Consider the following 56,810-nt stretch of genomic DNA (forward strand, 5'->3'; position numbering starts at 1 on the left):
TCTTCGGACCGACACTTAGTAAAACATGCGGCCCTGAGCGGGTAGCCTTCCGGCTGGCCAGGACGGAACGGTTCGTTCGGATGCTTATACTCGACGTGCAGAGCCAAGGTATGGCCGAGAGTATTTCGAAAAAAGAAGATGGCATCCGATTCCAAAGATCTGCTCCCGGCGATGCGACATGTGCAACGGTCGTCCTTTCCGCAATGATAGTTGGCCCAGAATGGCTGTATCGTCGGCTTTTTGCGCCACCGAACCGCGCGCTGCTCGTCGATTAAAACGGGAGCGCCTGCGTAATGCGCTTGCGCTCGCGTTCCTCGGATGAGCCAATCGCGAACGGTGATCGAATTGAAGACCGCATCTGCGATCGCATCGAGAAATGGCTGCGCCTTTTCCGAATATGCCGCCATGTCTCATCTCATGAGAGAAGTCTGTCGAACTCATTCACTCCCCTGGAACCTCGCGCACGGCGCCGCGCGCGGCGCTGGTCGTCATCGCCGCATAGGCGCGCAGAGCCTTCGAGACCTTGCGCGCGCGCTTGGCCGGCTTCCAGCCGTCCTTGCCGCGCGCGTCTTCCGCCGCGCGGCGCTTCGCCAGCTCGTCCTCGGAAACGGCGAGGCGGATGGAGCGCGCCGGAATGTCGATCTCGATCTTGTCGCCTTCCTTCACCAGACCGATGAGGCCGCCCTCGGCCGCCTCCGGCGAGACATGGCCGATGGAGAGGCCCGAAGTGCCGCCGGAGAAACGCCCGTCGGTGATGAGCGCGCAGGCTTTGCCGAGGCCCTTCGACTTCAGATAGCTCGTCGGATAGAGCATCTCCTGCATGCCGGGGCCGCCGCGCGGACCTTCGTAGCGGATCACCACCACATCGCCGGCGACGATTCTGCCATTCAAGATCGCATCGACCGCGGCGTCCTGGCTCTCGAAGACGCGCGCCGGACCGGCGAATTTCAGAATGGAATCGTCGACGCCCGCCGTCTTCACGATGCAGCCGTCGAGCGCCAGATTGCCGGTGAGAACCGCGAGTCCGCCGTCCTTGGAGAAAGCGTGGTCCGCATCGCGCACGGCGCCTTTCTCGCGGTCGAGATCGAGCGCGTCGAAGCGGCGGCTCTGGCTGAAGGCCACTTGCGTCGGCACGCCGCCCGGCGCGGCGCGGTAGAAAGTCGCGACGCTCTCGCTATTAGAGACGCGCACGTCCCAACGCGCGAGCGCCTCGCCGAGCGTCGTCGCATGCACGGTCGGCAGATCGGTATGCAGCAGGCCGGCGCGCGCCAGCTCGCCGAGAATGGCGTAAATGCCGCCGGCGCGATGCACATCCTCGAGGTGAATGTCCGGCACGCTGGGCGCGACCTTGCACAGGACCGGCACGCGCCGCGACAGGCGGTCGATGTCCGCCATCGTAAAGGGGACTTCCGCCTCATAGGCGGCGGCGAGAATATGCAGCACCGTATTGGTGGAGCCGCCCATGGCGATGTCGAGCGTCATGGCGTTCTCGAAAGCTTCGAACTTTGCGATGGAGCGCGGCAGCACGCTGGCGTCATCTTGCTCGTACCAGCGGCGGGCGAGATCGACGATGAGATGGCCGGCCTCGACGAAGAGGCGCTCGCGATCGGCGTGCGTCGCCAGCACAGTGCCATTGCCGGGCAGAGCGAGGCCGAGCGCCTCGGCGAGGCAGTTCATCGAATTGGCCGTGAACATGCCGGAGCAGGAGCCGCAGGTCGGGCAGGCCGAGCGCTCGATCACCTCGACATCGGCGTCGCTCACTTTGTCGTCGCCGGCCGCGACCATGGCGTCGACGAGGTCGAGCGCGTGGCTCTCGCCATGCAGCACGGCCTTGCCGGCCTCCATCGGGCCGCCGGAGACGAAAATGGCGGGGATGTTCAGCCGCAGCGCGGCCATCAGCATGCCGGGCGTGATCTTGTCGCAATTGGAGATGCAGACGAGAGCGTCGGCGCAATGGGCGTTGCACATATATTCGACGCTGTCGGCGATGATCTCGCGCGAGGGCAGGGAATAGAGCATTCCGTCATGGCCCATGGCGATGCCGTCATCGACCGCGATCGTGTCGAACTCCTTGGCGACGCCGCCGGCCTTCTCGATCTCGCGCGCGACGAGCTGGCCGAGATCCTTCAGATGCACATGGCCGGGCACGAATTGGGTGAAGGAATTGGCGACGGCGATGATCGGCTTGCCGAAATCATCATCCTTCATGCCGGTGGCGCGCCACAGGCCGCGCGCGCCCGCCATATTGCGTCCATGAGTGGTGGTGCGGGAGCGGAACGGCGGCATGGGCGGCTCTCTTCTTCTTTCAAAAAGCGTGTCGCAGATGCACTATCCCAAGGAGCCAGACCCCGCAACCGGCCGAAGCCGGCGGAGCGTGAGCGTCGGCCGAGAGGAAGCCCATGGCGCGCGCATTGATCGTCGGCGCCGGCGTGGTCGGGCTCGCGGTCGCCCGCAGCCTCGCGTCGCAGGGCCATGAGGTCATCGTCGCCGAGGCCGGCCCTGCCATCGGCGGCGGCGTCTCCTCCCGCAATAGCGGGGTGATCCACGCCGGGCTCTATTATCCGACCGGCAGCCTGCGCCATCGGCTCTGCGTCGAAGGGCGGCGCGCGCTCTATGCTTTCGCGCAGAGCCATGGCGTCGCGCATCGCCGGCTCGGCAAGCTGATCGTCGCGACGGAGCCGGGCGAGGAGGAAAAGCTCGACGCTCTGCTGGCGAATGGACGCGCCAATGGCGTCGAAGGCCTTTCCGCCTGCAGCGCTGCCGAGGCGCGACGGCTGGAGCCGGCGCTCTCTTGCGCCGCGGCGCTGCTCAGCGCCGAGACCGGCGTCATAGACGCACCGGGGCTGATGCTGGCGCTTCGCGGCGAGATCGAGGATCACGGTGGCGCGATCGCTCTGGCGACGCCGGTTCTGGGAGCCGAGCGGATCGGCGATGGCTGGCGCATTCGCTTCGGCGGCGCCGATGCCGGCGCTGTGGAGGTCGAGCTTCTCGTCGTGGCCGCGGGGCTGCGCGCCCAGGCGGTCGCCGCCGCCATAGAGGGGCTCGATCCGGCGGCTATACCGCCGCTCATCCTCGCCAAGGGCAGCTATTTCGCCTTTTCCGGCCGCGCGCCCTTCACGCGGCTGATCTATCCCGCTCCCATCGATGGCGGGCTCGGCGTCCATGTCACATTGGATCTCGCCGGCCGCATGCGCTTCGGGCCGGATGTGGAATGGATCGACGCCGAAGACTATCGCGTCTCCGCCGCCCGCTGCGCCGATTTCGAGGCGCGCATTCGTCGCTACTGGCCGCAGCTGCCGGCCGAAAGGCTCGTTCCCGACTATGCCGGAATAGGGCCCAAGCTCACCGGGCCGGGCGCGCCCGCGGCGGATTTTCGCATTCTCGGCGCGGACGATCACGGGCTCGCGGGGCTGGTCTGCCTGTTCGGCATAGAGAGCCCGGGGCTCACCTCGGCGTTGGCGCTCGGCGATCATGTCGCCGCCTTGCTGGACTGAATGCCCCGTCTGTCTCGAAATAACGCATATGCGAGACTTGCGTTGATGGAAAATTAAGCTAGATTACTTCCGAATATTTTCGGGGTTGACTAGTATGTGGTTGGATTTCTGCGACTCGCGGGACGTCGTGTGGTCCCGCAGATCGACTCGTAAGTCGAAACGAATTTCGCTCCATAATTTTTCCGCCGGATTTGCCGCCTTCGACATTGTCGCTCTGATCGTCGCGGGCTTCGCATGCGTGGGGCTTCCCGGCGGATCGGCAGGAGCCTCGCCGCAGGAGTGGCAAATCTGGGCGATTTTCTTCGCCGCCTCCCTGCAGTTCGGATTGGCGCATATCTTCGAGGTCTATCGGACGTCGAGCGTGCTCGATCGCCGACATGTGCTGCGGCGCGCGACGCTGTCTTTCCTCGCCACTTTCGCCTTGATGATCTGCATCGCTGCGGCGACGAAATCGGCCGAGAGCTATTCGCGCCTCTGGTTCTTCTCTTGGGCCGGGTCGAGCACGGCGATCGCGGTCGCCGCGCGTGCCTTGATCTTGAAGCGCATCCGCGAGGCGCTGGCGGAAAGCGCCTTCGTCCATCGCGCGCTCTCGGTCGGCGTGCTCTGCGACCCGCTGCATCCGCGCGAGATCGAGGGCGAGACCCGCAATGAGGAGGTCGTGGTCGGCTACGCCAAATACGCCGATCTCGCCGAGCTCGCGGATTTGTCGGATCGCATCGTCCAGGACGAGATCGACCATGTCTATCTCGCAGCGCCCTGGGCCGAGATACCCAATGTTCTGCGCAATCTCGACATGCTGCGGCATCTCTCCACGCGCGTGTTCGTCCTGCCTGCGGATCGGCGCGTGCTGGCGGATGTCGTCGGCGTCGCGAAATTCGGCGACCGCATCTCCTTTTGTGGAATTGAGGAGCCGATCCACGGCTGGAGCCTCTGGTTCAAGCGCCTCGAGGACATTGCTCTCGCCTCATGCGCTCTCATTCTGCTGGCGCCGCTGATGGCGGCGACCGCGCTGGCGATCAGGATCGACTCCCCTGGTCCGATCTTCTTTCGACAGCAGCGCGTCGGCTTCAACGGCCGCATTTTCGAATTGTGGAAATTTCGTTCCATGTTCGCCGAGAAGACCGATGCGCACGCCACCGTTCAGACCAGTCGCGGCGATCCGCGCGTGACGCGCATAGGGCGCCTCATCCGGCGCTCGAGCATCGACGAGCTGCCACAATTGATCAATGTGATCCTCGGGGATATGTCGATCGTCGGCCCGCGTCCGCATGCGCTGGCCACCAAGACCGACGGGCGCAATCTCGAGGAGCTGGTCGAATATTACGCCGTGCGCCACAGGGTGAAGCCGGGCATGACCGGCTGGGCGCAAGTCGAAGGGTTCCGCGGCGAGCTGGACACGCTGGATAAGCTGCGCAACCGCGTGGACTGCGACCTCTATTACATCGACAATTGGACGCTTCTACTCGACGTCGGCATCATATTCCGCACCATGATGATGGTGCTGCGCGATTCGCGCGCTTATTGAGAGAGGCGGCGCGGCGTCTGATCGCCGAGCCTAGGGCTGCTGCGACGAGGGCCGCGCCACGGCCGGCCCTCGGAAAATCCCGCGCGCTTCGTTAATTCGCTGCGCTTCCCTCACCACTCCCGATTCGCGTCATTGATGATGACGACGCCGATCGCCTTATCGGCGTCCATGCCGCTCGACAGCCTGTGCGGGCCGAGATGGTCCTTGCTGTCGGGGTATCGATTGAGCATCACCAGCTCGATCATGGGCGCGCCGCAGTCATAGAGGCTGTCGTCCTCGCCATGGACCAAGACGCGCGCGGCCGCGGGCAGCTTCTGCAAGGCCTCGATCAGCTCGCCGACCGTCTTGGGGCGCTCGCGGGTGAATTTCGGTTCCTCGGCCAAGTCGATCTCCTCTTACGCATCAGCCCTCGCCTGCGGCGCAGGGTCGTCCATGCAGAGACGCCCATGCAAGAAACGGCGCGCAGGGCCGGCCGGGCTTCATCCCGCCGCCGGCGCAAAAAAAAGCCGCCCCGCGATGGGGCGGCTCGAAAAAGGCTCAGGAGAAGGTCGAGAGGAGGAATTCCACACTCTGCCGCTGTGGCTGGTCTGAGAGACCGGGGCCGGTGAGCGACCTGCTCACAATGGCCCGCGCCGGATCGCGGCGATGTGCGTGAACGCACGGGCCGGCGGCGCGGCGGCGTGGCCATGCCCGCATATTGAAGCATGGGCGCACGGCGATATCTGAGGTTTCGGCGCTTTGCCGAACTCCAGCCGGACGTCGCAAATGACAGCGCTGTTTTCGCTCGAACGGCTCTTGACGAGAACCATCGCAGCGGGCTCGCTGACGCTCGTCGGGCCGGACGCCGGCGTGCGCCGCTTCGGGCGCGGCGCGCCGGAGGTGACGGTCGAGATCAAGGATCGCAATCTCGCGCAAAAGCTGGCGCTAGCGCCCGATATCGCTCTCGGCGAAGCCTATATGGACGGCTCCTTCGTCATAGGGAGCGGCGATATCTACGATTTCTTCGACTTGTGCTTCGCCAATTTCGGCCAAGGCTACGGCCATTGGCCGTGGCGCGCCGGCGCCATGGCGCGACGCATGCAGAAGCGCCTCGCGCGCAGCAATTCGCCGAGCGCCGCGCCGGACGAGATTCGCGCGCATTACGATCTCTCCGATGAGCTCTATGCGCTGTTTCTCGATTCCGGGCGTCAATATTCCTGCGCCTATTATCTGACGCGGGAGGACTTGGCCGAGCAGGCGCAGGAGCAAAAGCTCGCCCATATCGCCGCCAAGCTGCTGCTGCGGCGCGGCCAGCGCGTGCTCGATATCGGATGCGGCTGGGGCGGGCTCGCGCTCTATCTCGCGCGCGTCGCCGATGTCGAGGTGACGGGCCTCACCCTCTCGCAGGCGCAATGCGACTATGCACAAGAACGCGCGCGTGAGACGGGTCTCGACAATCGCGTTCGGTTCGCTGTGCAGGATTATCGCGAGGAGACCGAACATTATGACCGGATCATATCGGTCGGCATGTTCGAGCATGTCGGATATGGCCGCTATTGCGAATATTTCGAGAAGCTGCGCGCGCTTCTCGTCGAGGATGGCGTCGCGCTGGTCGACACCACGGGCAGCGCCGCCGGGCCGGGCGCCGGCAACCCATGGATCGAGAAATATATTTTTCCCGGCGGCCAGGCGCCCGTTCTCTCGGAGATCAGCGCGGCGATCGAGCGCGCCGGCCTCTATGCGACCGACATAGAGATTCTGCGCCTCCATTACGCCGACACGCTGCGCATGTGGCGACGACGCTTCAAGGACAATTGGTCGCGCATGGCGGAGATCTACGACGATCGCTTCTGCCGCATGTGGGAGTTCTATCTCGCGAGCTGCGAGGCGGGGTTCCGGCATTCCGGCCTCGTCGACTTTCACATTCAGCTGGCGAGGCGCATCGACGCCGTGCCGCTCACCCGCGACTATCTATATCGCACGAGCATATGAGGAGACAGTCATGGCGTCCGGCGAGGAGACCAGCCAAGTTCGCGAGGCTGTCGGCGTGTTCGACACCGCCGACGCGCTTCAGGAGGCGATCGACGAATTGCAGACATCGGGCTTCGATCTCGCCGAAATCAGCCTGATGGCCGGCGAGCAGACCGTCGATGCGAAACTCGGCCACGCCTATAAGAAGGCGGCGGATGTGGCGGACGACGCCGATGTTCCGCGCGGCTCGTATATCTCGCCGGAGTCGATCGGCGAGGCGCAAGGCGCGCTGGTCGGCGGACTCGGCTATATCGGCGCCATTGGAGCGGCGGGGCTGATCTTCGCGAGCGGCGGAACCATGGCGGCCGCGCTCGCGGCGGCGGCTATCGCCGGCGGCGGCGGCGGGTTGGTCGGAGCGCTCTTCGCCAGGCTGATCGGCGAGCATCACGCGCAATATCTGCAAGAGCAGCTGGATCGCGGCGGCATATTGCTATGGGCGCGCACGCGCGACGCGGCGCATGAGAAAAGCGCCATCGAGATTCTCAACAAGCACTCTGGCCGCGATGTCCATGTGCATGGCGTGCCAGACGCGCCTTTGTGAGCGGCGCGTGGTCGTCCTCTTCTCGGCGGCGAATGAGACAATTCGCCGCCGAGCCGTATTTCGAAAATCAGCGCGACTCAGCAGACGACGACGCCGTTGCGCTCAGCTGCAGCCTGTGGTGCTGCCCCATAAATATGGGTACCCATCGAATATCGTGTGTATGTAGAATGGGTTACATTCAGAATATTCCGATAGCGATATTCCGACTTAGTTTTCCGCGAACCCCTGACCTTCGGAGCCGCCCCCCACTCCGACGTTTTGGCACAGCCGTGCTCGCCCGCAAGGCATCCACGCACTGCGTGCGCGGACCCTCCTTGCGCGCTGCGCGCGCCTGCGCCACACGCCTCCGTGAGGGGCGGCTCCGAAGGTCAGGGGAGAACGGGGGAGGCTGTCCCGAGCGCGTAGCGTCGGGTTTCATAAAGTTCGTTTCGGGGCTCACCAAAGGTCAGGAGCGAGCGGCTTCGGCGGAGAATTTCGGATTCTATAACGCGCCGGGCGAACATTCCGTGCTAAGAAAGACGCGCGGTAAAACGCACTGACACAACCTGATGCGTCGTTCATGTAGGAAGGGACCAATGGCCGACCCTAAAAATAAGACGTATGCGTTTAAACAAGGAGATATTGTCGTATTGAAATCCGGCGGTCCGCCCATGACCATAGACGAACTCCCCAATTTGATGTTGGACTCATATTCAACACGTTGGTTTAAAGGAGCGACACAGGAGCACGGTCGCTTCGGCGAGCATCTCCTTGTGAAATATGAACCTCCGGCCAAAAAATGACAGAGCAAGACGCCGCCGAGTGGATGTTTGACATGTTCATGGCGAAGCGCTTCCTTTACCAAGAGGAAGCGGCTACTCATCTACTTCACCTCCATAACGAGGCACTCGCCTACTTTGACGAAAATGGGAATGTTTGCGTCGGAAAAGGCGTGCTTTCAGCATTCAATAAGCTAACACCCGATGCTGTGTATGAGCGTGCAGCAAAGTTTTGGCGGGACCGGTTGCCGAGCGATCTGCCAGGTCGTCAACAATAGTTTCCGAATCGCACCGTTCGGATAAAAGGCAAATATAGAACTTTCGGACGTACGTCAGCTCCTGGCGTGACGTAGCCGATTGTGAAGCCGAAACAGTGGCCCGAAGCGGATCTTCAATGCGCGACTGAATGGACGCTTGGAAAGCAATTCTAATTACTGACGCCGAAAGCAAGTCGTTGAGTTATTGCGCGATCAATAAGCTGTCGTACAACAGTGTTTCCACCGCTTATTTTGACTCGATTCATGAACATAATCGGCCCAAGTTGAGCAAACAGCTTTCCAAATACCTCGTCAGCAAAGCTGCTGCTAATTAAAGATACTTGATCCAGTTTGATCTCAATTTGCTTCGGCGATGCGGCCAATAAGTTTTCAATTTTAATTCGAACTGGTTTTGCTACATCGCGCGATCCAAATGACTTTGACTCGTCCTTCAATATTATTACCGCACCATCTTGGTCGGTAAGTTTGTCAACGTAAGAGTAGCCCGGCGTATATTTTTCGCCACGAAATGAGAGCGCTTCCGCCAAAATATCTGGGTTCGCTGTACTGATTCCACAAACGATAGCTGTACCTGAAAACGGAATCGCTGGTTGCGTTACGTGTAGCCCTCGTCTTTGTGTATAACTTAATAATGCATAGCCTGAATATATTGAAAAATAACCCTCTGAGAGTTTTGCGAGGCGAAATGATCCGTATAATCCATTGCCCATATTTGTAGCTCTATTCCGAGTGACCCCCTCTTGTATTGCCTGCTGTAACGCAACGACATCACTATTCAAACTAGTGTGCGTGTCTCTCAAAGTTTTTGGAATGCCGACACCAGTATCACATACAACGAATTCAACAATGTTTGATTTGCTTTTCGTGGTAAGTTGAACCACTCCGCCCTGCGGGCTACTGGCATGATTCAAAACGTTATCAGTGATCTCGTTGACCGCCCACTCCAAAGCAGCCAATTGATCACGCGAAAAGCCTTCCAAAGAGCTCAGAAGCTTATCTACAACTTGGTTGACAGCTTGGAAGTGAGTATCAGCATTGTCATAGCTAACAGCAGGGATATGCTTGCCTGATGTATAATTGGACGGTTCATATTGCCTTGGGTCAATTAAATGCGCCCAGTTTGAATTTATAAATAGCCGTGACAACAGGGAGTCTGTTGGAAGCTCAAGCATCGTATCAACGCCTGCGAGTAGCAAATCGCGACAGCGCGCGGCGAACGGGAGCAGCTCTGCTGCGAAGCCTTTAGTTACGTTGCGCATGTCAATGTTGACCGACCGATAGCCTCTGGTCATTTTGAGATTGTGAAGCGCAGCGTTGGCTCTTTGAAGCGTCTCCCTATCGAATTCACCTGAAACAATCAGGTTGTTCATTTCTGTTTGAATACTCACGGCACCTCAGCCAAATGGGTTGTCGACGCCTTCGAACTCATAGCAGATGTGGCGTCCAATGTCATTTGCGTCCAATGTTATTTTAGTGTCCGCTTCTGACGCGACCTTCCGTTCGGGCGGCCCATGTCGCATTGCTGCTTCAGAAGAATGGCAATGGCATCCCTATACGCAGCGGGTGTCTAGGCTGATCCGATTGTGGCGTCTCTCAGGCATTGATAGCACGTAAATCTCCTGATTCTCTCTAAGCTCAAGGCCGAGAAGTGACCCACTCGAATCCCACCTCGCGCTCCTCTGCCGCCCACCGCGCCCCCAAAGCCCGCCTAAGAGTCTTCCTGCTGCCGACGATGACCACCTGGTGTTCGGCCCGCGTGACCGCCGTATAGAGCCACGAAGGGTCGAGGAGCTGGCACGGGGTCAGGGCGACGATGACGCGTTCCGCCTGCGAACCCTGCGCCCGATGGCAGGTGAGCGCGTAGACCAGCGAGAGGTCGATCAGTTCGGCGCGCTCGAACAGCAGCTCGTCGCCGTCGAATTCCGCGTGCAGGCCGCCCGACGCCATGTCGACCCGCGTCACCCGGCCCAAGCTGCCGTTGAAAAGACCGCGCCGGTAATCGTTCCGTTCGAAGATGACCGGCTCGCCGACGGAAAACCATGCGCCGAGCGCGCCGACCATTTCCTGCGTCCCTGTCGACTCGACGTGAGCATCGTGCATGCGGCGGTTCAGGGTCGCGACGCCCGCGCTGCCTTCCCGCGTTGGGACGATGATGAGTCGGTCATGGCCGGCGAGGTCATGGTAGGCGTCCTCGACGCCTTCGGCGATCGCAGTCACGGTCTCGGCTTCGATCAGGCTGACGCCGGCGGCGAGGCCTCGATAGGGCGACAACGCCGGGATCTGCCGCTCGCGCAGAACGGCGGCGACCGCCGGGATCCCCGAGTCCTCCGTCTGCCGGTGGACGACGTCGAGCCGGGTCGTGATGCCGGGGTCGTCGACGAGCTTGTGGTAGACCAGACCGAAGGAGACCGGCGGGAGCTGTCGCTCGTCCCCGACCAGCAGGAGGCGACTTCCCTCCGGCATGCGGCGGAGGAGCGCGTGCATCGTCGCCAGATCGACCATCGAGGATTCGTCGATAACGATGAGCGTCTCGGCGGTGATCTCGGCGAGCGAGCTGCGCTTGGCTTCGAGAATGATGCGCTCCTCCTGGTCCATGTCTTCCGTCGCGAGGCGCGCCGTGATCGTGTCGCGCTCCTCCAGCTCCCTGAGGGTGCGGAACAGGGTTCTGGCCAATCGACCCGTCGCGCGCGAGAGGCGCAGCGCGGCTTTCCCGGCGAGGGCGGCCAGCAGAACTTTCCCGCCCGCGGCTTCCCAAACCGCGCAGACCGCCCGCGTCGTATGGGTCTTGCCGACGCCGGCGCCGCCTTGGAGGCACGCCAAGGGGCGGGAGAGCACGGTGGCAACCGCCGCCGCTTGTTCTCGATGCAAGGCGCCGTGTCCGTTCATCGCGGAGAAGGCGGGAGCCGCAACCGTCAGCGTGGGCGACTGTCGGAGCATGTCGCGCAGTCTCGCGACGACCGCCTCCTCCATGATCGCGCAGCCCGGCGCCCGCCACAGGCCGCCCCTGCCGGAAACGAAAGCCCCGTTCCGACGGCCCGCTTCGAAGGCGGCCTGCACGCGCGGATGGTCCGAGCGTATCTCTCCGAGCTTCCTCGCCAGCATGGGCAGCAGGGAGCGTTCCTCCGCGGCGGTGGATCCCGTCGCGATGACGTCCTTCATCACCGCATCGGCGGCCCCGACGAGCCGGGCAGGGGCGTCCTGCGGGTTCTGGACGCCGGCCTCCCGCAGCAGGCGGCGCCCCAAGTCGTCGACTTGGGGCCACGGAAGGAGCGTGACCAGAGCCCATGGATTGTCCTTCAGCCGCTCGATTGCGGCCTCCCCGTAGACGGCGGCGACGCGACGCACGGTCCGCAGGTCGACGACGCCGAGGCGTTGCAGCCAGGCGACGAGGCGCGCTTCGGCGTCCGCCTGCCGCCATTCGCGAACGAGGAGGGCCGCGAGCCGGGGGCCGAGGATCGGTCGATCGGGCGCGATCACCTCGGCGAGGGCCGGTATGTCGCCCTCGCACAGGATCCGAGGCAGTTCGTGCCCATATGTGCGCCATAGCCGCTCGGCCCTGTCCCTGCCGATGCCGGGCACATGGGTGGCGATATAGGACTTCAGCAGGCTGCCGCTGGGCAGCACTCGAGTGACGAGGGTCGCTTCGATCTGAGGCCCCCATTGGCTTCGCACGATCGAGCCTTCGACGTTCCAGGTCTCTCCCGCCGCCGGTTCGCCGGCGATAGCACGTTGTTTCGCCTTGACGCGCACGGTCGAGCCGGCAGCGGCGATTTCGCCGTCCATCGCGCGCCCGGCGAAGATCACGCCGAAGGCACGGACGGCCAAGATTCGTTCGACGAGGACGATGCTCATGTCAGCCGACGCTCCCGGTTCGGAGAAACATGCCCGTTTCCTCGATCAGGCGGAGCTGCTCGCGGAGGACAGTGTTCTCGCGCCTGAGGGATTCGATCGTCGCCTCGCGCTCGGCCAAGGCCCGCCGCAGGTCCGACGTCTCGCCAGAGAGCCTGCCGATGCGGCTTCGCGCGGCTTCGTCGGCCTCGTCGGGGGCTCGGGAACCGATCGGCGCCAGTCCCTGTTCCTCCGCGATGCGATTGACGGCGATCTGAAGTTCCGGCTTGCGAAAGAAATGCTGCTCATGGCTGGCGATCACGCGCGCGTCGAGAGCCATCAGATCCTGAACGAGGCGGCGGACGTTGACCTTGTCGCCGGTCATGGGAAGGGTGGGCTCGCGGCTGCCGCCCGCCAGCCACGCCGTGTGCAGACGCTCGAGGTGCGGCTCGAGCACGCCGAGGAGAATAGGCACGATCGAATCCCGCGCCATCAGCGTCGCCCCTGATCGATCGCGACGACATTGGAGCCGGTCGTTGTGCTCTTGAGGCGCGCGTTCTCGGCTTCGAGAGCTTTGACCTTCTCTTTTAGGTCGGCGATCTCCTGATCGCGTGCCGCGTAGTCGAGTTCGGCCTCGGCATAGCGTTGCATGAGCATTTTGACGTCCTCATTGGCTGCGTCCATCCGCTCCGTTACGGCCTTGCGAATGCTCTTCACGCCCCTATGCAGCTTGGCCTGCCGCTCGGTGATCCAAGTCTTCAGATCTTCGCGCATTTCTAGGTGATGCGCCTTTTGAAGGGACGCGGGGCTGAGGCCCGCGCGGCGCAGCACCTCCGCTACGGTGAGCTTTCCTTTCGCGAATGGGTACAGGCCATCGTTTTTTTCGATGTCGCGCTCGATTTTCCTTTTGGCCGCTTCGATCTGGGTGCGGGTGTGATCCGCTTTTTTTCCGGCGGCTTTTCGCCCTGCGGCGGCGATGCCTTCGTTGCCTCGGCGTCTGCCGATCTTGCCGTGCATGGCGGCGCCTCCATTGCGTCGTGGCGCGAGTTCCAGATGCGTCTGGCGACGTCGTTCCGAGCCAGAATGCGCTCGCGAACGTCGTCCCACCGCTTCAGGTTGGCGAGGATCTGGCCCTCGATGCTGGCCGCCACCATTTCGGCGCCCTCGGCCTCCGCCGCTGCGAGTTCCCGCAGCAGGACATCGATAGACTGCTCACAATGGTCCCGCGCGCGCGCCATCTCGAGTCGATGGTCGCAACTGGTCCGACAGGCGCCCGGGTCTGGTTCACCCCTGCCTTTCGTGCAGGGTCCGAATTCTCCCAATTGCTTGGTGCACAAAACTCCAGGACGGATCATCTGCCATGATCGACCGCCAAACGTCAGGATTTCAATGGCCTCGCGCAAAGTCTCCACGTCGAACCGTTCGATGCCGCGTTGCATTCGGAATGCTTCGAGCCCTTTTGCCAGGGTCGCCGCCGCCGAACCGCCCGCCACGCCGTTCTCCACGTCCGAGATCGCCTCGCCGGCGAGCGCATAGGAGACCTCTTCCGCGACCTCCATCACTTCCTTCGCGAAATCCGGCTTCGACAGCATGTAGGTTAGCGTCATCTCGGGATCCCGGTGGCCGAAAAGGTCCATCAGGACAGCGGGCGCCTCGACGATGGCGAGCGCGACAAGGCGACCCACCGTATGTCGCCATCTGTGAGCGTGGGCGCGGGCGCCGCCAGCGAGTTCGGTCATGCCGAGTTGATCGACAGCGGAAACGATCGCTCCAGAAAAGTCGAGCATTAGCGAGCCTGCGGGTGTCTTGTCGCTGCCCTTAGTCGTGACCCACAGGTGATTGGCGTGGGGAGGTCTCAGCACCGACGCGATCTGCTTTTGGAATAGCAAAGCCTTCTCCGCGGCAGGATGCAGGGGCCAGTCGCGTTCTTTACCTTCTACTTCGTCGTAGAGTTTGAAGGTCCTACCCCCGTACCGGCCCTCTCCCGCGCTATCGATCGACGCGTCCGTCGCGCTGAGGACTTCGCCCATTCGGGCGCCTGTGCAAAGCGCAACTATGCAGAAATTCAGCGCTTGAAGGATGCTGATCATTTGGTTGATCGCGCTTGCTTCGCGCGGAGGCCATGACGTCGAGCTTACCGAGGCAAGGCCCTCCCGTAGCCTAATTGGCCAAGGGAGCGACTGGAGCGGATTTCCGTCGACGTCGCGCCAGTCCATCGCCTCTATGATCGAATGACGCTTTTCGACAATTCGCGGATCACTTGTCGAAATGCCGCGTTCTCTCGCTTTCTCTGTTGCATGCTTGAGTTGGATCCAGCACTCAATGAGTTGTTCAGCCAGATTGCCGTGGAACCACAGCGTGAATTGCATTAGTTCGGTGACAAACCCGTCTGGAAGCGGCAGGAAGTGACGGGGCTTTTTCTGAGGCTTCGCTTTTTGCGCGGGCTCTCCACACCGAATATTTTCCGGGATGGGATCGGAGCCGACGGGCATTTTTTCTTTCGTTGGATAGTCGGAAAGGATGCCGCGACAACCGAGGTCCTCGAGGTTGCGTTTCATCGTCTCGGGATGTGGCGAGGTGCCGTTGAACTCCGCCTCGATCATCGTCCTCCAGTCTTCGAGCGTAAGGTGGCCCCATAGCCGTCCATCCAGCGACGGTCGGTGCGTAACGGACCAACGGGCCGCTCTAATCAGCATAGAGCAGACTCTGATCCATGAGGTCGGCTTATAACAGCGGATGCCGGTTTGAGTACGTCGAGGTAGCCACATCGCGAATAGCGATCTGCGGAGGCTTTCCTCCCATTTTTCGAGGACTTTCGGCGGTCCTCCGACGCTTATGACGGGCTCGATCGTCCGAAAGCTGAGCCGGCGCGTTGGTCCAGGCGGCAACCAATGTTGAGGCACGACATAGGCGGCGCAACCGATTTTTATGCCCGGTAGAAACTCGATTTCGCGGACTTCCGACCAGGGACGCTTCCCGAGAGTGCCGGTGTCGCCGATCGAGCTGGCGATCTTGCCGAGCCATTTCTCTCTGGAGACGTTCTCTCGGGAGGCAACCGAGTTAGTACGACGCGTAGACTTCATGCGGAATAGCCTGTCCCGATTCAAAACGCGCGAGCCACGTCTGGATTAGAGCCTCGACACGCTCGGGGAGCGCGAATAGCTCCAAGATCGCGTCCAATGAGCGCTCTTCGTCGTCGAACGACGTGCCGAGCCACGATGTGAGAGGAATCTGCCGCTTCAAAAACACGAGTTCGGCTTTTGCCCGCGTCAGCGGTTCGAGGCTGTCTTCGAACACAACACCGTGGCGGCAGCCGGTGCAGCGTTGGATGCGGCAGAGCGCGCCATCGACATGATCGGGAGCAACCTCTGGCGGCGGCCGGGTGGGATCCAGACAGCCCATGCCGAGCCGCGTTCTATTGCGTCTATCCAGTAGCCTCGCTTCTTGATCGGGAGTAACCTCGCCGTTCATAACGAGCAGGCGGAGTCGCGTCGGCTCGAGCGGACGACCTGCGCCGATTTCGGAGAACATCGCGTTCTGAACCCGACGAACAATTTGTTCACTGTGCGCTCTGTAACGATGACGGCGAATATAATGCTTGAGGCTGCTTGAATCTGCGTGCTGTGCAGCGATGCGCGCGATAAAAAGACTATAGCCGCTTTGAACGTAGGCGTGACCGATCCATGCGTCGCGAGCGTGGCTGGTGGTCATCTTCCGCAGCGACGAAAACCTATTGCCGAGTTTATGCCGCTTGACCACGGCTCGCACGAGGTTGTTGATGCGATCAATATCTTGGTCCTCGAGGCGGTTGATTTCGCCGATTTTTCCCGCGCCTTGATACAGCCACGGACTCCGCACGATAGCCTCGAGTCTTTCGACATCGCGTGCATTTTCCTGCGTCTCCTCGCGCGAATAGGCTCGCTTCGCATCCTCGAGACGGGCCCGCGCCGTTCGTCGCAAAGGCTCGGTTCGCTCAATGATCCAGCGCAAGACTCGATAAGGGTGCCACTCGGGTTGTTTGAGCGAGAGCGCGAAAACATGTTTGTCGGAACGCGCTTTGAACGACTGAATAACGGCAAATCGGTCGGGCTGATGGGGATGATCCTCACACCATAGATCGTCGCGAGAGACGTCCAACGCGAGGGTCGTCGACGCATTCCAGCCGGTACCGAAAATGAACAGCCAAAAGAAGACCATCAGGTCCTGCATTCCCAAAAAAAACCATCTCAACTTCCCAACAATGCCCTCGCATCCATGAATGCTCATGCAGGGCGCTAGATATGCTGGTCCCCGAATGCTCGCTGCCTTATTGAGGCCATGCGCGCTTAGCTTCCAGAAATCATTTTTTGACGGCAATTGTTCACGAGTAAGTTCCCTAATCAACCAAGCATGATTTTCCGGTGAGTCCCACGCCGCGGTATTCGGCGCCGAAACCCTCCCGCGAGGATCCCTTCCCATGTCCGCTAAAGCTTCGCCTTCGCGAAGCATCGCCTTGATTGCCATCGCCTCTCGTTTCAAGGCCGTGTACACACACTGCACGGCCTTTTCGTCGATCGAATCGGATGTAGGGATTTCTTCCCTTTTGGGGGTCGGCCAGAAGAGTGCGGAGGCGCCGTTCGTTTGCCGTAAGCCATCGACCACCAACTTGACTGCTCTATATATTGAACTTCGGTCTCTCAGCCATTCCTTGCAGAGGATACCGTGTCCATCCACCAGATGTAGGCAGCTCGAAATCTCGCCTTTCGGGTCAATCGAATCGAGGAAACGGAAAAACGTGCGAAGTATCCATGCGAAACGTTTACTCTCTGTCTTAGCTGGCCGACGAATTCGGAAATAATCTGCGGCCTCTTCGGCGAAGAGCGGACGCCCCTGATAGTCGCCTTTCCAACCGCTTCTACCTCTCGGATCCGTGTCTTCGGCGGTGGCGCCGACGGCGAACTCAGAGAGATCCACCTCATAGCGGACGTCGTTGTCTGGGATCACCCAGAAGCGGAGCGTCTCGTTCACGGCTCGACCTCCGCCTCTGCTTCTGCTTCTGCATCCTCGTCGCCGGAAAGGAATGTGTGCCATTCTCTTGCGGTATTCGCGACGCCAGCAGTCGTCATCAGCCAGCGCAGATAGATCTCGGTCGTCTCTTCGCTGAGATGCCCGAGTTGGTCCCGTAGCACCTTCAAATGCCATTCGCTTCGCGATTTGATCCATGCGACGCCCATCTCTTCGAGCGACTTGGCGCCGGCTTCCATGCGGATCGTGGCCATCACATAAAAGCATGCGTACGTATGCCGCGCGAAATGCGGATGCCACTTGATTAGGCCGCTTTTCACGTTGCGGAACGTTCGATACAGCGTGTCGCCCGAGATCGGCGTGCCCTCGTAGCCCTTGGAATCAGAAAGGAAGAGTCGCTGGCTGGGATCGTCGCCGGTCCTCTTCTTGTACAGCAGCCGTAACTTGAGCCGCGGTCCGTCGATCCATCTCCGCAGTTCGCGCAGGAGTTCGACGGCGACGAGGATGGTGCGCGGGCGTCCGCCCTTGGTCACCTCGAGCGTGACGGGATATGTTGCGACCCCACCATGGAGAGCGTCTAGCTGCGGTGCGGTTGGGATCTGCCCCTCTTCGATCGCAGCGAGCTCCTCCTTTCGAACGCCGGTCTCGAGAACGAATTTGCAGGCGAGGTGTTTTGCCCGGCCGCGGATTCTGAGCACCTCTTGGAGCCACGTGCGTATCTGTTCGGGCTGGGGCAGCAGCGCGACGGATGCGATGTGACGAGTGTGTGACTTCTTGCAGCGACCGAGGCGAACGCGAACGGTGGCGATCGTCGACGCGGACGATCTCCCGGTGTGTATCGGGCGACGCTTGACAGTGAATCTGAGTTCGAAAGGATCGCGCAGATTCCTGGCGGCGGCCCACCGAAGGAAGCTGGTCGCCTCGTCGGCGCGCTGATTCGCTGTCTCTGCCGACAGTTTCTTGTCGCTAAGCGACCATGTCCCATTCGTCATTCCATGTTGGAAATCGAGGACGTCGTCGTATGTCAGGGTCCGCCAGTCCTTGCCCGCCTGCGCGCACCAATCGACCAACACCCCGAGATGCCGCGCTACGTTCTGGACGGTTTTCGCGGCCGGGCGGTGGCATCGGATCATGTCCGCGCCCTCGTCTGGTTGCCACTCGCCGCGCGCCCGCTCGCGAAGATAGCGATTGTGCACGCGACAATAGCGGAAGTCCGCGTCGAACAGGACGGGCACGTGCTCGACTGGAGCATAGCCTTGCATCGACAGACGTTCGGCATCAGGTAGGAAGTAGCACACCATCGATAATCCATGAGAGGTCGATATCGAGCGCGCGTTGAGACGCGCTCGATGTGGTGGCTGATGTGTATAGAATGAACAAATGAGAGTCAATCTACGTAAACATTCGCGATTTCAGCGTAGAATTGTTGTATCAATTCTTTGTTTGCAAGAATTGATATGTCGAATCTTTGCGTGAGGTCGAGGCGCGGCTTTCTTTCATTTCGTTATGGAGGCGTGGGCAGTCACTACGCCGCGAGAAAGCGGTGTGGGAGCGAAGGCCGTTGTGACGGTGGGGCGAATCGCTTCCGTTCGCTTTGACAGGCGAATACCGGATCGGGGGGCGTGTGTCCGGAGGCGGGTGGAGCCTACGCGAAATTGCCGATGCGCTCGCCGAATTGGCGTCGGTATGGAGACCGCGAAGGAGAGCTTAAGATCGTGCCCCAGAGCGTGGCGCGTGGAACGCCGTAGATGGGCGTGCTTAGCTCTGGAGCATTTGGCTGGACAATTTAGCTAACAACAGGAATCCCATCAATGTACGGCGATAGGCCATTGTCATAACGGCGGGCAAATCGCTTACTATTCCTGATGTAATTAGGATCCGCTTTGATATTATCAAGCCACAATCGTGCTCCAGATGTTATTTCTTTGCAGAACAGGTCAACATCGATACATAATGCATCTTTAATAGTTGCATAATGCATTGATACATCTGCACCTATTTTTTGTCTTGTAGATTGCGGCTCGACAAATAAAATGCGAGTGTATGGATTTTTTTGATGTTGCGAGCTGCCTTGGTGAAGTAACGAGCAGCGAAATAGATAGCAGTTATCGCCGGTAAATGGATTTTCGAATTTCTGTTTACTTATAAATTGACGCACTGAATCTGGAGCATGTTCTGGAATTGAAGCGAGCTTTATTTCTTTACACCTTGGGCGAGCCCATTTCTCATACCAATCTGCATATTTCCGTCCAGTCGCTTCTCCATTTTCGGAACTCAAAGCGCCTGCAATATCTGGAATGCAAAGAGCTGTGAACAACGAAAGATAATATTGCTTTATTTCGAGAGAGGCTTCGATTTGATCAAGAAGCGTGTGCATGTTGTTTTACCATTTAGTAAGTGGTGGGGCCGTTATGCTAATACATTTCCGATAGCCTCTGGTTCTAGAGCAAACATGCGGCGGCATTGAATTTCTGACAAGCTGAGGCATCACTGGGCGTTCTTGATGGACGCCGGTTTCGTGCATCCTGCTTCTCGTGTGGCTGTGAGGTTTGCCGTCGCCCACCAGAACGCTGCGCGCCGGCAAGTGAGGAGCGAGGGGCTTTTCAACGGGCTCTGGCGCAATTCCGCCAGCGACGCGCGCTGGCGGTTCTGGAAGTCTGAGTCTGTTTTTAGCCTTGCAGAGAGTTTGGGTTTCCGTCGCCGAGGAGGCGGGGCTTCCGCCTCGCCTCGATCGATCAACTCGGAATACCTAACTGCACCCAGTCGTACTTCCGCAGGTCTCGCATTTCAGGCATGTCCCATTGCGCACGAGCGTGAAATTCGCGCATTCGGGGCAGGCTTCGCCGACATAGCCTTTCATCCGCGCTTCGGCGCGCTTGTCGGCGACGCTCTCCACCGGGCGCGTCGGCGCGGTCCAGCCGAGCTCGGACAAAGGCTGCTCCGCCTCTTCCGTGACATTCTCGCGCAGCGCCGTCGCGCCGCCGCGCACCAGCATCAGCCGATCCGTCTTGGAGCGCAGCAGTCCTTTCGAGACGACCGACGATGCGCTCTCTGGCGCCTTGCCCTCATGCTCGCCCTTGCCGAGCACGTCATGGCCGATATCCTCCGGCGACACATGGGCGAGGTCGTTGCGCCCGAGATAGGAGATCGCCAGCTCGCGGAACACATAGTCCAGAATGGACGTTGCGTTCTTGATCGCGTCATTGCCCTGCACGAAGCCCGCGGGCTCGAAGCGCGTGAAGGTGAAGGCGTCGACATATTCCTCGAGCGGCACGCCATATTGCAGGCCGAGCGAGATGGCGATGGCGAAATTATTCATCAAGCTGCGGAAGGCGGCGCCTTCCTTGTGCATGTCGATGAAGATCTCGCCGAGGCGCCCGTCCACATATTCGCCCGTGCGCAGATAGACCTTATGGCCGCCGACGGCCGCCTTCTGCGTGTAGCCCTTGCGCCGATCCGGCAGCTTCTCGCGCTCGCGCACCACTTGATGCACCACGCGCTCGACGATGCGTTCGGCGATCGCCGCCGCGCGCGCCGGCGCATTGGCGGAGAGGATCTCCTCGGCGACTTCCTCCGCCTCGTCGTCCGCGTCGGAGACGAGCTGCGAGGAGAGCGGCTGCGACAGCTTGGAGCCGTCGCGATAGAGGGCGTTGGCCTTCAGCGCCAGCTTCCAGGACAGGAGATAGGCCGCCTCGCAATCCTCGACGGTCGCATCATTGGGCATGTTGATCGTCTTGGAGATCGCGCCCGAGATGAAGGGCTGCGCCGCCGCCATCATGCGAATGTGGCTCTCCACCGAGAGATAGCGCTTGCCGGTGCGCCCGCAGGGATTGGCGCAATCGAACACGGGATAGTGCTCCGCCTTCAAATGCGGCGCGCCTTCCAGAGTCATCGCGCCGCAAATGTGGACATTGGCGGCCTCGATGTCCTGGCGCGAGAAGCCGAGATGGGTGAGCAGATCGAAGCTCGCATCCTCGAGCGCGGCCGGCGGAACCTTCAGCGCGCCAGTGAGGAAATCCGCGCCGAGCGTCCATTTGTTGAAGACGAATTTGATGTCGAAGGCGGAGGCGAGCGCCTTTTCCACCGTCTCGATCTTCTCGTCGGTGAAGCCGCGCGCGCGCAGCGAGGTCGTGTTGATCGCCGGGGCGTTGGAGAGCGAGGCGTGGCCGACGGCGTAGGCCTCGATCTCGGCGATCTCGGATTCTCTATAGCCGAGAGCGCGCAAGGCTTCCGGCGCGGCGCGATTGACGATCTTCAAATAGCCGCCGCCGGCGAGCTTCTTGAATTTCACCAGAGCGAAATCCGGCTCTATGCCGGTGGTGTCGCAATCCATGACGAGGCCGATCGTGCCGGTCGGCGCGACGACGGAGACTTGCGCATTGCGATAGCCATGCTCCTCGCCGAGCGCGAGCGCCTCGTCCCAGGCGCGGGTCGCGCGGGCGATGAGCGCCGCATCGGGGCAGGCGGCGTGGTCGAGCGGCACGGGCGCGGTCGCGAGTCCTTCATAGCCGGCGCGCTGGCCATGGGCGGCGCGGCGGTGATTGCGAATGACGCGCAGCATGGCTTCGCGATTGGCCTCGAAGCCCGAGAAGGGGCCGCGCTCCTTGGCCATTTCCGCCGAGGCGCGATAGGCGACGCCGGTCATGATCGCGGAAAGCGCGCCGCAGATCGCGCGGCCGGCCTCACTGTCATAGGCGATGCCGGAGGACATCAGCAGGCCGCCGACATTGGCGTAGCCGAGGCCGAGCGTGCGATATTCGTAAGACAGCTGCGCGATCTCTCGCGAAGGGAATTGCGCCATCAGCACCGAGATTTCCAGCACGACGGTCCATAGCCGCACGGCGTGCTCATAAGAGTCGACGTCGATACGCTTCGTCTGCGGATCGCGGAACTGCAGCAGGTTCAGCGAGGCGAGATTGCAGGCGGTGTCGTCGAGGAACATATATTCCGAGCACGGATTGGAGGCGCGTATGGCGCCGCCGGCCGGGCAGGTGTGCCAGTCGTTGATCGTCGTGTGGAACTGAATGCCGGGATCGGCCGAGGCCCAGGCGGCATAGCCGATCTTCTCCCACAATTCGCGGGCTTTCAGCGTCTTGGACGGCTTGCCGTCGAGACGGCGCGTCAGCGTCCAATCGCCATCCGTCTCCACCGACTTCAGGAATTCGTCGGTGACGCGCACGGTGTTGTTGGAGTTTTGGCCGGAGACGGTGAGATAGGCCTCGCTGTCCCAATCGGTGTCATAGGTGTCGAAGGAAATGTCCTTATAGCCCTGACGCGCGAATTGAATGACGCGCTTGATGTAATTGTCCGGCACCTCGGCGCGGCGCGCGGCTCTGATCTCGCGCTTCAATGCGGGGTTCTTCTCGGGGTCGAAGCAGTCGAAGCCCGGCCCCTCGCAATTGACGCAGGCGCGCAGCACGGCTTTCAGATGCTTCTTGACGATCTTGGAGCCGGCGACGAGCGAGGCGACCTTCTCCTCCTCCTTCACCTTCCAGTCGATGAAGGCCTCGATATCGGGATGGTCGACATCGACCACCACCATTTTCGCGGCGCGGCGCGTGGTGCCGCCGGATTTGATCGCGCCCGCCGCGCGGTCGCCGATCTTGAGGAAGGACATGAGGCCGGAGGAGGAGCCGCCGCCCGAGAGCTTCTCCTTCTCGCCGCGCAGCTTGGAGAAATTGGAGCCGGTGCCGGAGCCATATTTGAACAGGCGCGCCTCGCGCACCCAAAGATCCATTATGCCGCCGTCATTGACGAGATCGTCCTCCACCGACTGGATGAAGCAGGCGTGTGGCTGCGGATGCTCATAGGCGGTCTTGGACTTGGTCAGCTTGCCGGTCTGGTAGTCGACATAGAAATGACCCTGGCTGGGGCCGTCAACGCCATAGGCCCAATGCAGGCCGGTGTTGAACCATTGCGGCGAATTGGGTGCCGCCATCTGGCGCGCCAGCATGTAGCGCAGCTCGTCCTGAAAGGCGGAGGCGTCCTCCTCCGAGTCGAAATAGCCGCCCTTCCAGCCCCAATAGGCCCAGGCGCCGGCGAGACGGTCGAACACCTCGCGCGCCGAGGTCTCGGAGGAATAGCGCTCCGCCTTGGGCAGAAGGGCGAGCGCCTCAGAATCGGGAACAGAGCGCCACAGGAAGCTCGGAACCTCATGCTCCTCGACGCGCTTCAGCCGCGCCGGCACGCCGGCCTTGCGGAAATATTTCTGCGCGAGCACGTCGACGGCGACCTGGCTCCAATCGGCCGGCGCGTCGATATTCTCGAGCGAGAACACCACCGAGCCGTCAGGGTTGCGGATCTCGCTGCGCGCGGCGCGAAATTCGATATCCGCATAGGGAGACTGGCCGGCGGTCGTGTGGCGTCGCTCGATCTTCATCGTATTTCGATCCTCGAAAATTGCGCGCGGTGAATCGATCGCGGCCGATGAGTCGGTCGCGACAAGCTCGTTTTGGCAGGGACTCTACGTCGGCTGGAAACGCAGATACGGGGGTCGGGCCGCAGCGCGGCGGATAGCCGCGGCGACGAGGCGCAGCTTAGGCTGCCGAAAAGCGTCGCGCCGCCCGCTCGGGGCGCGCGAGAACCAGCTTTTTCGATCATCCGCCGCTGCGTCATTAGACCCCGGCACAGTGCGTCACTCTTCCATGGGCGTCAAGATGTAGTGTGAGGAATAAATAATCAGACAATATCTTGCAAAATTCCGTGGATAATGGGGAAAGCCGAGTCGCGCTCTGGACAACGGGCTCGACGTGAGCCGGGCTTTACGTAAGGGGGATCGGAGCGCGATTCTCGAGCAGGCCGGCGGGCGGCGCCTCATTCCTCGCCGAAAGCTTTGTCGCCTCTCCGGGAGCTCTGCCGCCCTATGGCGGGATTTTCCGCCCGCCGAGATCGGGAGTCTTGACGCCGCAGGGCGCGGAGGAGTTAGTTGCGCGCCGGCGGCGCCGGGGCAATAGGCGCCTAAAAAGCCCTGCAGGAGGTAGTCATGTCATTCGTCGTCGCGCGCCGGGGTTTCCTGGCCGCCTTGTCGCTCGCGGCTCTGGCTTCGTCGGCCGCGCTCGCCCACGGCCCCTCGCGCCAGAAGGTGACGGAGACGATCGAGATCGCGGCTCCGGCCGAGAAGGTCTGGGCCATCGTCGGCAATTTCCAGGATTTGAGCTGGCTGCCCCCCGTCGCCAAGACGGAAGGAACGGGCGACAACACGCCCGACAAGGCCACTCGCCATATCACGCTGAAGAATGGCGGCGAGATCGACGAGTTGCTCACCAAATATGACGCCAAGGACTTCTCGCTCGCCTATCGCATCGAGAAGGTGGATGTGAAGATCCTGCCGGTGAACAATTACTCCTCGACGATCACGATAAAGCCGCAGGGCGACAAGAGCGTCGTCGAATGGCGCGGCGCCTTCTACCGCGGCTTCCCGAACAACGATCCGCCGCCGGAGCTCTCCGACGAGGCCGCGCTGAAGGCGGTGGGCGATCTCTACAAGGCCGGCCTCGCCTCGCTGAAGGCCAAGGTCGAAGGCAAATGATCTCTGCATCCTGGGGCAGGGCGGCGCGCGCCGCCCTTCTCGGGCTCGCTCTCGCCTCGCCCGCGGGAGCGGACGAGGCTTTCGTCACCAATCAGGGCAGCGGCGATCTCACCATCGTCGATCTTTCGACCATGGCGCCCGTCGCGACTCTGGCGATCGGCGGCAAGCCGGCCGGCGTCGCCGTCTCGGCGGATGGGGCGCGCGCCTATGTGACGAGCCCGGAGGGCAAATATCTCTCCGTCGTCGACACGCGCGAGCGTCGCGTCCTGCGCAAGATTCCGCTGGAGGGCGGTCCGCTCGGCCTCGCCGTCGCACCGGACGGCAAGCGCGTCTATGTCGCCGATATGTATGAGCAGCGGCTCTTTTCGGTCGATCCCGAAGCGGGCGTCGTCGCCACGGCGAAGGTCGGCGTCACGCCCTCCGGCGTCGCAGTTACGCCCGACGGCAAGACGATCCTCGTGGCGATTCGCGACGCCAATAAAATCGCCTTCGTCGATGCGGCGTCCTTCGAGAAGCTCGGCGAGCTCGATGTCGGCCGTCATCCCTTCGGCGTCACCATCGACGCCAAGGGCGAGCGCGCCTACACCGCCAATGTCGAATCGGATGATGTCAGCGTCGTCGATCTTTCGAGCCGGCGCGTCATCGCCACGGTGAAGGTCGGCAAGCGGCCCTATTGCGTGGCGCTGGCGCAGGGCAGGGGCTTCGTCACCGATCAATATGCCGAATCGGTCAGCGTCTTCGATCTCTCGACATTCGCGTCGGTGTCGCAGGTGAAGGTCGGCGAATATCCGGAAGGCATAGGGGCGAGCCGCGACGGCAAGACGATCTATGTCGCCAATTGGTTCACCAATGAGTTCTGGTCGATCGCCGCCGATAGCCTGAAGGTGATCGCCAAGGCCAAGACCGGCGACGGCCCGCGCGCCTTCGGCGCTTTTATCCGCGCGATGAATTGATGTGCTCCGGCCGGACGCCGAGGCCGATCAGCCGCGCCGGCAATTGCCGTAGCGCCGGGAAAATATCCAAAAGCCGCAAGGCCAGCGGCGGCTCGAAGGGCCGGTCCGCGGCGAGCACGTTACGGATCACGCGATTCTGAATGAAGAGCTGCAGCCGTTGCGTCATCCGCGCCGGAAGCTCGCGGCGCTTCTGCACGGCGCCGACGTCCTCGTCGCGCAGCGTCCCCTCGCGCAGCTTTTCGGTGAGGAGATTGGCGGTCGCCACCGCATCCTGAATCGCGAGATTGATGCCGACGCCGCCGATCGGCGACATCGCATGGGCCGCGTCGCCGATGCAGAGTAGGCCCGGCCGGCTCCAATTCTTCAGCCGATCGACCTGCACGGTCAGCAGATTCACATCCTCCCAATCCCGCAAATCCTCGACGCGATCCTCGAGAAAGGGAACGCTGTCGGCCAGGGCGCGGCGAAACTCGCCGATCGGCCGGCTCCTCAGCGCTAGCGCGCCGCCTTTTGGAATCACATAGCCAATCTGCCAATAGGAGCCGCGCTCGATCATCGCCACCATGCGGCCCGGCGCAACGCGGCCGAAGGTCTCATCCGGATCATCCGCCTTGCGCCGCAGCTCGAGCCACAGCACATCCATCGGCGCGCCGAAATCCTCGACCGCGAGGCCCGCCGATTCGCGCATTCGCGAGGTCCGCCCATCCGCGGCGATGGTGAGATCGGCTCTGATCTCGAGCGGCCCCTCCGGCCCCTCGGCGCGCAGGCCGACGATACGGCCACCCTCCTCGAGCAGGCTCTCTGCGGAAGTCTTCATCGACAGGCGGAAATTCGGCAGCTTCTTCGCCTCGCCGGCGATGAAGTCGAGAAAATCCCATTGCGGCATGAAGGCGACGAATTTGCACAAGGTCGGCAGGCCGCGGAAGTCGGCGACGACGAATTTACGGTCTCCCAAAACCGCGGAGAGCTGAAACGCCTTGCGATGGGGCAGCTTCAGAAAATCCTCGAGCAGGCCGAGCTCGAACATCAGCTGAAGCGTGGAGGGATGAATCGTGTCGCCGCGGAAATCGCGCAGGAAATCGGCGTGCTTCTCGAGGACGATCGTCTCGACGCCGGCGCGGGCGAGCAGAAAGCCCGCCATCAGCCCCGCCGGGCCGCCGCCGACCACGCAGCATCTCGTGGAGATCGTCTGCGTCATCGGCCGCTCCTGTGCGAATAGGCCGCGCGCGGCCGCTGCCGACCTTTATGGTCAGTTCAGCAGCGGTTTTCCATTCGCATCCTTCACATTGGCCGCCCAGCTCTTGCGAATCAGCGTCACCACGGAGGCTGGCATGGGCTCGAAATCCAGCTCCTCGGCCGCCGCGGCGCCCTTGGAGAAAGCCCAGTCGAAGAATTTCAGCGCTTCCAGCGCCGCGGCCGCATCCTGCGGCTGCTTCGGCAGCAGAATGAAGGTCGCCGCCGCGATCGGCCAGGAGCCCGCGCCCGGCTGCTCGGTCAGCAGATGGAAAAAGCCCGGCGCGCCGGCCCAATCGGCATTGGCGGCGGCGGCCTCGAAGCTCTCCTTGCCCGGCGCGACGATCTTGCCGTCGCGATTCACCAGGCTGACGGCGGCGAGCTTATTCTGCTTGGCGTAGGCGAATTCGACATAGCCGATCGCGCCTTTGGCGGTGGCGACATTATTGGCGACGCCCTCATTGCCCTTGGCGCCGAGGCCGAGCGGCCATTCCACAGCCACGTTCTCGCCCACCTTCGCCTTCCAATCGGCGGAGACGCGGGAGAGATAGTGGGTGAAGCAGAAAGTCGTGCCCGATCCGTCCGAGCGGTGCACGACGACGATCGACGTCGCCGGCAGAGCGATCTTCGGGTTCAGCGCGTGGATCGCCGGATCGTTCCAGAGCTTGATTTCGCCGATAAAAATGCGCGCGAGCGTGGTCCCGTCGAGGACCAGCTCATTGGAGCCGACCCCGTCCAGATTGACGACGGGGGTGATGCCGCCCACCACTTGCGGCCATTGGATGAGCCCGGCTGCGTCGAGCTCCTTGGCGCTCAGCGGCTGGTCCGAGGCGCCGAAAGTGACTGTCCGCGCCTTGATCTGGCGGATGCCGCCGCCCGAGCCGATCGATTGATAATTGACGCGATTGCCGGTTTCTTTCGAATAGCTCTGCGCCCATTTGGCGTAGATGGGCAGGGGAAAAGTCGCGCCGGCGCCGGAAATATCGAGGGCGCGCGCGCTCCCCACTGAAAGGATCGCCGCCAGAGCGGCGTGAAGAATGAGCCTCGAGGCTTTGGAAATCATGCGGCCGTCCCTTGGAATTTCGACGCGTGGCTCTTGTCCACGAGAGCTGGAAGCCAATGGTTTCAGCTCTCTGCGGCGCGCCTTGGCGGCGCGACAGCTGTCGTCTTTCTGTCACATGCCTCCTTTTCTACGACTTCGCGCCAAAAGCAAAGCCCACGCAGCGGAAGTGGCGCGCCCGACTGGACATTGCGCTGTCTTGACGCAATAAGGGGCCACGCAAACATTCTTGGACGCTTCCGACATGTCCTACATCATTCGCTTCTTCACCTGGTGGAACCGGGCGACGCTCAGCACGGGCCTGTGGACGCTGCTCTATGGCGAGCGCGTCGGGACGGATGAGTTCGGCAATGTCTATTACCGCCGCCGAGGCGGCAAGAAGGACAAGGCGCTCGGCTTCGAGCGCCGCTGGGTCATCTATAAGGGCTATGCCGAGGGCTCGGCGACGCCGCCCGGCTGGTACGGCTGGCTGCACCACACGGTCGACACGCCGCCGACGCAGGAGAAATACGAGCCGAAGGAATGGGAGCTGACCTATCGCCCCAATCTGACCGGCACCTCCGCCGCCTATCATCCGCCGGGCTCGATCCTGGCCGAGGGCCGCCGCGCTCCCGCCGGCGGCGACTATCAGGCCTGGACCCCCGAGGCTTGAGGCGAGACGGTCGCGGCCCTGTCCGCGACCATCGATCCGCCACGCTCTTCCTATTCAACGACGGCGCATGAGGCGCGGGCGGCTGGCCCGAGCCAGAGATCGGAAACGAGAGCCGATATGATCTCCCGCTGCTTCCGCCTGCGTTTCGCTCTTTCGGGAGCCGCCTTCCTCGTCGGCCTCGGCGCGGCGGCCGCGGATCCCATACGCAATCCCACCGCCATTTTCGCCGGGCTCGACAAGACGACAGGCCGGATCATCAATTTCGACGTCGCCATAGACGAGACCGTGCAATTCGGTTCGCTTCAGGTGACGCCGCGCGTCTGCAACACGCGTCCGCAGACCGAGGCTCCGCAGACCACGAGCTTCGTCGAGGTCGACGAGCAGGACACGGGGAAGAACGACGCCAAGCGGATTTTCTCCGGCTGGATGTTCGCAGCGAGCCCAGGCCTGCATGGCGTCGAGCACCCGGTCTATGACGTTTGGCTGGTCGATTGCCGCGGCGGCAAGGAGATCGTTCAGGCGCCGGCGGTCGATCCTGCGGCGGCGGCCACTGCCGCCCCTGCGCCGGAGAAGAAGCGCTCCCGCTCTCGCAAGGTCGAGCCGGTCGCGCCCGTTCCGGTCGAGGCCGCGCCGATCGGCCCGCGCGATTCGGTTCCGCCGGAGGCCGCGAAGGCCCCGGAGAGCGCCGAGCCAGCGGCCGCGGCTCCGGCCGAAAAGCCCAAGAAGAAGAAAAAGAAGCAGCCCGCGCAGGAGCCGGCGCCCGCTACGGCGCCTTCGCCTTTTCCGTTCTGAGCTGTGGCTCCGGCCGCAGAATCGCGACGATCTCGCGGCCGGGAACGGGCGCGTCGTCCGGCCAGGCGGCGAAACGGGCAGGGACCGACAAAGACTGCTCCAGCAGAGCATGATAGGCGTCGCGGCTGACCTCGATCGCGCCGAGCGAGGCGAGATGCGTGGTCATGAATTGCGTGTCGAGCAGGCGGAAGCCGCCTTTGACGAGCCGCGCGACGAGGTGCGCCAGCGCCACTTTGGAGGCGTCGGTCTCGAGGTGGAACATGCTCTCGCCGAAAAAGGCGGCGCGCATAGAGACGCCATAGAGGCCGCCGACCAGTCTTCCATCCCGCCAGCATTCGACCGTATGGGCGAAGCCCATGTCGAACAGCTTGCGATAGAGCCGCTTGATCTCGGAATTGATCCAAGTGTTCTCGCGCTTGGGCGCGGAGGCCGCGCAAGCCGCGATCACGGCGTCGAAATCCGTATCGACCCGCACCTCGAAACGATCCGATCGGATCGTCTTGGCGAGCGAATGTGAGACCTTGAACGCATCCAGCGGGAAAATGGCGCGCTCCTGGGGGTCGACCCAGAAGAGCTGCTCCTCTTCGGCGCTTTCCGCCATTGGGAAAAGGCCGATCGAATAGGCCCGCAGCAAAATCTGCGGCGTGATGGCGTAATCTGCGGAGGAAGGGCGCGACATTTCGCAGATTGTAGCGCAATGCGCGCCGGAATCGAGAGCGTTCGTCGCCCGGGCGTGGCTCGAGCCGCCGAAAGGGTGAACGGGGCGGGGCGCGCCGAGCGAGACTAGGTGGAAACACGTTCTACAGAGCGCCTTCGGCGCTCGGGAGGGGAGAGCAGCTCCTCGCGTCTCACCCCACCCCGGCTCGATATCGCCGGCCGACCCTCCCCCTGAAGGGGAGGGTAGAATGGCCGCTCAGCCTTCGCCGATCACCTCGAGGAAGCTATGCGCGTCCTCCTTGCGCTCGAAGACATGCGGGGCGATGCCGCGCTTGCTCAGCGCTTCCTTGAGCTTCAAGCGCAGGAAGGCGCTGGTCGTGTAGCGCGTCGTCGTCACATAATAATTCTCGAGCATATATTGGATCATCTCCGCATAGTAATCGTAGAGATGCTCGCTGATGCGGAAGTTGTCGAGATTGACGACCTGATTGACGCGCTTGCCGATCTTCTGGCAGGCGTCGATCAGCATCTTGCGCAGATCGTCGATGTCGCGCTTGGAGCGCGCGCTCCAGCCCTCGAGATTGAGGAACTGAATATTGCGATCGGCGTCATAGCTCACGCGATCCTGCAGGTCGAGATTGAGCAGATCGGAGATCAACCCCATCGGCTCGTCGACGAAGATGCGCTTGTCCATCAATATCGGATGCTTGACGATGGGCTTGAAGTCCATATGCGGAAGAATATCCCGCTCAATGTCTATGCCCGGCGCGATCTCGATCAGCTCGAGGCCTTCCTTCGTCAGCTGGAAGACGCAGCGCTCGGTGACATAGATCACCGGCTGCTCGCGCTTTTGCGCATATTTGCCGCTGAACGTCACCTGCTCGACGAATTTCAGGAATTTTCGCGCGCGGCCCTCTTTGAGGATTTTCACCTCGCCGTCCTGAATCGCAATGTCGAGCCCGCCGGCGGTGAATGTGCCGGCGAAGACGACGCTGCGCGCGTTCTGGCTGATGTTGATGAAGCCGCCGCAGCCGTTGAGGCGTCCGCCGAAGCGGCTGGTGTTCACATTGCCCTGCTCGTCGCATTCGGCCATGCCGAGGCAGGTCATATCGAGACCGCCGCCGTCATAGAAGTCGAATTGCGTGTTCTGATCGATGATCGAATCGGCGTTGGTGGCGGAGCCGAAGGAGGAGCCCGAGGCGAGCACGCCGCCTATGGCGCCGGCTTCTGTCGTCAGTGTGATGAAGGGCGTGAGCTTCTCTTCATTGGCGACGGCGGCTATGCCCTCCGGCGCGCCGACGCCGAGATTGACGACGCCATTGGGCGGCAGCTCGAAGGCGGCGCGGCGCGCGATGATCTTGCGCGCGTCGAGCGGCATTTTCGCCATGCTCTCGACCGGAACGCGAATCTCGCCGGCCAGCGCCGGATTATACATGATCCCGTAATTCATACGGTGCAGCTCGGGCTGATCGGCGACGACCACGCAATCGACCAGAATGCCCGGAACCTTCACGTCCTTGGGACGAATCGAGCCGGCCTCGACGATGCGCTCGACCTGCGCGATGACGATGCCGCCATTATTATGCGCGGCCATCGCCTGGGCGAGCACGTCGAGCGTCAGCGCCTCCTTCTCCATGCTGATATTGCCGGAAGGGTCGGCGCTGGTGCCGCGGATGAAGGCCACGTCGATCTTCGTCGCGGTGTAGAACAGCCATTCCTCTTCGTCGATGACGACATGCTTGACGATCTCTTCTGTCGTCACTTCGTTGACGCGGCCGCCGCCGAAGCGCGGATCGACATAAGTATAGAGGCCGACCTTGGAGAAGAGGCCGGGCTGGCCGGCGGCGCAGGCGCGATAGAGCTGCGAGATGACGCCTTGCGGAAGATTATAGCCGAGAATCTTGTTTTCCGCGGCGGCCTGAGCGACCTTGGGCATGCGGCCGAAATTGCCGGCGATGACCCGGCGCAGCAGGCCTTCATGATGCAGGCGGCCGGTGCCGAGCCCTTTGCTGTCGCCGGCGCCGGCGGTCATGATGAGCGTGAGGCCGCTCGGTCCGCCGGTCTCGACGAAGCGCTTCTCCAGCGCGGCGTGCAACGCCTCGGGAATGCAGCTCTGGACGAAGCCGGTGGTGGTCAGAACGTCATTTTCGCTGATGAGCGCAATCGCTTCGTCTGCTGTAATGACCTTGTTGTTCTTGTTGTTCATTTCCCTCGAGTTTCCTCCTCGCCGCCCGGCAGGGCGAAGGCTGCGGGCGTTGTCATTCCCGCGTTCCGCAATAGAAGGGCGCCGGGTTCGAACTGCCCTCGACACTAGAGTTTGCGACAGGGTTTCGCAATAGCGCCAGGAAATCGCCGCAGAGCCGCGAAGGCGCAAAACGCCTCGTTCGGCTGCGGCTCCGCGTCGCAGCTCGGCGAGCGCGCTGCGGCGCCGCGAGGGCGAGAGTCGGCGTCAAAGTGCATATTTATCTTATAGGCTTTAGCGACTATGCTGCGCTCATGGTCGGCGAGACGCGGCCGAACTGCGACATTTTCCGACGGCGTCCATAGAGCAAACCATGACCAAGCTCAGATTTCTCCTCGCGGGCGCCGCAGCGGCGGCGGTTCTCGGCCAGACCCCGCCCATTGGCGCGGAGCCGGAAAAGAGTTTCGTCTACAAGCCCGCCGACGAGGTTCAATTCAAGAGCCCGCTCGGCATCGGCCCCGCCCAGGCGGTGCTGTTCGGCGATCCGTCGAAGCCCGGCGTCTATGTGGTGCGCGTGCGCTTCCCGCCTGGACATCATTCCAACCCGCACTTCCATTCGCGGGATCGCCATGCGGTGGTGGTCTCGGGCACATGGTGGAACGGCGTCGGCGAGGAGCTGGATTTCAAGAAGGCGCGGCCGGTGACGGCGGGCTCCTATGTGCTTCATCCGGCCGGCGGCGTTCACTGGGACGGCGCCGGCGAGGAGGAGGTCGTCATTCAGATCACCGGCGAAGGGCCGGTGGAAACGACCCCGGTCGGGGCGCCGGGCGCGCCGCAGGGCTATTGGCCGAAGCCGAAGTGAGAGCGGCCCATCTCCAGTGACGCGATGGCGCGCGGCTCCATCGCGCCCATGGCGTGGGCGGCCGCGTCCGAGAGCGCCGCGACCGCCATCAGCAGAGCCCCGGCGAGCGCGGCCGATGCGAGAAAGCGTTGCGCCGGGGGCAGCGGCTCGTCGGCGGCCGGCCGCGGGGCCACGACAACGAGCCGGCGCGGCGCCATTATGCGCGGCGCGGCGGCGTCCGCGCTCTCCGATCGCAGCACGCGCAGCGAGGCGCGGAGTTCTTCCCGGCGCGTTTCGTCTCTCATGCGAGCGTCCGATCCCATCTGATCCCTCACGCGGAAATGCGTTCGTCCGATGAAGCGATCGCCCGAGGCTCGGGCGTCGCCTCCCGCCGCTGGGGCGCGCGCAGCCGGGCGAAGATCGGCGGCGGCGCGAATTCCTCGGGGACGCCGCAGAGCCCTGCTTGCGTGAACCAGGCGCCGAGATGCGGCCAGGCGCTGGCGAGCGCAAAGGGAAATGCGGCGACATAGCCGAAGGTCAGCGGCGCCGACCACAAGGCCAGAGAAGGCGCGGAAAATCCGGCGATGGCGAGAACCAGAGCGCCGAAAGCGAATGCCGGCCAGAGCGCGCGCGCCGTCTCCCATGCGCCGAGGCCATGCGCGTCGCGGCTCTGTCCGCTCCAGCCCGCCTCGCCCTCGAAGGGAAGGCGCGCGAGCAGCACAGTGACGCCGAATGTCGTGACGGCGCCGATGATGAAGGAGAAGACAATCTCGAGCGCCGCGCCGAGCAGCAGGCGGACGGCGCCGCCATAGCGGCGCACGCCGCCCGGCGTCAGCGCAATATCCGCATAGCCGGCGAGCTTGGGCGCGAGATAAAAGCCGAGAAACAGAAGATAGAGCGCCGCCGCCGAGCCAGACGGAAAGCGCGACACATCCTCGACCAGCGGCAGCAGCGCGCCGAGCAATATGATCGCCGTCCAGGCCGGCGCGCCGATGAACATGCTGATGGCCCATACCAGCTGAAAGCGGCTCATCGGCAGCAGGCCCGGCAGAGAGAGCAACTCCCAATATTGCATGTTGCCGCGGCACCAGCGCAGATCGCGGCGCATGAATTCCAGCAACGTCGGCGGATTTTCCTCATAGCTTCCGCTCTCCACCGGCAGCACGCGCACCTCATAGCCCGCGCGCCGCATCAGCGCCGCCTCGATCTGATCATGCGAGAGAATATGCCTCTCGCCGGAAAGACGCGGTAGATCGCAATATGCCGCGAAAGGCGCGATGCGCACCAGCGCATTATGTCCCCAGAAGGGGCCGCAATCGGCGCTCCACCAGGCCGCGCCCATCGTGTAGCTGCGCATTCCGGCGCGCATGCCGAATTGAAAGGCGCGCGCGAAGGCCGAGCGCGATGGCGCGCCGACCACGAGGCTCTGAATAATGCCGATGCGCGGATAGGCTTCGCCGATGCGCACCAGGCGCAGAATCGTCTCGCCGTCCATCAGGCTGTCGGCGTCGAGCGGAATCATGAATTCATAGGCGCGGCCGAAGCGCTCGCAGAAATCGCGAATATTGCCGGCCTTGTATCCGATATTGTCGGAGCGTCGGCGGTAATGCAGCCGCGTCGCCTCGGCGCCTTCGGCCGCGCGCCAGCGGGTGAATTCGGTCTCTTCCTGCGCGGCGATGCGCGGATCGGTGGTGTCGCTCAGCACGAACCAATCGAAGTGAGCGCCTTCGCCGGTCGCGTCGAGATCGGCCTTCATGGCGGCAAGCCGCGTCAGCGCGCGGGCGGCGTCCTCATTGCGAATGGTCAGCGTGACGGCAGTGCGCGTGCGGATGCGGCGTCGCGTGTCGCCGGCGCGGGCGAAAGGCGCGACGCTATCGAGCGGGCGCGGATGGAAATGCAAGAGCCAGAAGCCGAGAATGGCGTTGCTGACGCCGAGCACGCTCCAGGGCGCGGCAATGGCGAAGCAAAGGAGAATCGCGGCGTCGATGACGCTCCAGCCGTCTTGCCCCAGAATATCGGCGAGCCAGATCAGCAGGGCGACATAAACGGCGGCGTCGATCGCGGCGACCAGCAGGCGTCGCCGGAAGAGTTCGGATCGGTTCTGGAGACCGGCGGGGGCGGCGGCGGACATTCGAGTCGTCGTTTCCTATGCGGAACCGGGAAAATCGGCTGGCGCGCATCGCCGCCGTGTTCTAGCAATAGCCGCGAAGCATGAGGTTTGTAAATTGGCCGAGTCGAATAAATCCTACTTTAATGGTATGAAAGAGGCGCGCTCCCTGTGGATCGAGGCGCCGCGTGACGCCGCCTTGCGCGTCGCCTCTCTCGCGACCCCGGGGCCGGAAGAGGCGCTGGTGCGGACGCTGTGGAGCGCGGTCAGCCGCGGCACGGAGCGGCTCGTCTTCGAAGGCCGCGCGCCGCGCTCGGAATGGGAGCGCATGCGCGCGCCGTTTCAGGAGGGCGCTTTCTCCTTTCCCGTGAAATACGGCTATTGCGCCGTCGGCCGAGTGGAGGAGGGGCCGGCCCAGCTTCTCGGCCGCGACGTGTTCTGCCTCCATCCGCATCAGGATTTTTTCGTCGCGCCCGTCGCCATGCTGCGGCCAATTCCGCAGGAGACGCCGGCCCGCCGCGCGCCGCTCGCCGCCAATATGGAGACGGCGCTGAACGGGCTTTGGGATTCGGGCGCCGGGCCGGGCGACCGCATCGTCGTCATCGGCGCCGGCGTTCTCGGCCTGCTGGTCGCCGCGCTCGCTGCGCGCCTGCCGGGCGCCGAGGTGCTGATCCATGATCACGAGGACTCCCGCGCGCAGATCGCTGAGAGTCTCGGCGCGCGATTCGTCGGCGCCGACGCGCTGGAGGGGCGGGGCGCGGATGTCGTCTTCCACGCCAGCGCCTCCTCCGAGGGGCTGGCGCTGGCGCTCGCCGCGGCGGGGCTGGAGGCGACGATTGTCGAATTGAGCTGGTATGGCGAGGGGCAGGTCGCCGCGCCGCTCGGCGGCGGCTTTCACGCCAATCGGCTGCGGCTCGTCTCCTCGCAAGTGGGGCAGGTGGCGCCCTCGCGGCGGCCGCGCTGGAGCTACGCCCGCCGGCTCGACAAAGCGCTGGAGCTGCTGGCCGATCCGCGGCTCGACGCGCTCATCACCGAGGAAGTCCCCTTCATCGACGCGTCGCGGGAGCTGCCGCGCATCCTCGCGCCGGGGGCGAGCGGCCTCGCCACATTGTTTCGCTATTGAACGGAGAAGAAAATGTACGCAGTCGAAGTCCGCGACCACATCATGATCGCTCATAGCTTCAAAGGCGAGCTGTTCGGCCCGGCGCAGCGCATGCACGGCGCGACTTTCGTCGTCGATGTGGCGTTTTTTCGCGAGACGCTGACCGTCGACGAGGTGGTCGTCGACATCGGCCGCGCCCATGACGCGCTGAAGGCGACGCTGGCGCCGCTGAACTACCAGAATCTCGATGAGATCGAGCAGTTCAAGGGCCGGCAGACGACGACCGAATTTCTCTCGCGGCACATTTTCGACGCGATGGCCGCCGCAGCTCGCACCGGCGCGCTCGGGCCGGGCGGCGAAGGGATCTCGCGCATTCGCGTGACGCTGCACGAATCCCATGTCGCCCGCGCCTGGTTCGAAGGCGCCGTGTGAGGCGCATCGTCTTCGCCATTCCCGGAGACATAGAGGCGAGGACCGGCGGTTATGGCTATGACCGCCGCGTGCTCGCGGAATTGGCGCGGCAGGGCGTCGCGGCGGTCCATCTCGCGCTGCCGGGCGGCTTTCCGCATCCGACGGCCGAGGAGGAGCGCGCCGTCGCCGCGGTTCTCGATCGTGAATTGACGGCGGATGATGTCGCGCTCATCGACGGCCTCGCCTATGGCGCGTTGTCCGAGGCGGTGATCGCGTTTATTGCGGCGCCGATCGTGGCGCTCTGCCATCATCCGCTCTGTCTCGAGGCGGGGCTCGCGCCGGAGCGCGCAGCGGCGCTGCGCGAGAGTGAACGACGGACGCTGGCCCGCGCCGCTCATGTGATCGCCACCAGTGCGCATACGGGCGAGACGCTGATCTGCGATTTCGGCGTGCCGGAGCGCAAGCTGACCATCGCTCCGCCGGGAACCGATCCGGCCGAGCGCGCAAGAGGCTCGGGCGGCGCGCCGTTGCTGCTCGCCGTCGGCTCCATCATTCCCCGCAAGGCGTTCCATCTTCTGGTCGAGGCGCTGAGCGGCCTTTCCGATCTCGACTGGCGCCTCGCCATTGTTGGCGGCGCCCATCATTCGCCCCAGACGGCGGCCGATCTCGCGCAGCTCATAGAGGCGAAAGGTCTCGGCGGACGCATCGTTCTGCGCGGCGAGCTTTCCGGCGAGGCGCTGGACACGGCCTATCACGGCGCGGATGTCTTCGTCTCCGCATCGCTTCATGAGGGCTATGGCATGGCGCTCGCCGAGGCGCTGGCGCGCGGGCTGCCCATCGTCGCGACGACGGGAGGCGCTGCGGGCGACACAATCCCCGATAGCGCCGCGCTGAAAATCCCGCCGGGGGATGTGGCCGCGCTGCGCGATTCTCTGCGCGCGATCATTGCGGATTCGGCCTTGCGGGCGCGGCTCGCCGAGGCCTCCTGGCGCACCGGTCGGGCGCTGCCGCGCTGGGAAGAGACGGCGCGCATCATCGCCAATGTGACGAGGGGGCTGGCATGAGCGGTTTCTCGGCCGAATGGCTCGATCTGCGCGAGAGCGCCGATCGCGCCGCGCGCAATCCCGCCTTGCGCGAGACCGTCGCGCGCGCCTTCGCGGATCGCGAGTCTCTGACCATCGTCGATCTCGCCTGCGGGGCCGGCTCCAATTTGCGTGGCCTCGCCGAATATCTGCCGGCGCGTCAGAAATGGTTTCTCATCGATCATGATCCGGCGCTGCTCGCCGCCGCGAGAGCGCGTCTCATCGCCTGGGCGGAGGTCGCGGAGGAGGGAGAGACGCTGTTGCTCTCCAAGGGGGTGCGGCGCCTCGAGGTCGAGTTTCGGACCGCCGATCTCTCCGGCGGGGCAGGGGCGGCGCTCGAGGGAAAGATCGACCTCGTGACCTCGGCTGCTTTTTTCGATCTCGTCTCGGCGCAATGGCTCGAGGCCTTCGCGGAGCAGATCGCGGCGCGCCGCCTGCCGCTCTATGCGATATTGAGCTATTCCGGCGAGGAGCGCTGGACGCCGCCGCATGCCGACGATGCGGGAATGCTCGCCGCCTTCCACCGCCATCAGGCGCGCGACAAGGGTTTTGGACCCGCCGCCGGGCCGCGCGCTGCGGAGCTGCTGGCGCGCGCGCTGGAGAGGTTCGGCTATAGCGTCGAGACGGCGCCGAGTCCCTGGCGGCTCGGCGCGGCGGAAACGGCGCTGATCGCCGCTCTAGCCGAGGGCTCGGCGGCGGCCGTGGCCGAGACCGGGGAGGTGGCGGCGGAGACGATCGAGGATTGGCGTCGCGTCCGCCGGGCGGCCGAGGGGTGCGAGATCGGGCATTCGGACCTGTTCGCGCGGGCGAAGGGCGGATGAGGCCGGGCGGTCGGCACCGCCATGGCGCCATCTGTGCTAGAAGCAAAATGGTTCCCGACATGGGGCAATCGGGCGGAGAGTCCGCTTCGGTCTCTCGCGTCAACTCTCACCTTTCACCCGGAGCCCATTATGGCCGCCCCCAATGAAACAATGCTCGCGCTCGTTCTCTCGAAGGATGGGCGGCTTCCCGAGGGGGAGGCGCTCGGCTCCGCGATCCGCCGGCATTTGCCGCAGGCGCAGACGCCCGACAAGGAGGTCCCGGGCGGAACCAGCGTGTTTCTCGTCGATGGCGGCATGGTGGCCATCGGCGGCGTGGCAGCGCCGGCGCCCATAGCCCAGGACGACCCATGCGTCGCCTATGCCTGGCATTGGAAGGATGTCTGGTCGGTGATCGAAGGCCATGCGGGCCATGTGGTGGTGGCCGTGACCGGCGGCGCCGACGCCAAAGCCAGAGCGCGTCTGCTCGGGCGCGCGATCACGGCGGTCATAGAGACGACGCCCTCCGCTTGCGCCGTGCATTTCGCCGGCTCCGACGCTCTTTGGCCAGCCGCGCTCGTCGCCGAGGCGGTGTCGAAGGGCGGCGACGAGCCCCCGGTTCCCTTCTGCGTCGCCGTCGCGCTCGGCCGCGATCCGGATGGCGGCGTTTCGGCGATCACCAAAGGTCTCGACGCTTTCGGCCTGATGGAGATAGAGACGCGCGGCTATCTCGAGGATCCGAGCCAGCTCAGCGGCTTTCTGCTCGATCTCGCCGCCTATCTGATCGACGCCGGCGACGTTCTGAGCGACGGCGACACGATCGGCCCGGACGCCGACACCAAGATCATCGTGCGGCGCGAGGCCTCGGTCGTGGCGCCGGGGCAGAATGTCTACCGGCTATATTTCCCGACTCAGGGCCACGCCTGACGGCGACCGGCGGGGGCGCATCGGCCGCCCCCGCCCGGGCCTCGCTATTTGCGCCAAGACTGCGGAAGCATCCGCCAGACCACCTCGTCGCCGGCGATACGGTGGCGGATGACGCCCGCCACATGCAGCGCGATCAGCGCCAGCATGGCCCAGCCGAGAATTTCATGCAGCTCGAAGAGCTGTTTCGATAGCGGCTCGTCCTTGCCGAGGAGGGCCGGGAGATGGCCGAGCCAGAAGAAGCTCGGCCCGAGGCCATAGGCCGACAACGCAAGCCAGCCGACGATCGGCGTCGCGATCAGCAGCAGATAGAGCCCGCGATGCGTCGCTTTCGAGACGAGACGCTCGGCCGGCGTCAGATCGGCGCTTGCGCCCGGCCGATGGCGCAGTCGCGCGAGAAGGCGGGGAACCATCAGGGCCAGCACGATGACGCCGATCGATTCGTGCAGCACGAAGAGATTGTCCTGCAACGGCCCTTTATCGAGATCGGCCATCACCACGCCGGTCGGCAGGGAGGTCAGCGCCAGAGCGGCGATGATCCAATGCAGCGCCTTGGCGAGAGGCGTATAGGGCTGTCGCTCGACCATGCGAATCCTCCATGCCGTTGCGGCGGCGATGATCGCCCAGCCGTCTCGAATGCGCAATCGGCCTCCGAGACAGTATTTAAATCCTATAGGAATAATTGACTATAACGGCGTCCGGGCCTATAGCTGAACCGCGCTCCGATCTCCCCGAAAAGGGCTTTGACTCTCGCGAGTCATCGAGAGCTAGCCGGGCGCATCCCCCATGTGCGCGCCGGCGGTCGGCGCGGCGAACCACGTTGGTTCGCCGCGCTTTTTTCGTCGGAGCCGCCTCGGTCGCGTTGTCGCGCGATCGGCGCCGCCGAAGACGAATAGCGGCGACAAAGAATATTTTCGATATTTTTCCCCTCGCCGACGTAAAACCGTCACATGTCGACGTACGCTTTTTCATCCACATGAAAATCCGTAGAATTCGTCGTCGGCCATTGCTCGGCCGATGCCCCACATCTGTGCGCCTCGACCGATTCTTCGGGTCCCAAAGGACCGGAAACCGGCGTAAAGCATCCGATATCTCGATCGATCCGCCGGCGCCGGACGGCGGATCGCGGGGAGGGGGACGTCCTGTGGTTTGGCGCGGCGGCGTTTTTCCCTTATGTCCTTGCCAACCGAGGTTCGTCCTTTAGGAGATGCGATGTTTCCGACCCCCGTTTCCGATCTCGCCCCGAACACTTACGCCTATGAGACGACGCCGCTCGTGAAGCCGACGGGGTTTCGCGAATATGACGCGCGCTGGCTGTTCGAGAAGGAGCTCAACCTCATGGGGGTGCAGGCGCTCGGCCTCGGATTGGGCACGCTGCTCCATGAGATGGGCGTGCCGCTCGAGCTCGCCACCGGCCATGACTATCGCGCCTATTCCGCCTCCATAAAGCTGGCGCTGATCACCGGCCTGATGGCGGCCGGCGTGCGCGTGCACGATATCGGCCTCGCGCTCTCGCCCATGGCCTATTTCGCGCAATTCGCGCTCGACGTTCCCGCCGTCGCCATGGTCACGGCTTCGCACAATGACAATGGCTGGACCGGCGTGAAGATGGGCGCGCAGCGTCCCGTCACTTTCGGCCCCGTGGAGATGGGCCGGCTGAAGGAGATCGTGCTCGCCGGCGTTTTCCGCTTCGCCGAGGGTGGCTCCTATCGCTATGTCGATAATTTCGGCGCCCGTTATCTCGACGATCTCGCCTCGGGTATAAAGCTCACCCGCAAGCTGAAGGTCGTCGCCGCCTGCGGCAATGGCACGGCGGGCGCCTTCGCGCCCCAGCTGCTGGAGCGCATCGGCTGCGAGGTCGTGCCGCTCGACACCGAGCTCGATTATAATTTCCCGCATTACAATCCCAACCCCGAAGATCTGCATATGCTGCACGCCATGGCCGACAAGGTGCGCGAGAGCGGCGCCGATGTCGGTCTCGGCTTCGATGGCGACGGCGATCGCTGCGGCGTCGTCGACAATACGGGCGAGGAGATTTTCGCCGATAAGATCGGCGTGATGCTGGCGCGCGATCTCTCCAAGCTGCATCCGGGCGCGACCTTCGTCGTCGATGTGAAGTCGACGGGATTGTTCGCGACCGATCCGGAGCTGCTCTCGCGCAATGTGAAGGCCGATTATTGGAAGACCGGCCATTCCTACATCAAGCGCCGCGTGACGGAGCTCAAAGCGCTCGCCGGTTTCGAGAAATCCGGCCACTTCTTCTTCAACGCGCCGGTCGGCCGCGGCTATGACGACGGCCTGCTGACGGCGGTGCATGTGCTGCAGATGCTCGATCGCAATCCGGACAAGTCCATGTCCGATCTCTACGCCGCGCTGCCCAAGACCTGGGGCTCGCCGACCATGTCGCCGCATTGCGCCGACGAGACGAAATATGGCGTCGTCGACAAGGTGATCGCGCGCTTCCAGAAGATGGAGGCCGATGGCGTCGCCTTCACGGGGCAGAAGATTCGCGATCTCGTCACCGTCAATGGCGTGCGCGTGACGACCGCCGACGGCACATGGGGCCTGGTGCGCGCCTCATCGAACAAGCCGGAGCTGGTCGTCGTCGTCGAGAGCCCGGTGTCGGAGGCGCGCATGCGCGAGATGTTCCACGCGGTGGATGCGGTGCTGCGCGAGAATCCGGAAGTCGGCGCCTATAATCAGACGATCTGATCGTTCAGGGCGTCCCAGGCGTGCAGTTGGTTCCGCTCGTCATGTAATATTGCACATGATTGGGGCTGTAGGTGTTGCGCACCGGCGAATAGCTGGTGCGCGACATCTGCGGCGCCGCGGTCTTCATCCAGGTGATCGTGCGGCTGAAGGAGGGCTGATAGCTGTAGATCACATCGGCGACGATGATCGAGCCGACGGTCGGCGTCACGCTGGTCGTCGTCGTGCCGCCGCCGGCGTTGGACAGCGTCACCGATTTCGCGCTCGTATAGCTCGTCGGCATGGAATTGGGATCGACGGGAGCGACATCGGCCGCGTTGAGCTTGGCGACATTATTGATCTTGCAAGGGCGCAGCGTGCCGGAGTTCTTGGCGATGGTCCAATTCACGCTCGCCTTAAAGCCGCTCGTCTGCGTCGCATCGGCGCTGACCGTGACCTCTGAGATCGTCATTTTGAGATTAGTGGTCGGCAGTGGCGACATCAGCGTCGTCGCGGCGGAGAAGATCGCCTGAATCGTCGTCTCGTCCATTCCGGCCTGGCCGGAAAAGGAGCCGCCGGTCAATTGCTGCGCGGTGAGATCGGAGAGCGTATGCGCGACCAGATCGAGCCTCTGGCTCGCGCGCTGCCCGAGCGCCAGCTCCGCGAGGCCGAGATAGATCACGAGCACCAGCGGCAGCATGAGCGCGAATTCGACCGCCGCGAAGGCGCGCTCCTCGCGCAGCAAGGCGCGCGCATCTCGGAGCTGGGCCGGCGACGCGCTCATGTCGGCTCCACGCGAAAGGCCGCGACGCCGAACAGCAGATGTGTCCAGCGACTATTGTAGGTCACCTCTCCGCCCGTCGTTTTGCCGAGCGTTATGCCGGTCAAAATGCCGCCGGTGAGAATGGCGGTCACGGCCGGCATCGGATAGACGATGCGCACCACGGCGACATGGCCGGAGGCAGGCATAGAGATCGTCGAGCTCGCCGCCGGAGGAGTCGAATAGAAGGAATTGGAGGTCGAGGCTTTCGACCAGTCCGCGACCTCGGCGATATCGACGAGAATCTTCGAGCAGTCGAAGGATTTGCTCAGCGTGCCTGAGGCGACGACGCCGCTGGCCTGCCATGTGCAGACATATTTATCGATGAAATTCTGATAGGTCATGTTGGCGAGGCTGTGCGTCAGCACGGCGCGGCTCGCATGAATGGTGGTCACCTGCAGCTGCTGGCTCTTGAAATAGACGATGCCGGTCTCGAAAATCGCGCCGAGCAGGCCCAGCATCGGAACGAGCACCATGGCGAATTCGACGGCGAGCGCCGCGCTCTGGTCGCGCCGGAAGCGAATTACGCTCGCAGCGAAACGGCGCGTCGGCTGTCGCGACAAAATCTCTTCTCCGCTCATTTCTCGAACCCATGGTCCGAAAGGGCGTCTCGCGTCCGCCGCTTTTGATCCCCCATGCGCGCTCCGTTGCGTCCCTGGGCGACGTCCTTCAACGCTTGGGCGAGGATGAACCCTCATGCTGCTTCACCGCGTCGAGAACCCGCGCCGTATAGTCCTTGTCGTCGCCGAGATCGACGGCCGGCGCGCAATCGGGCGAGCAAGCGTAGGATTCGCGGCGCGAGCCGCGCAGCACGACCAGCTTGTCCATCGGCTGGGTGACGGTGATGATCTCCTCGCCGACCTGATTGCCGGTGGGATCGAGCAGGATGAGATTGGTCGATCCGAAGCTTTTTCCGGTAACGACCATGAGGCGATTGGTCTTCAGCATCGTCACATCGGCGATGAGCGGATTGCCGATGATGAGCGTCTGCGCGCCTTCTGGCATGCGCACCACGCGAGCGCGGTCTATATCCACGAAAACACCGCGTCTTTCGCCCTCGCGCGCCATAGCGACGCCGGCGGTGACGGTCGCGCCGACCAATAATGCCAAATATCCATGGAAACGGGACGAGCGCATCACGCACCTCTGAACAATCATCGCCTTTGCGAGGCTTCGCGTCGAACAAAACCACGTAATAGTGAATCATTGCTGAAAATGAGAAAGCGTCGCGCCTCGCGTCCTGAATTTCATAGGTCGATGATGCGATTAACGCGTTTGCAAGAAGTTCTACGTAGGGTCTCGTCCTGTCCGGCGAACGGGCTCGATCGAGCGACGCCGCCGAACTCAGTCAATAGAGCGAGGAGCACGAGTATGAAGAGCTTGATTTCGCGGTTCGTTAAGGACGAGTCCGGCGCGACCGCCATCGAATACGGCCTGATCGGCGCGCTGATCTCCGTCATCATCATCACCGCAGTGAAGCTCGTCGGCAGCAACCTGTCGCAGACCTTCAACAAGATCGCTCAGAATCTGAGCTGAGGTCTGGCGGGCGCTGATCTCGCCGCCCCCGCGTCGAGATCATTTCAGCGCACGCATTCCCGCCGAAGGCCGGCTCGTGAACGGGGCCGGCCGGCTCGGCGCATGGGCGGCGAATCGTGCCGCCCTACATTAGGAGAAGGCGATGAAATCGTCGGTTATGAAATTTTTGGACAATGAGTCCGGCGCCACGGCTATCGAATACGGCCTCATCGGCGCTTTGATTTCTGTCATTATTATTACCGCTGTGAAGCTCGTCGGCAGCAATCTGTCAGAGACTTTCAACAAGATCGCTCAGAACCTCAGCTGAACGATCGCCCGACTCGTGCGCGCGCGTCGGCTCCTCGCCGCGCGACGCGCGAATCGCGCGCTCATCCGAGCGCGCCGAAACGACTTCGAGAGGCGCCTTTGTCGCAAAAGAGAGAGGCGCGGCGACAGGAACGACACTGATGATCGCAGCCGCCGCCGCGCTAATCCTCTTTCCGGCCTTGATGGCGTTTTCGGCCTTCGCCGATCTTCTCACCATGACGATTCCCAATCGCGTCTCCTTGGCGCTTATCGCCTTGTTCGCGATTTTCGCCGCATGGCTCGGCATGCCGCTCGACAGCGTCGCGTCGCATGTGGCCTGCGGGGCGGCCGTGCTCGCCGCGACCTTCCTCATGTTCAATCGCGGCTGGATGGGCGGCGGCGACGCCAAGCTCGCCTCTGCGACGGCGCTGTGGCTCGGCTTCGAGCAACTCGCCGATTACGCGCTCGTCGCCTCTCTGGCGGGCGGCGCGTTGACTCTCGCTATTCTCGCGTTGCGGCGCTTCGAGCCGCGCTTCGTCGCCAAATCGCCGCGCCTCGCGCATCTTTGCGACGCCACTGAGGGCGTGCCTTACGGCATAGCGCTCGCGATCGCCGGAATCGCCGTCTATCCCAATTCCCAGCTCTGGGCGCTGCTCACCGCCGCATGACGGCGGCGCTGCGAGATCCTTTCGCTTCGCAATGCGAAAGAGCCTGCTGTCTTACCGGCGATTAACCATAATTTGACGTTTTTCCGCTTTCATCCGGAATGCTCCGCTCTAGGTGGAGCGACCGGACTGGAAGCAAATGAACAAGGCGCAGATCGTGGTTCTCGGCGTCGCCGTCGTGGCGGGCGGCGGAGCCTTCCTGATGATGAACGGATCGCCGCCCGAGGCGCCGAAGATCGTTCAGATGATTCCCGCGCAGCCGCAGACCGACAAGGTTCTCGTGGCGACGCGCGATCTCTCTTATGGAACCGCGCTCACGGAGCCGGACACCAATTGGATCGATTGGCCGATCGGCGCCGTGCCCCAGGGCGTGCTGCGCAAGAGCGAGACGCCGAACGGCAAGGAAGATCTGCAGGGCTCCTATGTCCGCAACCCGATCTCCAATGGCGAGCCGGTGCGGCGCGAGCGTCTGGTCAAAGGCCCGACCGCGGGGCTGATGTCGACGCTGCTTCCCGCCGGCCATCGCGCGGTCGCGATCGACATCTCGCCCAACACGACGGCGGGCGGCTTCATTCTTCCAAACGACCATGTCGATGTGATGCGCACCTATCGCGACTCCGATCGCGGCCGTGAAGGCGGCTCCGCCGACCTCTCCTCGGAAGTCATTCTCACCAATGTGCGCGTGATGGCGATCGGTCCGATCGTCGAGACGAAGAACGGCGAATCCGTCGTGACCGGCGCGACCGCCACGCTCGATCTCGAGCCGCGGCAGGCCGAGCTCGTCATTCTCGCGCAGCGTACCGGCCAATTGGCGCTCATGCTGCGCTCGATGGCGGATGCGCATGACGACGACAAGCGCGCTTCGGCGGCGGACGATTCATTGACGGTCGTGCGCTTCGGCTTCCCATCAACCATGCGCACGCGCTGAGGCGATGCGGCTCATCGAAGGACGGCGCCACATGGCGAAAATCGAACGCGGAACGACGGATATGGGCAGGTCGGCGCGTCGGCTATCGGGGGCGGCGGCGCTCGCGATCCTCGCGCTCGCCGGCGTCTCGCTCGGAGCCATTCCAGCGTCCGGCCAGGAAAAATGGGGCGTCCAGTCGAGCGCGGAGGCGATGATGTCTCGACGCATCGCCATGGGCGTCGGCAAGTCGATCATCGTCGATCTTCCGGCCGAGGCGTCGGAGATCGTGGTCGGCAATCCAAAGGTCGCCAATGCGGTCGTCCGCTCGGCGCGCAAGCTCTACATAATGGGCGCGGAAACGGGCCAGACGACGATTTTCGCGCTCGATCGCGCCGGGCGGCAGATCGCCAATCTCGAGATCAGCATCGGCCGCGACGTCGGCGAGCTCGGGCCGCTGTTGCGCGCCGCCCTACCCAAATCGAACATCACCGCACGCACGGTCAATGACACGATCATTCTGACCGGCACGGTCGAATCCGCGTCCGAGGCGCAGCGCGCCGTCGACATCGCCAAGGGCTTCGCCGCGCGCTCGTCCTCCGCCCAGGGCAATGGCGCCGGCGGCGAAGGCCTCGTCGTCAACGCGCTCACCATCAGCACGCAGGATCAGGTGATGCTGAAGGTCACGGTCGCCGAGGTGCAGCGGCGCGTGATCAAGCAGCTGGGCGTCTCGGCCAAATCCGGCGGCGAGGCGATTTTGTCCGGCGGTTGGGGCAAGCTCGTTCAGGAGAATCCCTTCGCCATCAATTCCGCCCTCACTTCCAGCGCATTGAGCCTCAATGGCCCCAACAGCACATCCGCGACGCTGCAGGCCTATGAGCGCTACGGCGTCTCGCGCATTCTCGCCGAGCCGACCGTCACTGCGGTTTCCGGCGAGTCGGCAAAATTCACCGTCGGCGGCGAGGTCGCGGTGCCGGGCAATGGCAATTGTATCAGCGGCTCGATCCTCTGCACCGTCGGCATCACGTTCAAGCAATATGGCGTGTCGTTGAACTTCACGCCTGTGGTGCTCGCCGAAGGCCGCATTCTCCTGCATCTCGCCACAGAGGTGACGGAGGTCGATTATCAGGGCGCGCAGACCTATAATGGCGTGACTGTTCCCGGCTTCAAGACTCGTAAGAATGAGACGAGCGTCGAGCTGCCGTCCGGCGGCTCCATCGCCACGGCGGGCCTGCTGCAGCAGAAATCCGATCAGGCCATCAACGGCCTGCCGGGCCTCATCAATCTGCCGGTGCTCGGAACGCTGTTCCGCTCGCGCGATTATCTGCGCAACGAGACCGAGTTGCTCATCATCGTCACGCCCTTCATTGCGCGCTCGATCCAGGCGCGCGATGTGTCGCGGCCCGACGACGGCTTCGCGGACGCCAGCGACCCGCAGGCCTGGTTGCTCGGCCGCGTCAATCGGCTCTACGCCAATCCCCAACATCCGCAAGCGGTTCCACGCCTGAAGGGCCGCGTCGGCTTCATTCAGGACTGAGCGCGCGAGGAGCGGCTAAAGATGTCTATCCGACTGAACAGCGCGAAACTCAAAGCCTTCGGAACGAGGCTCGCTTGCCTCGCCGCGATGGCGCCTCTCGCCGGCTGCGGCGTGAACAGAACGCTGCCGGCGCCCGCCGTCGCGCAAGACTATCGCGACCGTCATCCGGTCGTGCTCGCGGACGCCAGCACCTCCATCGACGTGTTGCCGTCGCAGCGCCTCGACTATGCGACCACGGGGCGCATTCATGATTTCGTGCTGCGCTATCGCCGCTTCGGCCATGGCCAGATCACGCTTCTCGCGCCGACGGGAACGAAAGATCAGCTCGCCGTGCGCGGCGGCGTCGATGCGGTGAAACGCATATTGGCGGAGAGCGGCGTCTCCAGCGCCGTCTATGTCGCCTCCTATCCGGTGACAGATCCAAATCTGGCCGCGCCTGTGCGTCTGTCCTTCCAGGGCGTTCGCGCGAAGGTCGCGGGACGGTGCGGCCAATGGCCCGCCGATCTCGCTTCTGCGAGCTCGCTGGAAGGGTGGGACAACACCACCTATTGGAATTTCGGCTGCGCGAGCCAGACGACATTGGCGGCGCAGATCGACGATCCGCGCGATCTCGTCACGCCGCGCGGCGAGACGCCGGCCGACATCGAATCGCGCATGCGCGCGATCGGCAATGTGCGCAAGGGCGCCGATCCGGCGACGAATTGGAACGTCAAAGGCACGAATATCAGCTCGGTTGGAGGCGGTTGATGAAAGAGCAGTCGGCAGTGGCGGAGAGCGACGCGGCGGCGCAGATCGCTCCCTTGCCGCGCATTTCCGTGCAGGCGTTCTGCGAAACGCCGGACGCCGTGGCGGTGGTGAATTCCGCCGCCGTGGACCGTCGCATGGACAAGGCGCATGTCAAGGTTCACATGGGCGGCGTCGCGGCCGCGATCGAGGCGTTCCGATCGGCGCCGACGCCGAATCTGATCGTGCTCGAGGCGATCGGCGAGCGTGAGACGCTCATCGGTCAGCTGGAGACGCTGGCGGAGTCCTGCGACTCCGGCACCAAGGTCGTCGTGCTCGGCCATGTCAACGACATATCGCTCTATCGTGCGCTCATGGCGCGTGGCGTCAGCGATTACATTGTCGCGCCGATCGATGTGCTCGGCTTCATCGCCCGCATCTCCGATCTCTATAATAACAGCGCCGAGGCGCTGGGGCGCATCGTCGCCGTGGCCGGCGCCAAGGGCGGCGTCGGCTCCTCCTGCATTGCGCATAATCTCGCCTGGTCGATCGCGCGCGCGCTGCAGATGCAGACGGTCGTCGCCGATCTCGATCTCCCCTTCGGCACTGCGGGGCTGGATTTCAACCAGGACCCGCCGCAAGGCGTCGCGGAAGCTGTCTTTGCGCCGGATCGCGTCGATGCCAATCTCATCGACCGTCTGCTCTCCAAATGCAGCGAGCAGCTCAGCCTGCTCGCCGCGCCCGCGACGGTCGATCGTCTCTATGATCTGCCGGAGACCGCTTTCGACGCGATCGTGGACACGCTGCGCGCCACCGCGCCCTGCACCGTGCTCGACGTTCCGCATCAATGGTCGGCCTGGACGAAGCGCATGCTGATCGGCGCCGATGAGGTGGCGATCGTGGCGGCGCCCGATCTCGCCAATCTGCGCAACGCCAAGACGCTCATCGATCAGCTGCGCGTCGCGCGTCAGAACGACTCGCCGCCCAAGCTCGTCTTGAATTTCGTCGGCGTGCCGAAGCGCCCGGAGATAGCCGTGGCGGATTTCGCCAGGGCGATCGAAATGGAGCCGTCGGCGATCATTCCCTTCGATCCGAAGCTGTTCGGCGCCGCCTCCAACAATGGTCAGATGATCGCCGAGGTCGACCCCGGCGCCAAGATCATCGAGCAATTCGACGCGCTCGGCCGCGAGGTGACGGGGCGCGCGGTGAGCCGCAAGGTCAAGAGCGGATTATTCGCGCCGCTGCTCGATCGTTTGTCACGAAAGCTGGCCGGCTGACGAGCGGCGACTGAGCGTAACGAGGAGATCGCATGTTCGGAAAGCGTACGAACGTCGGAACGGCGCAGACAGCGACAGCGCGGTCGACACAGCAGGCGGCGCCGGTGATCAAGGCTCCGACGCCGAATGCTGCGCCCGAGCCCGCGAGCGCGATGGCGGCGGCTCCTCCCGAGCAGAAGCGCTCGGAACAATATTACGTGACGAAGAGCATGATCTTCGGCGCGCTCATCGAGGCGATCGATCTCGCCCAGCTCTCCAAGCTCGAGCCGGAGAGCGCGCGCGACGAGATCAGAGATATCGTCAATGAGATCGTCGCGATCAAGAATGTCGTGATGTCGATCGCCGAGCAGGAAGAGCTGCTCGACGACATCTGCAACGACGTGCTCGGCTATGGTCCGCTGGAGCCGCTGCTCATTCGCGACGATATCGCCGACATAATGGTGAATGGCGCCGCCAAGACCTACATAGAGGTGGGCGGCAAGATTCAGCTTACCAACATCCACTTCCGCGACAATGCGCAGCTGATGAATATTTGTCAGCGCATCGTCAGCCAGGTCGGCCGCCGTGTCGACGAATCCTCGCCGATCTGCGACGCGCGCCTGCTCGACGGTTCTCGCGTCAACGTCATCGCGCCGCCGCTGGCGATCGATGGTCCTGCGCTCACCATTCGTAAGTTCCGCAAGGACAAGCTCACTCTCGATCAGCTCATACGCTACGCATCCATCTCGCCCGAAGGCGGCGAGGTGCTGAAGATCATCGGCCGCGTGCGCTGCAATGTGCTGATCTCCGGCGGCACGGGTTCCGGCAAGACGACGCTGCTCAACTGCCTCACCAATTCCATCGACACCGACGAGCGCGTGATCACCTGCGAGGACGCGGCGGAATTGCAGCTTCAGCAGCCGCATGTCGTGCGCCTGGAGACGCGCCCGCCAAATCTCGAGGGGCAGGGCGCGGTGACGATGCGCGATCTCGTCAAGAACTGCCTGCGTATGCGTCCCGAGCGCATCATCGTCGGCGAGGTTCGCGGACCGGAGGCTTTCGATCTTCTGCAGGCGATGAACACGGGCCATGACGGGTCGATGGGCACGCTGCACGCCAACTCGCCGCGCGAGGCGCTCGGCCGTCTCGAATCCATGATCACCATGGGCGGCTTCTCGCTGCCGGCGAAGACGATCCGCGACATGATCGTCTCGTCGATCGACATTATCGTGCAGGCGGCGCGCCTGCGCGACGGTTCGCGCCGCATCACGCATATCACCGAGGTGCTCGGCCAGGAGGCGGATGTCGTCACGCTGCAGGATCTCTTCGTCTATGAGATCATCGGCGAGGACGCCAATGGCCGCATCATCGGCCGGCATCGCTCCACCGGCGTCGGTCGGCCGCGCTTCTGGGAGCGTGCGCGCTACTACGGCGAGGAGAATCGGCTCGCCGCGGCGCTCGACGCCGCCACTGTCATCGACGACGAAAATTAGTTTCGAGGGCCAGAAAATGGATCGTCAATCGCTCCTTTCCGCGCTTCTCGTCACCTTCGCCGTCGGCGGAGTGATGTACGCTTTCGTCTATCCCTATCTCTCCGGCGAGATTCAGGCGCAGAAGCGGACGGCGGCGCTCATGTCCTCCACCGAGCGTCGTCGCGACGCGCGGAGCGGCGATCCGAACAAGCGGCGTAAGCTGATTCAGGAGAGCCTCAAGGACGTCGAGACGAAGAAGAAAGCCAAGGTGACGCTCGAGCAGCGCATCGCGCAGGCGGGGCTGACGACGACGCGTACGATATTTCTCATCGCTTCGGCGGCTTTCGGCCTGCTGGTGGCTTTCCTCGTCTTCGTCTTCAACTCTGATCCGCTGGTCGCGGTCGGGGCGGGCGTCGTCGCCGGCGTCGGCGCGCCGCATTGGCTGCTGGGCTTTTTGGCGCGGCGGCGCATCGCGAAATTCATCGCCGAATTTCCCGGCGCCGTCGATATCATCATTCGCGGCGTGAAGGCCGGCCTGCCGGTCGCCGACTGCTTTCGCATGATCGCGGGCGAGGCTGCGGAGCCCGTGCGCGGCGAATTTCGCCAGATCGTCGAATCGCAGACGATAGGACTGTCCATCGCCGAGGCGACGGAGCGTTTCGCCGATCGCGTGCCGGTGGCGGAGGCGTCGTTTTTCTCGATCGTCATCAGCCTTCAGCAAAAGGCAGGCGGCAATCTCTCCGAGGCGCTCACCAATCTCGCCGGCGTGCTGCGCGAGCGAAAGAAGATGAAGGCGAAGGTGAGAGCCATGTCCGCGGAGGCCAAGGCCTCGGCGGGCATCATCGGCAGCCTGCCGTTTCTCGTCGGCCTCGTCGTCTGGTTCACCAATCCGGCCTATATCGCCGTGCTGTTCAATACGACGGTCGGAAACATCATCATCGGAGCGAGCCTGCTCTGGATGGCGATCGGCGTCTTCATCATGCAGAAGATGATCGACTTCGAAATTTGAGCAGTCGTGTCGCGTCGAGCGAGGGGTCACTAAAGTCATGGAGCAGATCGTCAAGCTAGCGACCAATGGACGGCTGGTGTTCAGCGTCGTCGTCGCAATGGCGGTCATCGCCACCATATGGTCGCTCGGAGCGACCTTCTTGCAGAGCGACGCATTGGCCAAGCGCATGAAGAGCGTCGCCAATGAGCGCGAGCGCATCAGAGCGCGCGAGCGCGCGACGGCCAAGGCGGATGGCGGCGGCCTGCGCTATCAGCCCAAGCAATATATGAAGAATGTCGTCGATCGCTTCTCCTTGTCGACATGGCTCAACACGGATGACGCCAAGCTGCGCCTCGCCTCGGCCGGATATCGGGGGCCGCAGGCGGAAGTGACCTTTCTGTTCTTCCGGCTGGTGACGCCGATCGCATTCGCGCTCTTCGCCGTCTTCTATCTCGTCGTGCTCGACGATTCCGATTGGCCCATGCTCACCAAGGCGGGCATCGTGATCTTCGCGACATATCTCGGCGTCAAGACGCCGGAGCTGTTCATCAGCAACACGATCGCCAAGCGGCAGCAGAGCATGCGCATCGCTTTTCCCGATGCGCTAGATCTCATGCTGATCTGCGTCGAATCTGGCATGTCGGTCGATCACGCCTTTCGCAAGGTGGGGCAGGAGATCGGCGTGCGCTCGGCGGCGCTCGCCGAGGAATTCGCGCTGGCGACGGCGGAGCTCTCCTATCTGCCGGATCGTCGTCAGGCCTATCAGAATCTGACGGCGCGCACCGGCCTCGACAGCGTGAAGCAGATTTCGACCGTGCTCATTCAGGCGGAGAAATACGGCACGCCGCTCGGCCGCGCGCTGCGCGTCACGGCGCAGGAGAGCCGCGACATGCGCATGGCGGAGGCCGAGCGCAAGGCGGCCGCGCTGCCGCCCAAGCTCACCGTGCCGATGATCGTCTTCTTTCTGCCGGTGCTGATGGTCGTCGTGATGGCGCCGGCGATTATTCAGGTGATGGCGCAGAGCTGGTGAGCGCGCCGAGCTTTGCGCGCGGCGCGGGCGCTTCGGCGCTCTTCTTTTGCTTCGTCTTCTCGCTGTAGCTCTGGATCTCGCGCCAGCTGTTGGATTGCGCGATCATCTGGCGGATCGAGGCGACATTGGCCGCGGCGTCGATCGGCGAGAGATCATGGCGCGACCAGTTCTCCGCTTCGTCGAACTTGCCCTGCAGCGCAAGCACGAGCGCGAGATTCTGACGTACCCGCATGTCCGCCGTCGGCTGCGACGCGGCGGTCAGCAATGTGCTTTCGGCCTGCGGCAGCTGCTTGGAGAGCGCATAGGAGAGCCCGAGATTGGAGAGAACCTTCGGGTCATTGGGCTTGATCTTCAACGCGGTCTGATAATAGTCGCGCGCTTCGTCGTGATTGCCGAGCTGATCGGCGATCGAGCCTTGCGCGGAGAGCACAGTCCAATCGGGTCGCTCCGGCGTATGGGCGCGCGACAAGACATCGGCGGCGTCGCGCAGACGTCCGGCGTCGGCGAGCGACTTGCCATAGGCGCCGAGCACGGAGAGATCATCCGGATAGCGAATGGCGAGGCCTTGCAGCACGGCGACGGCCTGCGCGTTGCGATCCAGCGCATGCAGCGCCTTCGCATAGGTGAGCGCGACCGATTTGTTCTTGGGGTCGGCGTCGAAGCGACGACCCCATTCGTCGGCGAATCGGCGTAGCTCGGCATCGTCGCTCGGCAGCTCGGCGCGTCGCGTCGCGCCGATCGAGCCGGTGACGTCGGTGAGCGGCTGCGCGCAGCCGCCGAGCGCGAGCAGCGCGCAAATCACGAGCGCGCTCGGCGCGCTTTTGCGGCGCGTCGCGACGAAATGGGACGGGAACATCGGGCGACCCCTCTCTTGCGGTTGAACCGTCAGGGTCGAGCAATAAATCGTTAACCTTGCCGCTTCCTTAACGAGCGCGCTCGGCGATCCGGCGCTCGAGCTCGTCGAGATCGCCGCGCCATTGCTCGAGCGCGAAGCCGAGCGCGAAGACATGCTCGACCTGCTCCACCGGCAGGCCGCGGAGGATTCCTTCTTCTCGGAGCGCCGTGATCTCTCGCGAATAAGCGTCGAAGGCGGCGTCCAATGTCTTGCTCACGACGGGCGCGCGCGCGCCGGTCAGCGCGGCGCCGTTCTCGAGAAGCTGGGCGGCGGCGGCGTCCGCGATGCGCGCGAGTAGCGTCTCGAGGCACGGGCGCAGCCGCTCCGGCAAGGGCGTGACCGCGGCGCGGCCGATCATCACCAGATCATGCCGCATGCGCAGCAGCGCGCGCAGCAGCGGCGCGAGATCAGGCTCGGCCTCGAGGAAGACGATGCGTTCATGACGCGCCTCCTGCTCCATCTTGTCGAGACGGGCGAAGGCGTCGCCGACGCCGCGCTGCAGATCGCGAATCGCTTCCGGGTCCTGCGGCCGGGCGAAGCCCGAGAACAGCGGAGCCAGCGCCTCGGCCATCACAGCGAGCATTTCGGCGCCGGCCTCGAGCGCGAGAATGCGGGCGCGCGCCGGAAAGACGAGATGCGACACGACGAGCGCGACGGCGCCGCCGAGCGCCACCTCGAGCACGCGATCATAGGCCGAATGGAAGGCGGTCGCATGTGTGATCGTCGGCGCGAGCACGACGATGACGCCGGTCGCCGGCGCGACGGAAAAGCGCGGCGTCAAAGCGGAGAGCAGAGCGAGCGGCGCTATGGCGAGGCCGAGCAGAAGCAGCAGCGCCAGCTCATGCGCGCCGGGAACGTAATTGGAGACGAGGCCGGCGTAGATCGCGCCGCCCAGCGTGCCGAATGAATAATCGATCGTCGCCTTGACCGAGCGGCCGACGCTCATTTGCGTGAGGATGACGGCCGTCAGCACGGCCCATAAGATCATCGGCGTGCCGAGGAGATGGCCGATTCCGAGCGTCGCAACAGCGGCGATCGTGATCCTTGCGCCGAGCGCGAGCTGGGCGCGATAGCGGGAGAGGGGACCGATTTCCATGGGCCAAGTCCTATAACGTCTTCGTGTCCTTCGTGTCTTGGTGCTAAAAAACGACAAAGACAGGAACGAACTCGAAAAGAGGGCGATATGAGCCGATTGGAGGAGTGGACGGCGGAGGCGACGCCGATCGATTTCGTCGATAAGGAGAGCTGGCCGATTCTCGCCGAGACCTTGCCGCCGCCGATCGCCGCCTTCGCGCGCGCTTGCGGCTTCGATGGCAAGGTCGGCGCGTATTTGCTCGCGCCGGGGCCGGAGGGCGCGCCGGCTTTGGCGCTGTTCGGCGTGGAGGCGGCGGGGGCGCGCCATCGCGATCCTTTCCTTCCCGGCAAGCTCGCGGCCTTGCTGCCGCCGGGCCTCTATCGTCTGCGCGAAGGCGTATCCGATTCCTATTCGGCGGCGCTCGCCTTTTTGCTCGGCGGCTATTCTTTCTCGCGCTATGTCGCACCCAAGAAGGAGCGTCCGCGCCTCTGCGCGCCGCAGGACGCCGATCGCGCGCGCATAGAGCGCGTCGCCGCCGCGCTCTGCTTCGGGCGCGATCTCGTCAACACACCCGCCAATGATCTGGGGCCGGAGGCTCTGGCGGAGGCGGCGCTGGCGCTCGCCGCGCGGCATGGAGCGCAGGCGCGCGTCATCGCCGGCGATGCGCTGCTTTCGGAGAATTTCCCGCTCGTCCATGCGGTCGGCCGCGCGGCGGCGCAGGCGCCGCGGCTCGTCGACATCACCTTCGGGCCGGAAGAGGCGATGAAGGTGACGCTGGTGGGGAAGGGCGTCTGCTTCGACAGCGGCGGCCTCGACATCAAGCCGAGCAGCGCCATGCTGCTGATGAAGAAGGACATGGGCGGCGCCGCCACGGCGCTGGCGCTGGCCGATATTCTGATGGGCTCCGGCGCGCGCCTGCGCCTGCGCGTGCTGCTGCCCATCGTCGAGAATGCCATTTCGGCGGACGCCATGCGGCCGGGCGACATTTATCCGAGCCGCAAGGGTCTCTCGGTGGAGATCGGCAATACGGACGCCGAAGGGCGGCTCATTCTCGCCGACGCTCTGGCGCTCGCCGCCGAGGAGGACCCTGATCTCCTGCTCGATTTCGCCACGCTCACCGGCGCGGCGCGTGTCGCGCTCGGCCCGGAGCTGCCGGCCTTTTACGCAGGAGACGATT

Annotated in this window: 52 protein-coding genes (1 of these 52 running past the window's edge); 28 read left to right on the forward strand and 24 right to left on the reverse strand. The window is 63.5% G+C overall.

All coding sequences use genetic code 11. The features are described 5' to 3' along the window. Together A1351_RS25630 and ilvD are read right to left on the reverse strand one after the other, a co-directional pair. On the reverse strand, positions 1-407 hold a 407-nt coding region (locus A1351_RS25630; protein ID WP_210178247.1), incomplete at its 3' end, for a hypothetical protein. A 34-nt stretch (positions 408-441) separates the two neighbouring features. Continuing rightward, a complete protein-coding gene (gene ilvD / locus A1351_RS07405; RefSeq protein WP_026598494.1) occupies positions 442-2,286 on the reverse strand; it encodes a dihydroxy-acid dehydratase in 1,845 nt (614 codons plus the stop codon). Between the two features lie 113 nt (positions 2,287-2,399). Between ilvD and A1351_RS07410 the strand changes: the two genes are divergently transcribed. Together A1351_RS07410 and A1351_RS07415 are read left to right on the forward strand one after the other, a co-directional pair. Continuing rightward, positions 2,400-3,494 (forward strand): NAD(P)/FAD-dependent oxidoreductase, encoded by a 1,095-nt coding sequence (locus A1351_RS07410; protein ID WP_064032661.1) that lies wholly within the window; start codon positions 2,400-2,402, stop codon positions 3,492-3,494. Between the two features lie 127 nt (positions 3,495-3,621). Beyond that, complete coding sequence (locus tag A1351_RS07415; RefSeq protein WP_245291608.1) at positions 3,622-5,019, forward strand: exopolysaccharide biosynthesis polyprenyl glycosylphosphotransferase; 1,398 nt, start codon at positions 3,622-3,624, stop codon at positions 5,017-5,019. Positions 5,020-5,129: 110 nt separating this feature from the next. Here the strand turns inward: A1351_RS07415 and A1351_RS07420 are convergent, their stop codons facing one another. Further along, positions 5,130-5,402, reverse strand: a complete 273-nt coding sequence (locus A1351_RS07420; RefSeq protein ID WP_024879751.1) for a hypothetical protein — start codon at positions 5,400-5,402, stop codon at positions 5,130-5,132. Between the two features lie 234 nt (positions 5,403-5,636). Next, entirely contained in the window at positions 5,637-5,828 is a 192-nt protein-coding gene (locus tag A1351_RS25245; RefSeq protein ID WP_166671857.1) for a hypothetical protein, read from the reverse strand. Here A1351_RS25245 and A1351_RS07425 point away from each other — a divergent pair. From A1351_RS07425 to A1351_RS07435, 4 genes are all read left to right on the forward strand, one after another. Further along, positions 5,815-6,990, forward strand: a complete 1,176-nt coding sequence (locus A1351_RS07425) for a cyclopropane-fatty-acyl-phospholipid synthase family protein (protein WP_245291609.1) — start codon at positions 5,815-5,817, stop codon at positions 6,988-6,990. The two genes, A1351_RS25245 and A1351_RS07425, sit on opposite strands and share 14 nt — an antisense overlap. A gap of 10 nt (positions 6,991-7,000) precedes the next feature. Further along, the gene (locus A1351_RS07430) at positions 7,001-7,570 is read left to right on the forward strand and encodes a hypothetical protein (RefSeq protein ID WP_064032664.1); all 570 of its coding nucleotides are present in this window, start codon (positions 7,001-7,003) and stop codon (positions 7,568-7,570) included. Between the two features lie 575 nt (positions 7,571-8,145). Further along, positions 8,146-8,352, forward strand: a complete 207-nt coding sequence (locus A1351_RS23830) for a DUF2158 domain-containing protein (protein ID WP_083967212.1) — start codon at positions 8,146-8,148, stop codon at positions 8,350-8,352. Then, positions 8,349-8,606, forward strand: a complete 258-nt coding sequence (locus tag A1351_RS07435; protein WP_064032665.1) for a hypothetical protein — start codon at positions 8,349-8,351, stop codon at positions 8,604-8,606. The genes A1351_RS23830 and A1351_RS07435 overlap by 4 nt, the downstream gene beginning before the upstream one ends. A gap of 149 nt (positions 8,607-8,755) precedes the next feature. On the opposite strand, the gene A1351_RS23835 is transcribed toward A1351_RS07435, so the two are convergent. The 8 genes from A1351_RS23835 to A1351_RS07470 form a co-directional block, all read right to left on the reverse strand. Next, positions 8,756-9,994, reverse strand: a complete 1,239-nt coding sequence (locus A1351_RS23835) for an STAS-like domain-containing protein (RefSeq protein ID WP_083967213.1) — start codon at positions 9,992-9,994, stop codon at positions 8,756-8,758. A gap of 247 nt (positions 9,995-10,241) precedes the next feature. Continuing rightward, complete coding sequence (locus A1351_RS07440) at positions 10,242-12,458, reverse strand: AAA family ATPase (protein ID WP_064032666.1); 2,217 nt, start codon at positions 12,456-12,458, stop codon at positions 10,242-10,244. 1 nt (position 12,459) lies between these two features. Next, positions 12,460-12,927 (reverse strand): hypothetical protein, encoded by a 468-nt coding sequence (locus A1351_RS07445; RefSeq protein ID WP_064032667.1) that lies wholly within the window; start codon positions 12,925-12,927, stop codon positions 12,460-12,462. A gap of 343 nt (positions 12,928-13,270) precedes the next feature. Continuing rightward, the gene (locus A1351_RS07455; protein ID WP_064032669.1) at positions 13,271-15,037 is read right to left on the reverse strand and encodes a hypothetical protein; all 1,767 of its coding nucleotides are present in this window, start codon (positions 15,035-15,037) and stop codon (positions 13,271-13,273) included. Positions 15,038-15,494: 457 nt separating this feature from the next. Next, positions 15,495-17,441 carry a hypothetical protein gene (locus A1351_RS07460; protein WP_083967214.1) on the reverse strand — a complete coding sequence of 649 codons (1,947 nt, stop codon included), beginning with the start codon at positions 17,439-17,441 and terminating at the stop codon, positions 15,495-15,497. Beyond that, entirely contained in the window at positions 17,438-18,739 is a 1,302-nt protein-coding gene (locus A1351_RS07465; protein WP_083967215.1) for a site-specific integrase, read from the reverse strand. Before A1351_RS07465 ends, A1351_RS07460 begins: the two co-directional genes overlap by 4 nt. Positions 18,740-19,224: 485 nt before the next feature. After that, positions 19,225-19,815 carry a hypothetical protein gene (locus tag A1351_RS23840; protein WP_083967216.1) on the reverse strand — a complete coding sequence of 197 codons (591 nt, stop codon included), beginning with the start codon at positions 19,813-19,815 and terminating at the stop codon, positions 19,225-19,227. A 372-nt stretch (positions 19,816-20,187) separates the two neighbouring features. Beyond that, on the reverse strand, positions 20,188-23,817 hold the full coding sequence (locus tag A1351_RS07470) for a vitamin B12-dependent ribonucleotide reductase (RefSeq protein ID WP_064032670.1): 3,630 nt from the start codon (positions 23,815-23,817) through the stop codon (positions 20,188-20,190). Positions 23,818-24,420: 603 nt separating this feature from the next. Between A1351_RS07470 and A1351_RS07475 the strand changes: the two genes are divergently transcribed. Together A1351_RS07475 and A1351_RS07480 are read left to right on the forward strand one after the other, a co-directional pair. Continuing rightward, positions 24,421-24,966 (forward strand): SRPBCC family protein, encoded by a 546-nt coding sequence (locus A1351_RS07475; protein ID WP_026598499.1) that lies wholly within the window; start codon positions 24,421-24,423, stop codon positions 24,964-24,966. After that, a complete protein-coding gene (locus A1351_RS07480; RefSeq protein WP_064032671.1) occupies positions 24,963-25,919 on the forward strand; it encodes a hypothetical protein in 957 nt (318 codons plus the stop codon). Before A1351_RS07475 ends, A1351_RS07480 begins: the two co-directional genes overlap by 4 nt. Here the strand turns inward: A1351_RS07480 and A1351_RS07485 are convergent. After that, the gene (locus A1351_RS07485) at positions 25,900-27,117 is read right to left on the reverse strand and encodes an FAD-dependent oxidoreductase (RefSeq protein ID WP_064032672.1); all 1,218 of its coding nucleotides are present in this window, start codon (positions 27,115-27,117) and stop codon (positions 25,900-25,902) included. The two genes, A1351_RS07480 and A1351_RS07485, sit on opposite strands and share 20 nt — an antisense overlap. A 51-nt stretch (positions 27,118-27,168) precedes the next feature. Then, entirely contained in the window at positions 27,169-28,215 is a 1,047-nt protein-coding gene (gene pstS / locus A1351_RS07490; RefSeq protein WP_024879758.1) for a phosphate ABC transporter substrate-binding protein PstS, read from the reverse strand. Positions 28,216-28,456: 241 nt separating this feature from the next. Here pstS and A1351_RS07495 point away from each other — a divergent pair, with 241 nt between their 5' ends. Both A1351_RS07495 and A1351_RS07500 read left to right on the forward strand, forming a co-directional pair. Further along, positions 28,457-28,864 (forward strand): NADH:ubiquinone oxidoreductase subunit NDUFA12, encoded by a 408-nt coding sequence (locus tag A1351_RS07495; RefSeq protein ID WP_024879759.1) that lies wholly within the window; start codon positions 28,457-28,459, stop codon positions 28,862-28,864. Between the two features lie 117 nt (positions 28,865-28,981). Next, the gene (locus A1351_RS07500) at positions 28,982-29,656 is read left to right on the forward strand and encodes a DUF2155 domain-containing protein (RefSeq protein ID WP_064032673.1); all 675 of its coding nucleotides are present in this window, start codon (positions 28,982-28,984) and stop codon (positions 29,654-29,656) included. Here A1351_RS07500 and aat read toward each other — a convergent pair. Together aat and A1351_RS07510 are read right to left on the reverse strand one after the other, a co-directional pair. Then, positions 29,628-30,335, reverse strand: coding sequence for a leucyl/phenylalanyl-tRNA--protein transferase (gene aat / locus A1351_RS07505; RefSeq protein WP_024879761.1), 708 nt, complete (start codon positions 30,333-30,335; stop codon positions 29,628-29,630). The two genes, A1351_RS07500 and aat, sit on opposite strands and share 29 nt — an antisense overlap. A gap of 234 nt (positions 30,336-30,569) precedes the next feature. After that, positions 30,570-32,519 (reverse strand): acyl CoA:acetate/3-ketoacid CoA transferase, encoded by a 1,950-nt coding sequence (locus tag A1351_RS07510; RefSeq protein WP_024879762.1) that lies wholly within the window; start codon positions 32,517-32,519, stop codon positions 30,570-30,572. Between the two features lie 349 nt (positions 32,520-32,868). On the opposite strand from A1351_RS07510, the gene A1351_RS07515 reads away from it, so the two are divergent. After that, positions 32,869-33,357 (forward strand): cupin domain-containing protein, encoded by a 489-nt coding sequence (locus A1351_RS07515; protein WP_024879763.1) that lies wholly within the window; start codon positions 32,869-32,871, stop codon positions 33,355-33,357. On the opposite strand, the gene A1351_RS07520 is transcribed toward A1351_RS07515, so the two are convergent. Both A1351_RS07520 and mdoH read right to left on the reverse strand, forming a co-directional pair. Beyond that, positions 33,336-33,641 (reverse strand): hypothetical protein, encoded by a 306-nt coding sequence (locus tag A1351_RS07520; protein ID WP_024879764.1) that lies wholly within the window; start codon positions 33,639-33,641, stop codon positions 33,336-33,338. The two genes, A1351_RS07515 and A1351_RS07520, sit on opposite strands and share 22 nt — an antisense overlap. 26 nt (positions 33,642-33,667) lie before the next feature. After that, positions 33,668-35,467 (reverse strand): glucans biosynthesis glucosyltransferase MdoH, encoded by a 1,800-nt coding sequence (mdoH, locus tag A1351_RS07525; protein WP_064032674.1) that lies wholly within the window; start codon positions 35,465-35,467, stop codon positions 33,668-33,670. 127 nt (positions 35,468-35,594) lie between these two features. On the opposite strand from mdoH, the gene A1351_RS07530 reads away from it, so the two are divergent. The 5 genes from A1351_RS07530 (at position 35,595) to A1351_RS07550 (ending at position 39,762) form a co-directional block, all read left to right on the forward strand. Next, positions 35,595-36,566, forward strand: coding sequence for a zinc-binding alcohol dehydrogenase (locus A1351_RS07530; protein ID WP_064032675.1), 972 nt, complete (start codon positions 35,595-35,597; stop codon positions 36,564-36,566). Between the two features lie 12 nt (positions 36,567-36,578). After that, positions 36,579-36,977: a 6-carboxytetrahydropterin synthase gene (locus A1351_RS07535; RefSeq protein ID WP_024879767.1), complete on the forward strand. Its 399-nt coding sequence runs from the start codon at positions 36,579-36,581 to the stop codon at positions 36,975-36,977. Beyond that, a complete protein-coding gene (locus A1351_RS07540) occupies positions 36,974-38,020 on the forward strand; it encodes a glycosyltransferase family 4 protein (protein ID WP_064032676.1) in 1,047 nt (348 codons plus the stop codon). Before A1351_RS07535 ends, A1351_RS07540 begins: the two co-directional genes overlap by 4 nt. Next, a complete protein-coding gene (locus tag A1351_RS07545) occupies positions 38,017-38,859 on the forward strand; it encodes a class I SAM-dependent methyltransferase (RefSeq protein WP_064032677.1) in 843 nt (280 codons plus the stop codon). The genes A1351_RS07540 and A1351_RS07545 overlap by 4 nt, the downstream gene beginning before the upstream one ends. A gap of 129 nt (positions 38,860-38,988) precedes the next feature. Beyond that, positions 38,989-39,762, forward strand: coding sequence for a DUF4261 domain-containing protein (locus A1351_RS07550; protein ID WP_064032678.1), 774 nt, complete (start codon positions 38,989-38,991; stop codon positions 39,760-39,762). A 44-nt stretch (positions 39,763-39,806) separates the two neighbouring features. Here A1351_RS07550 and A1351_RS07555 read toward each other — a convergent pair whose 3' ends face one another. Next, a complete protein-coding gene (locus tag A1351_RS07555; RefSeq protein WP_024879771.1) occupies positions 39,807-40,346 on the reverse strand; it encodes a cytochrome b in 540 nt (179 codons plus the stop codon). A gap of 625 nt (positions 40,347-40,971) precedes the next feature. Between A1351_RS07555 and A1351_RS07560 the strand changes: the two genes are divergently transcribed. Then, positions 40,972-42,471: a phosphomannomutase/phosphoglucomutase gene (locus A1351_RS07560; RefSeq protein ID WP_024879772.1), complete on the forward strand. Its 1,500-nt coding sequence runs from the start codon at positions 40,972-40,974 to the stop codon at positions 42,469-42,471. A 4-nt stretch (positions 42,472-42,475) separates the two neighbouring features. On the opposite strand, the gene A1351_RS07565 is transcribed toward A1351_RS07560, so the two are convergent. From A1351_RS07565 to A1351_RS07575, 3 genes are all read right to left on the reverse strand, one after another. Beyond that, entirely contained in the window at positions 42,476-43,231 is a 756-nt protein-coding gene (locus A1351_RS07565; protein WP_024879773.1) for a TadE/TadG family type IV pilus assembly protein, read from the reverse strand. Continuing rightward, positions 43,228-43,848: a TadE/TadG family type IV pilus assembly protein gene (locus A1351_RS07570; protein WP_024879774.1), complete on the reverse strand. Its 621-nt coding sequence runs from the start codon at positions 43,846-43,848 to the stop codon at positions 43,228-43,230. The genes A1351_RS07565 and A1351_RS07570 overlap by 4 nt, the downstream gene beginning before the upstream one ends. Before the next feature lie 88 nt (positions 43,849-43,936). Beyond that, positions 43,937-44,404 carry a pilus assembly protein N-terminal domain-containing protein gene (locus A1351_RS07575; RefSeq protein ID WP_024879775.1) on the reverse strand — a complete coding sequence of 156 codons (468 nt, stop codon included), beginning with the start codon at positions 44,402-44,404 and terminating at the stop codon, positions 43,937-43,939. A gap of 234 nt (positions 44,405-44,638) precedes the next feature. Between A1351_RS07575 and A1351_RS07580 the strand changes: the two genes are divergently transcribed. The 10 genes from A1351_RS07580 to A1351_RS07625 all read left to right on the forward strand — a co-directional run bounded on the left by A1351_RS07580 (position 44,639) and on the right by A1351_RS07625 (position 53,663). Next, positions 44,639-44,803: a Flp family type IVb pilin gene (locus A1351_RS07580; protein WP_024879776.1), complete on the forward strand. Its 165-nt coding sequence runs from the start codon at positions 44,639-44,641 to the stop codon at positions 44,801-44,803. A gap of 142 nt (positions 44,804-44,945) precedes the next feature. After that, positions 44,946-45,110, forward strand: a complete 165-nt coding sequence (locus A1351_RS07585; RefSeq protein WP_024879777.1) for a Flp family type IVb pilin — start codon at positions 44,946-44,948, stop codon at positions 45,108-45,110. Positions 45,111-45,249: 139 nt separating this feature from the next. Next, entirely contained in the window at positions 45,250-45,756 is a 507-nt protein-coding gene (locus tag A1351_RS07590; RefSeq protein ID WP_024879778.1) for a prepilin peptidase, read from the forward strand. Positions 45,757-45,892: 136 nt separating this feature from the next. Continuing rightward, positions 45,893-46,681: a Flp pilus assembly protein CpaB gene (cpaB, locus tag A1351_RS07595; protein WP_024879779.1), complete on the forward strand. Its 789-nt coding sequence runs from the start codon at positions 45,893-45,895 to the stop codon at positions 46,679-46,681. A 31-nt stretch (positions 46,682-46,712) separates the two neighbouring features. Beyond that, the gene (locus A1351_RS07600) at positions 46,713-48,194 is read left to right on the forward strand and encodes a type II and III secretion system protein family protein (RefSeq protein WP_245267277.1); all 1,482 of its coding nucleotides are present in this window, start codon (positions 46,713-46,715) and stop codon (positions 48,192-48,194) included. 21 nt (positions 48,195-48,215) lie between these two features. After that, the gene (locus A1351_RS07605; protein ID WP_024879781.1) at positions 48,216-48,941 is read left to right on the forward strand and encodes a CpaD family pilus assembly protein; all 726 of its coding nucleotides are present in this window, start codon (positions 48,216-48,218) and stop codon (positions 48,939-48,941) included. Continuing rightward, entirely contained in the window at positions 48,941-50,194 is a 1,254-nt protein-coding gene (locus tag A1351_RS07610; protein WP_024879782.1) for a hypothetical protein, read from the forward strand. The genes A1351_RS07605 and A1351_RS07610 overlap by 1 nt, the downstream gene beginning before the upstream one ends. 32 nt (positions 50,195-50,226) lie before the next feature. Beyond that, a complete protein-coding gene (locus A1351_RS07615) occupies positions 50,227-51,666 on the forward strand; it encodes a CpaF family protein (RefSeq protein WP_024879783.1) in 1,440 nt (479 codons plus the stop codon). A 16-nt stretch (positions 51,667-51,682) separates the two neighbouring features. Further along, complete coding sequence (locus tag A1351_RS07620; protein ID WP_024879784.1) at positions 51,683-52,654, forward strand: type II secretion system F family protein; 972 nt, start codon at positions 51,683-51,685, stop codon at positions 52,652-52,654. Between the two features lie 37 nt (positions 52,655-52,691). Further along, the gene (locus tag A1351_RS07625; RefSeq protein WP_024879785.1) at positions 52,692-53,663 is read left to right on the forward strand and encodes a type II secretion system F family protein; all 972 of its coding nucleotides are present in this window, start codon (positions 52,692-52,694) and stop codon (positions 53,661-53,663) included. On the opposite strand, the gene A1351_RS07630 is transcribed toward A1351_RS07625, so the two are convergent. Both A1351_RS07630 and A1351_RS07635 read right to left on the reverse strand, forming a co-directional pair. Further along, entirely contained in the window at positions 53,635-54,519 is an 885-nt protein-coding gene (locus A1351_RS07630; protein ID WP_026598513.1) for a tetratricopeptide repeat protein, read from the reverse strand. The two genes, A1351_RS07625 and A1351_RS07630, sit on opposite strands and share 29 nt — an antisense overlap. Before the next feature lie 67 nt (positions 54,520-54,586). Further along, positions 54,587-55,654, reverse strand: coding sequence for an FUSC family protein (locus A1351_RS07635; RefSeq protein WP_064032679.1), 1,068 nt, complete (start codon positions 55,652-55,654; stop codon positions 54,587-54,589). Between the two features lie 87 nt (positions 55,655-55,741). Between A1351_RS07635 and A1351_RS07640 the strand changes: the two genes are divergently transcribed. Then, positions 55,742-56,810: the 5' portion of a M17 family metallopeptidase gene (locus A1351_RS07640; RefSeq protein ID WP_064032680.1), read on the forward strand. Its footprint extends 326 nt past the window's final position; 1,069 of the gene's 1,395 nt are visible here — the first part of the coding sequence; its start codon is at positions 55,742-55,744; its stop codon lies beyond the right edge, outside the window.

This window comes from Methylosinus sp. R-45379 (genome assembly GCF_001644125.1).
Taxonomy (GTDB): domain Bacteria; phylum Pseudomonadota; class Alphaproteobacteria; order Rhizobiales; family Beijerinckiaceae; genus Methylosinus.

Bases quoted from the DNA above. Each gene is read 5' to 3' on its own strand.
- A1351_RS25245 (WP_166671857.1), bottom strand. From the start codon at position 5,828: ATGGTTCTCGTCAAGAGCCGTTCGAGCGAAAACAGCGCTGTCATTTGC.
- A1351_RS07560 (WP_024879772.1), top strand. From the start codon at position 40,972: ATGTTTCCGACCCCCGTTTCCGATCTCGCCCCGAACACTTACGCCTAT.
- A1351_RS07475 (WP_026598499.1), top strand. From the start codon at position 24,421: ATGTCATTCGTCGTCGCGCGCCGGGGTTTCCTGGCCGCCTTGTCGCTC.
- A1351_RS07500 (WP_064032673.1), top strand. From the start codon at position 28,982: ATGATCTCCCGCTGCTTCCGCCTGCGTTTCGCTCTTTCGGGAGCCGCC.
- A1351_RS07635 (WP_064032679.1), bottom strand. From the start codon at position 55,654: ATGGAAATCGGTCCCCTCTCCCGCTATCGCGCCCAGCTCGCGCTCGGC.
- A1351_RS07580 (WP_024879776.1), top strand. From the start codon at position 44,639: ATGAAGAGCTTGATTTCGCGGTTCGTTAAGGACGAGTCCGGCGCGACC.
- A1351_RS07605 (WP_024879781.1), top strand. From the start codon at position 48,216: ATGTCTATCCGACTGAACAGCGCGAAACTCAAAGCCTTCGGAACGAGG.
- A1351_RS07440 (WP_064032666.1), bottom strand. From the start codon at position 12,458: ATGAGCATCGTCCTCGTCGAACGAATCTTGGCCGTCCGTGCCTTCGGC.
- A1351_RS07470 (WP_064032670.1), bottom strand. From the start codon at position 23,817: ATGAAGATCGAGCGACGCCACACGACCGCCGGCCAGTCTCCCTATGCG.
- A1351_RS07545 (WP_064032677.1), top strand. From the start codon at position 38,017: ATGAGCGGTTTCTCGGCCGAATGGCTCGATCTGCGCGAGAGCGCCGAT.
- A1351_RS07565 (WP_024879773.1), bottom strand. From the start codon at position 43,231: ATGAGCGCGTCGCCGGCCCAGCTCCGAGATGCGCGCGCCTTGCTGCGC.
- A1351_RS07625 (WP_024879785.1), top strand. From the start codon at position 52,692: ATGGAGCAGATCGTCAAGCTAGCGACCAATGGACGGCTGGTGTTCAGC.
- mdoH (WP_064032674.1), bottom strand. From the start codon at position 35,467: ATGTCCGCCGCCGCCCCCGCCGGTCTCCAGAACCGATCCGAACTCTTC.
- A1351_RS07585 (WP_024879777.1), top strand. From the start codon at position 44,946: ATGAAATCGTCGGTTATGAAATTTTTGGACAATGAGTCCGGCGCCACG.
- A1351_RS07550 (WP_064032678.1), top strand. From the start codon at position 38,989: ATGGCCGCCCCCAATGAAACAATGCTCGCGCTCGTTCTCTCGAAGGAT.
- A1351_RS07555 (WP_024879771.1), bottom strand. From the start codon at position 40,346: ATGGTCGAGCGACAGCCCTATACGCCTCTCGCCAAGGCGCTGCATTGG.
- A1351_RS07520 (WP_024879764.1), bottom strand. From the start codon at position 33,641: ATGAGAGACGAAACGCGCCGGGAAGAACTCCGCGCCTCGCTGCGCGTG.
- A1351_RS07480 (WP_064032671.1), top strand. From the start codon at position 24,963: ATGATCTCTGCATCCTGGGGCAGGGCGGCGCGCGCCGCCCTTCTCGGG.
- A1351_RS07430 (WP_064032664.1), top strand. From the start codon at position 7,001: ATGGCGTCCGGCGAGGAGACCAGCCAAGTTCGCGAGGCTGTCGGCGTG.
- A1351_RS23840 (WP_083967216.1), bottom strand. From the start codon at position 19,815: ATGCACACGCTTCTTGATCAAATCGAAGCCTCTCTCGAAATAAAGCAA.
- A1351_RS07515 (WP_024879763.1), top strand. From the start codon at position 32,869: ATGACCAAGCTCAGATTTCTCCTCGCGGGCGCCGCAGCGGCGGCGGTT.
- A1351_RS07600 (WP_245267277.1), top strand. From the start codon at position 46,713: ATGGCGAAAATCGAACGCGGAACGACGGATATGGGCAGGTCGGCGCGT.
- aat (WP_024879761.1), bottom strand. From the start codon at position 30,335: ATGTCGCGCCCTTCCTCCGCAGATTACGCCATCACGCCGCAGATTTTG.
- A1351_RS23830 (WP_083967212.1), top strand. From the start codon at position 8,146: ATGGCCGACCCTAAAAATAAGACGTATGCGTTTAAACAAGGAGATATT.
- A1351_RS07445 (WP_064032667.1), bottom strand. From the start codon at position 12,927: ATGGCGCGGGATTCGATCGTGCCTATTCTCCTCGGCGTGCTCGAGCCG.
- A1351_RS07620 (WP_024879784.1), top strand. From the start codon at position 51,683: ATGGATCGTCAATCGCTCCTTTCCGCGCTTCTCGTCACCTTCGCCGTC.
- A1351_RS07435 (WP_064032665.1), top strand. From the start codon at position 8,349: ATGACAGAGCAAGACGCCGCCGAGTGGATGTTTGACATGTTCATGGCG.
- cpaB (WP_024879779.1), top strand. From the start codon at position 45,893: ATGAACAAGGCGCAGATCGTGGTTCTCGGCGTCGCCGTCGTGGCGGGC.
- ilvD (WP_026598494.1), bottom strand. From the start codon at position 2,286: ATGCCGCCGTTCCGCTCCCGCACCACCACTCATGGACGCAATATGGCG.
- A1351_RS07630 (WP_026598513.1), bottom strand. From the start codon at position 54,519: ATGTTCCCGTCCCATTTCGTCGCGACGCGCCGCAAAAGCGCGCCGAGC.
- A1351_RS07410 (WP_064032661.1), top strand. From the start codon at position 2,400: ATGGCGCGCGCATTGATCGTCGGCGCCGGCGTGGTCGGGCTCGCGGTC.
- pstS (WP_024879758.1), bottom strand. From the start codon at position 28,215: ATGATTTCCAAAGCCTCGAGGCTCATTCTTCACGCCGCTCTGGCGGCG.
- A1351_RS07495 (WP_024879759.1), top strand. From the start codon at position 28,457: ATGTCCTACATCATTCGCTTCTTCACCTGGTGGAACCGGGCGACGCTC.
- A1351_RS07590 (WP_024879778.1), top strand. From the start codon at position 45,250: ATGATCGCAGCCGCCGCCGCGCTAATCCTCTTTCCGGCCTTGATGGCG.
- A1351_RS07530 (WP_064032675.1), top strand. From the start codon at position 35,595: ATGAAAGAGGCGCGCTCCCTGTGGATCGAGGCGCCGCGTGACGCCGCC.
- A1351_RS07615 (WP_024879783.1), top strand. From the start codon at position 50,227: ATGTTCGGAAAGCGTACGAACGTCGGAACGGCGCAGACAGCGACAGCG.
- A1351_RS07485 (WP_064032672.1), bottom strand. From the start codon at position 27,117: ATGACGCAGACGATCTCCACGAGATGCTGCGTGGTCGGCGGCGGCCCG.
- A1351_RS07535 (WP_024879767.1), top strand. From the start codon at position 36,579: ATGTACGCAGTCGAAGTCCGCGACCACATCATGATCGCTCATAGCTTC.
- A1351_RS07575 (WP_024879775.1), bottom strand. From the start codon at position 44,404: ATGCGCTCGTCCCGTTTCCATGGATATTTGGCATTATTGGTCGGCGCG.
- A1351_RS07465 (WP_083967215.1), bottom strand. From the start codon at position 18,739: ATGGTGTGCTACTTCCTACCTGATGCCGAACGTCTGTCGATGCAAGGC.
- A1351_RS07570 (WP_024879774.1), bottom strand. From the start codon at position 43,848: ATGAGCGGAGAAGAGATTTTGTCGCGACAGCCGACGCGCCGTTTCGCT.
- A1351_RS07455 (WP_064032669.1), bottom strand. From the start codon at position 15,037: ATGATCGAGGCGGAGTTCAACGGCACCTCGCCACATCCCGAGACGATG.
- A1351_RS07510 (WP_024879762.1), bottom strand. From the start codon at position 32,519: ATGAACAACAAGAACAACAAGGTCATTACAGCAGACGAAGCGATTGCG.
- A1351_RS07610 (WP_024879782.1), top strand. From the start codon at position 48,941: ATGAAAGAGCAGTCGGCAGTGGCGGAGAGCGACGCGGCGGCGCAGATC.